Genomic DNA, 55584 nt, shown 5'->3' with positions numbered 1-55584 from the left:
AACGGGGCCGCTGATGCCGAACAGATCCGCGCGCTCGGTCTACTGGTTTAGAGCGCTCTCGTCAGCCGGGAACACGGCGGCGCTGTCGACGGTGACTGCTGTGTCCCCGTCATCAGCAGCTCCACGATGCTCCCCAGAAACGAGGTCGGTATCATCGGTCCCGGCTGGTAGCCCGACCGTCGACGGTTCACTACTGAAGTTGAGCACGACGACAGCCGCGTCCCCCGCAGTTGTCCGCGCGTACGCGACGACGCGGTCGGACGGGCCGTCACGGACCTCGTACGGGATTCGGAGGAGGTCCGCGTCGGCCGACAGCGCCGGCTGGTCGTGTCTGACCGCGGAGAGGTCACTGACGAACGACTGGAGCGCCTCGTCGGCGTGGTCCCACGCGAGGTCGTCGCGCCGGCCGCGCTGTCCGAACTCCTGGCCGGCGTACAGCAGCGGCGCGCCCGGGAGCGTGAACAGCGCACCCGCGGCGGCCTCGGCGGCGTCCCGCCCGTAGTCGACGACGTAGCGCGTCTCGTCGTGGTTCTCCGCGTACAGCATGAACGACGCGTGCTCGGGGAAGCCGATCTCCGCCCGCCCCTCGATAGCACCGAGGACGGCCTCGGCATCGCCGCCGTCGCCGACCTGCCGGAGCGCGGCGTAGGTCGTCGAATCGAAGTGCATGTCGAACAGTCCGGCCTGAAAGTCGGGGATGTACGGGATGGTCTCGTCCAGTAGCAGGAACTCGCTGTCGCGGTCCTTGCAGTAGTCGTGGATCTCGCGCCAGAAGCTGTTCGGGACGGCCCAGGCCATGTCACACCGGAACCCGTCGACCAGTTCGGCCCACTGGGCGACCGCGTCGAGCAGGTGCCGGCGGACCGGCAGGTGGTCGAAGTCGAAGTTCGCGATGTGCTCCCACTCGAAGTAGGTTTCCGGTTCTGTGTCGCTTCGCCACTCGTACCAGTCGCGGTACTCGCTGTCCGGGTCGTCGCGGGCGGACTCGAAGTACGGGTGGGTCCGCGCCGAGTGGTTGCACACCAGGTCGAACAACACCTTGAACCCGCGGTCGTGGGCCGCCTCGATGAACCGCTCGTAGTCCCCACGAGTGCCGAGGTCAGACGCGATATCGAAGAAGTCGGTGATGTTGTAGCCGTGGGGCGCGTGGTCGTTCTGTAACACCGGCGTGAGCCAGATGGCGTCGACGCCGAGCGAGTCGAGGTAGTCCAGCCGGTCGATGATCGCGTCGAAGGGCGATTCGTCGCTGTCGCCGGCGAACGTGCGAACGTAAATCTCGTAGATGACCGAGTTCTCGGCCCAGGCCGGCGCGTCGTAGGGTCGTCGGGCGGCGACCTCCGCACCGCTCGTCACCGTCTCGACGCCGCCCCCGTCGCGGGTGAACTCGACGGCGTCGGGCACGCTGTAGCCGTGGTCTCCGACTGCAACGGCGTGGATGCGAGCACGGTCCGGGAGCGCGTCCAGCGGAATCCGGAGAGTTGTCCCGTCCCGGGTCACCGCGTCGGCGTCGATATCATCACGGTCGTCCAGCAGGAACTCGACGGCGAGGTCGGCGGCCGTCTCGGTCCCCTCGGGATGGGGACTGCAATCGGCGCGAACGACGGCTTCGTCGCCCTCGATGTCCGGCCGCAGAGTCAGGCGTGGCTGGCCGCCGCCACTGCCGCCGTCGCCGCCGTCCCCTGCCTCGGTGTACTCGCCGCTCCCGCTGCGGCCGGAACCGCTTTGCCCGCCGGAGACGCCACCGCTGTGACCGCCAGAGCGGCCGGACGTGTGTGTCCCGCTCGATTCGAGGGTCCCCGGGAACGCGCGGACAGTGAGGTCGTGTTCGCCGTCCGGTGCGGTGAGTCGGACGACGTATCTGCCCGGCGCGTCGGGGACGAGGTGCTCAACCGGGTCGTCGCCGAGCGATACTGTTGATTCCGTCGGCGTCTGCGCTAGTCGCCATGTGTAGGTCGCCGACGGGTCCGGGTCACGGGGCGCGAGTTCGACCTCGTCACCCGTCGCCACGAACCGCGGCGGTCCAGGATGGTGCATAGGTTCACTGCGATTGACAGTGTCTTTGTACTTGGGGTAGCCGCGAGCGTGCCGCCGCCGGCAGCATCGCTTTCCGGCTACGGCGTGTACCTCCGCTGTGCCCGACTACCGACGCGACGCCGGGTTTGCGCTGCTCTGTGGACTGGCACTCGTCGCGTATCTCCGACAGACGGGCGCAGTTGAGACGTTCTGGTCCGAGTCCGCCATCGCCGTCGGCGTGGCCGTCGCACTGTGTGTCGAGGCGCTGTTCGTTCTCGACACGCCCGTCGCGGCGCTGTGGGAGCGCCGCGGCGTCCGGACGGCGTCGGCAGTCGTACTCCTGGGTGTTGCCGGCGGACTCGCCGTCTTTCTGGGCCCGGTCGTCGTCGCCGCGGCGTGCTGGGGACTCGTGACGTACTTCGGCATCCTCGCTGTGTGCCTGTGTTACCGGTGAGCGTTCACCCTCGCGGGGACGACACCGGTCGATGACCGTAGTAACCACCTACAACTATACGCTCCAAGCTAGTACTGTAATAGAATTATATAACTACTGCTTGCGCTACTCGGAGTTGTTTTTGAGATTTTGGACCTAAATAGAAGATACTATATTTGAAAAGAGTTGAAGTAGCCCGATTATGGAACTAAATGAGGATACCGAGGGCGGAGTATTTCTCTACAGTAGCCAGACTTGTCCACCACGGACAGCGGGTATTCGGCCGTCGAATAACAACTGTACTGGTATTAGATTCTTCCAGTACCGGCCAACCGTCGGCGACGGAACTCGGTGTATCTGTCGAGACAACAGACAGAGCGGTTATTCGTGAGCCAGATTCACTTCGATGACGTTAGCGGCCTGTTGCACCGTGTCGATGAGTTGTGCTTTGCGGCCCGGCGACTGCAACCGGTTGATGGGCGCGGTGATGCTGATGGCGGCCTCGCGCCGGTCGCCGGTGTCGATGGGGACCCCGACACAACCGGTTCCGTCGACCCGTTCCTCGGTGTCATCGGCGACCCCGCGCTCCCGGATCGTCTCCAGTTCCGCAAACAGCGTCTCGCGGTCTGTGATGGTGTTGTCCGTCTCGGCCGGCAGCCCGCGGGTCTCGATGATTTCCGCGACCCGGTCGTCGTCGAAACTCGACAGGAGCGCTTTGCCGATAGCGGTCTTGTGGAGGTGGATGCGCTTCCCGAGGCGCGTATCGAGCGCGACCGCCTGGTCGCCGCTGGTGGTGTGGATGTAGATGCCGTAGCCCTGCTCCTCAATCATCAGGTTCGCCAGTTCGCCGGTCTCGACGGCCATCCGTCTGACCTCGGGCTTTGCCACCTCGTAGATGCCGTCGTAGCGCTGTGCCATGCCGCCGAACTCCAGCCACCGGAGCCCGATGCGGTACTCGCCGTCCCGTTCCACGACCAGTCCCTCGTCTTCCAGCGTCACCAGGTGTTTGTATATCGTGCTCTTGGCCGGGTCCAGCGAGTCGGCGAGTTCGACCAGCGTGGCGCTCCCGCCGAGGTCTTTGATTCCCGAGAGGACCGACAGCGAGGTCTGCGTCGCCCGGACCGAGTCCGTTTTTGCCCGTGTCATTAGGCACCAGTTCTGGTGCCGCTCGAATAAAATTGCCGTATCGGTTGTGACAATCGCTCTACGGTAGCTTCCGAGGCTTGACGCACGGCGAAGTGGGCGTCACCAGTCTCTACGACCGTCACAGGCATTCGGAAATACGAAACGGAAAGGTGGGTTCAATAGCGCGAAGCCAGCGACCGAAGTCGCCGGGGGCTCCGTGATGTGGCGACTGAACGGTCGCGAGATATCGACAGAGCGGTGTGCACCGCCGACCGTTGTGTCGTCCGGGCGCACGAGTAGTGAAAGAAAAGATAGCATACATATTTCGTATTTCCGAATCCGCTGAAAGACGGTGGAACGACCGCTCTCGTCGATGTTTCGGTCGATAGTGGACGGTAGATTTAAGCGGTTCCGTCGGGTTCTTTGAGACGAGTTATGAGTGTGAAACGACACTACGACCGCGAGTTCGTCAGAACGTTCTTTACCTCTCCAACAGCAGTCGACGGGGAGGACGATTCAGCGAAGATGCTGCGAAGCGCGGGCCAGCTCCGCGGCCTGCAGGCCCCGGATGTCTGGGTCCCGGACAACGAGGACGCGACGGCACCGAACATGCGCGAGGAGGGCGTCGAGAACATCATCGAAGTGGTCTCAGAACAGGGTGCCGAGTTCCCCGGCGAGATCCACCCGCGCGTCGTCTGGCACCGCGAGTCCCCGACGACCCGCTATCAGGGCTTCCAGCAGATGCTCGAAATTACCGACCCCGAAAACGGTGCGGTCGAGCACATCGACGGCTTCGTCATCCCGGAGGTCGGCGACATCGACGACTGGAAGAAGGCCGACGAGTTCTTCACCATCATCGAGCACGAGCACGGACTGGAGGAGGGGAGCCTCTCCATGTCGGTCATCGTCGAGAGCGGCGAGGCCGAACTGGCGATGGGCGACCTGCGCGAGGAGATGGGCAAGCCCTCGAACAACCTCGAACGTATGTTCCTGCTCGTCGACGGCGAGGTCGACTACACGAAGGATATGCGCGCGATGACGCCTACCGGCGAACTCCCGCCGTGGCCGGAACTGCGCCACAACACCTCCCGCGGTGCCAGCGCCGCCGGCCTTATCGCCGTCGACGGCCCCTACGACGATATCCGCGACGTCGAGGGGTACCGCGAGCGGATGAAGGACAACCGCGCGAAGGGGATGACTGGCATCTGGTCGCTGACACCGGGGCAAGTCGTGGAGGCGAACACGGCCCCTCTCCCGCCAAAGACCGGGAGCTGGCTGCTCGACGTCGGCGGTCAGGAGGTCGAACTCGACGCACAGGACGGCAAGCAGGTGTACGACGGCGACGACCTCTCGCTGGAAACGGACGGCGAGGGCGGCTACGTCCTGCAGGCGGGCGGTGACCGGCTGGAACTGGACGAGGACGAACTCACCGAGGAACTGCTCGACCGCACCGCGTACATCCCCAGCATGACCGACATCGTCGACTCGATGGAGGAGTTCGAGGCCGCGAAGGAGGCCGGCAAGGGAGCCATCGCGATGACTCAGGCCGCGACGCTGGTCATCGACGGCGTCGAAGTCGAGGTCAGTAAAGACCGGATGTGGGACGAAGCGACCTACCAGGCCGCCCAGACACCCATCACGCTGTTCCAGGACGTGTACGAGCACCGCCCGGACCAGCACGAGGAACTGGCGGAGATGTACGGCACTGACATCGTCGAACGCGCCACGGCTGTCGGCAACTAACGGCCGTCCTCAGTATTTCGTCACTCGAAACGCCGCGGGCGTGGTTCAGTCTTCCAGCGGTTCGATGAGTTCGACGTGGTGGCCGTCGGGGTCCGCGACGAAGGCCGTGTACGCGCCGGCCTCCGGCTGTGGGCCGGGCTCTTTGACGACGCCGTGATGATCGATGCGGTCGACCGTCGCGTCGACATCGTCCACGCCGAGAGCGAGATGGTCCCAGCCGGACCCCATCTCGAAGCTCGTCTCCCCGTCCGTTTCTGCCAGTTGCAGTTCGACGCCGCTGTCGTCGGCCACGTAGTAGTTCGTCGTCTCGCCGTCGGGCGTGGTGAACTGCCAGGACTCCTCGAAGCCGAACTGCTCGTAGAACGCGATCGATGCTGTGGCGTCGGCCACGTTCAGGCACATATGAAGGATGCTTGCATTGCCCATACATCGCTTCCAGTGCCCTGCGTCAAATAGCTGGCGGGCTACGTAAAGCGAATTGTGACCGCATGCCACAGACTTTAATGATTATTACTCCTGAATGCTCGTATGGCGATCGAAAATGTCGAGGACACCTGGTCAGCACAGGAACTGGACCTCGACCGACCGGACGTGGATGCGTACCGGGACCTGGCGGAAGCGCTTCGCTCGCGGGTCTCGGGTGGGGTCGAGTTCGACGAATACGCCCGGATTCTGTACGCAACGGACGGGAGCATCTATCGCGCCGAACCAGCCGGGGTCGTGTACCCGACTGATACCGACGACGTGCGGGCGGCTGTCGAGGTTGCGACGAGCCACGGCGTTCCGATACTGCCCCGCGGGACCGGGTCGTCGCTCGCCGGGCAGACCGTCGGCCCGGGCTGTGTCGTGCTAGACCTGTCCCGGCACATGGACGGTATCCTCGATATTCGGCCGGGCGAGCAGACGGCGCACATCCAGCCCGGCGTGGTGCAGGACGACCTGGACGACACGCTGGCCGAGTACGGCCTGAAGTTCGCGCCGGATCCGGCATCGTCGAACCGCGCCACTGTCGGCGGCGGCATCGGGAACAACTCCACCGGCGCGCACTCGGTGAGATACGGCATCACCGACGCCTACACAGACGCGGTGAAAGCCGTCCTCTCTGACGGCTCACTCATCCACGCCCGCGAGGTCGTCATCGACTCGCCGGAGTGGGACGATATCGTGAGCAAGGACGACCGCGAGGCCGACATCTATCAGACGGTCCGCGAAGTCGTCGAGGAGAACGCCAACGAAATCGAGGACCGCTACCCTGACCTCAAGCGCCGGGTGTCTGGCTACAACCTCGACCGCGTTATCTACGAAAACGACGACGGCGAGCGCGTGCTGAACCTCGCGAAGCTGTTTGTCGGGAGCGAGGGGACCCTCGGGGTCATTGTCGAAGCCGAACTTTCGCTGGTGACCGTCCCCGAGGAGACCGCGCTGGCGCTGTACTGCTTTGACACGCTTCCCGATGCGATGCGGGCTGTCCCGGTCGCGCTTGACTACGATGTCAGCGCGGTCGAGTTGATGGACGACGAGATGTTCAGGCTCGCAGCTGGCTCCGACGGCTACGCCGAGTACGTCGACCCGATTCCGGACCGAGCGGCCGCGGCGTTGATGCTCGAATACGACTCGGAATTGCACGATGACTTCGAGGCGGCCATCGCGCGGACCAACGAACGGTTCCTCGATAACGGAGCGGCCTTTGACGTGGTGGAAGCCTACACCGACGCCGACCAGGCTGACCTCTGGAAGCTCCGCAAAGCCGCGATTCCGCTCCTGATGTCCATGGACGGCGACCCCAAGCCGTACCCGTTCATCGAGGACGCGACGGTCCCGCCCGCCGAACTGGCCGAGTACGTCGAGAAGTTCGAGGCTGTGCTAGCTGACCACGACACCTCGGCCGCGTACTTCGCCCACGCCGGCTCCGGAACACTCCACATCCGCCCGATTCTCAACCTGAAGGAGGAATCCGGTATCGAAGACATGCACTCCATCACCGACGACGTGACCGACCTCGTGCTCGAACACAATGGGTCGTTCTCCGGTGAGCACGGCGACGGGATGGCCCGAACGGAGTTCACGCCCAAGATGTACGGCGAGACGCTCTGGGATGCGTTCAAACAGGTCAAGACGGCCTTCGATCCGCAGTGGTGGATGCACCCGGGCAACGTCGTCTACCGTGAGGGGCCGGCGGATATCGGCCCTGATGCCGACCGAGGGGTCGGTGCGGACATGCGTGAGAACCTCCGGTACGGGCCCGACTACCAGTCTCTGGAGCCACAGACGACGCTGGACTTCGAGGACGAAGGCGGCTTCTCGGAGCTCGTCGAACTGTGTAACGGCTGTGGGACCTGCCGCCAGACCGACGGAGACGTGATGTGTCCGACATACCGCGCCTCGGAGGAGGAGGTCCAGACGACACGGGGCCGCGCGAACCTCCTCCGGTCGGCTATTAGTGGCGACCTAGATGAAGACGAGATTCACTCCGACCGCTTCCAGGAGGAAGTGCTCGACCTCTGTGTCGGCTGCAAGGGCTGCAAGAGCGACTGCCCGACCGGCGTCGATATGGCGAAACTCAAGACCGAGCTGAAACACCAGCACCACGAAGCGGAGGGGGCCAGCCTCCGGGAACGCCTGTTTGCTAACATCGACACTGCCTCGAAGCTCGGGTCGGCGCTGGCACCGATTTCGAACTGGGCGACAGACATTCCGGGCGCGCGGGCCGTTATGCAGAAACTGTTCGGCATCGCGCCGGAGCGCGAACTCCCCACCTTCAGCCGAGAGACACTCCAAGACTGGTTCGATGCACGCGGTGGCTCGACTGTCTCGCGGGCCGAAGCCGACCGCAAAGTCCTGCTGTTCCCCGATACGTACACGAACTACTCGTACCCGACGGCCGGCAAGGCCGCCGTCGAAACGCTGGAAGCCGCAGGCGTTCACGTCACCATTCCGGACAACACCGCGCCGTCCGGACGAGCGGCGTACTCCACCGGAATGCTGGACGTGGCCCGCGACCGAGCCGAGACGAACACGGACCGGCTGGCGGACCGCGTCACAGAGGGGTGGGACATCGTCTTCGTCGAGCCCTCCGATGCCGTGATGTTCCAGGACGAGTACCGCGACCTGCTCGACGGCCCCGAAGTCTCGCGGATGGCCGAGAGCGCCTACGGCGTGCTGGAGTATCTCGATACCTTCCGGCTCGACGACGCGCTGCCGGTCGAGGACCGGTCGCTCGGGGCCGCCGGGGCGGTCAGCTATCACGGCCACTGCAACCAGAAGGGGACCAACAAGGATCACCACGCCGTCGGCGTCATGCGTCGCGTCGGCTACGAGGTCGACCCGCTGGACTCGACGTGCTGTGGCATGGCCGGGAGCTTCGGCTACCACGACGAGCACTACGATCTCTCGAAGACTATCGGCCGGCTGCTGTTCGATAAGGTCGAGGAGAGCGACGGCGACCGCGTCGTCGCGCCCGGCGGGTCCTGTCGCTCCCAACTGGGCGACCGGGACGGCATCGACGAGATTCCACCGCATCCTATCGAGGTTGTCGCCGAGCGACTACCAGACACAGCGACGACCTCACGGTCGGCGTGATAGGAACATGGGCTGTTTGTCTGGACTCATACCCGAATGGGATGTTGTTTTCGGACATTTGGAGGTATATTTGGCAAAACACATAGATATAACCGTTCGACAACTACAATCGGGATATATCTCCAGATAGTACGATGATAGCGCTCGAATATCACAGTATATAGAGTTTTATCAGCAGCTCTGCCTGTATTCAGGTCCACCGCTTGTTCGGATCGAATCACATGCCCAAAGTAATACTGGTATAATATGTTGTAGTCGGAGAAACGGATGTACAGTTGTTAGAAATTGTTCCAGATGCATGACGGGGACCGTCGTCACCCGACTGTCAGTCCCGGGTAAACGACGCGGTGCCGTCGGTGAACGTGAGCGACTCGCGGCCGGTAACCTCGGCGGCGGTCGGCAGGTCCTCGACGAGCGGCTCGGAGACGTGCAGTTCGGACAGGTCCTGCGTGGTCTGTATCCAGACGATCCGGACGGTGTCGGGGTCGTAGCCACCGAGCGCGGACAGCGCCGTCCGGATGGCGAACTCATCGTCCGGCGCAACGAGGGGGAGCTTCGCCTTCGCCGTTGACCCGCTGGTGAGCGCGTTCGCGTACGTCTTCTGCAGGTCCAGCTGGTCAACCGCAGCCTGGCGGGTGATATCGGCCAAGCCGATGCCGTTGCCGTTGCCCTTCGTCGCCTCGGTGAGCCCGCGAGCGTACAGCAGTTTGATCGCCGGCTCGTCGGGGTCCGGCGCGTTGAGGACGCGGTAGCGGCCGATGACGTTCGTGTCCATCCCCGCGCCGGAGACGTCCTTGCCGAGTTCGTCGACGACGAGCAGGTCAATGTCGTCGACCGGAAGCGTCGCCATCTCGTCGTACGCCTGCTCCAGCAACGCTGGCTCGCGGTCGGTGAACGAGCCCGCGGGAATCGCTTCGACGTGGGCCGTCTCCTCGTGGAAGTTCTCGACCAGCGCCACGCCGCCGACAAGCGGCAGTGCCGACTCGACAACCGGGAGTGCGGTTTCCAGCGCCTCCACGTACCCCTCCTTGATGGCTGTCGAGTGGAACGCTTTCGCGCCGTGTTGCTTGCCCAGTCCGACGACAGTCATCTTCGTCAGGCCGCTCTCGATGCGGCCGCTGTAGTTGGTATGGGGCTTCACCCGGTTCACGACGACCACGGCATCCGCTTCCTGTGCCGCCGTCGAGACGTGGACCGGAAACTCGGTGTCACCGACAGTAACGGTGTCGACCTGTGCAGTGTCCATCCGGGCGTCGATGGGGGCATCAAGGCGCGACTCCGTGATACCCAGGCTCTCCAGCACTTCGCGCTGGCCCTCGGGCGTTGCCCCGCCGTGGCTCCCCATCGCCGGGACGACGACCGGCTCGAAGCCCCGATCACGGATATCCGCAACGACAGTCTCGACGATGTCGTCGATACGGTGGATGCCACGGCTGCCGACGGCAACGGCAACAGTCGCACCCGCTTCCAGCCCGTCAAAGTCGAGGCGGTCGAGTTCGGTCCGCGCCGCGGCCGACGGGTCGTCGACGGCGGCCGTCTCCGGCTCGTACCGGACGCGAGCGAAGCCCGGCAGCGGCTGTGGGTCGATAAGGTGGTCCACGTCGCCTCGGTCGGGGAAGTTCATATCGGAGGATCAGTGCCGAGCCATACAAAGACCGGGGTCGCCCAGCTCTATGGTGACCGGGGATACGGACATCGACCCGAACGATCAGGAATGCCTACGACGGCAACCCCCAGACCGGCGCAGTCAGTCCTGTAACAGCAGTCGGACGGCGTCGGAAAGCTGGCCGACGCGGGCGGCGTGTTCGAAGGACTCGTCGCGGATACCGTTCGTGACGAGCGCGAACCCGACGTTCAGTTCGGGGTCGGCCCAGCCGAACGAACTCCCGAGGCCGGCGTGGCCGAACATGCGCTCTTTGCTGGCGGCCCCGAACATATCGGCGGCCAGCCCGCCGGTCCAGACGCCAAGGCCGTAGCGGGCCGGGCGCGATAGCGTGCCGTCGGACTCGGTTTCGGCGTGAGTCGTGGTCGCCTCGTCGACAGTCGCTTCGGTCAGCAGTTGCGTCCCGTCCAGCGACCCGCCGTTGGCGAGACAGGCGTAGAACCGGGCCATGTCCCGGGCGGTACCGATGCCGTTGGCCGCGGGCATCACCGTCCGGCGCATCGCTTCCTGATTGTATGCCCCGGCGTACGCGGCAGGGTCTTCGAGCCCCTCGTCGATATCGTGACACCGTTCGAACGCCTCGTAGCCAGCCAGGGTCGCCACGTCGTCGGGCTCGTCGTCCCGCAGACCGATACCGGTCTGGTCCATTCCCAGCGGCCCGAACACGTTCTCCGCGACGTATGCTTCGACCGGCTGGCCGCTACAGCGGCGGATGAGTTCACCGACCAGCCAGCCGTAGTTGATAGCGTGATACGCCGGCGTCGTTCCGGGCTCGAACACGGGGTCGATGTCTTCCATCGCCGCGACGACGGCGTCCCAGTCGCCCCAGCTTTCGTACTGTTCGTCGAACGCACCGAAGGGGAGGCCGGCGGTGTGGCTGAGTACCTGCCGGACTGTAATCGATGCTTTCTGCGTGCCGTCGTCGGCAAACTCCGGCCAGTGCTCGACGACCCGGTCGTCGTAGTCGAGTTCGCCCTGCTCGACGAGCTGGTGCAGGCCGACGCCGGCGAACGGCTTCGTACAGGAGAACAGTACGTGACGCGTCTCGGGCGTCGTTTCGTCGCCGTCGGGGCCCGTAGAACCGCCGGCGAAGTCGACGACGAGGTCCCCGTCGACGTACACCGCCAGCTGTGCGCCGTGGTGCAGTCCGACCTCGAGTTGTCGGTCGAACTGAGCCCGGAGCTGTTCGATGGCGTCTGCGCTGAGTTGTGGCATACCTTGTCTTGGCTCCGGCGAGATAATAGAAGTTAGGTTCTGTTCGGTCGCGGAATCGAGCAGCGGACGGCTACTGATTGCGTTCGAGTTATCAGACCATCATGGTCGATTATGCGAAACGTTGATGTCACTAAGCGGTCACAACTCCGTATGCTCGAAAACAAGAACGGAACGTCCGAGGTATCAACGACCCGGACGTCGTTCGAGATTCTGGCGCTGATTCGGGACGCGGGAGGCGCGACAATTGCGGAGATTCGGGCGGAGACGGACCTGGCCAAGAGCACGGTGTATCGGCACCTCAAGACGCTGCACGACATGGACTATCTCGTCGAGGAGGACGGGGAGTACCGGCTCTCGCTGCGGTTTCTGCAGCTCAGCGAACCGCCGCGGATACGGCGGCCGGGCTATATCGTCGCCAAACAGAAAGTCATCGAACTGGCGATAGAGACCGACGAGCGGGCGCTGTTTCTGGTCGAGGAGGGGTTCGAGGGCGTGTACCTGCACCGGGCCGGCGGCCGGAATCCCCTGCAGAGCGACACGATGATCGGCAAACGCCGGCCGCTGCACGCGCTCGCCTCGGGAAAAGCCATCCTCGCGGAGTGGCCCGACGAACGCATCGAGGAGTTCGTCGAAACCACTGCCCTCGAAGAGTTGACGGCGAACACGATTACCGACCGGGACGCGCTGTTCGAGGAACTCGAACAGGTCCGCGAGCGGGGTTATGCGACCAACATGTCAGAACACATGGACGGCCTGCGGGCGGCTGGCGTGCCGGTGTACAACCACGAGGACGACCTCATCGGCGCGTTGAGCGTCTTCGGGCCGAATGGCCGGGTGAGCCAGGACGACATCGAATCGACGTACCCCGATCTGCTGGAACGGAAAGCCAGCGAGCTGAAGATCGACCTCACGTACGATTGAGAAGTACTGTTTCGTGTCAGCGGGGCTGTTCCGTATACCGGAAGAGATTCGACGGCCGCCCTACTCGAACGCCGGAATGCCGGTCAGATCGTGTCCGAGGATGAGCGAGTGGATGTCGTGCGTCCCCTCGTAGGTGTAGACGGTTTCGAGGTTCGTCAGGTGCCGCATCGGGGAGTAATCAGCCGTGATGCCGTTGCCGCCGAGCATCTCGCGGGCCACCCGTGACTGCTCGCGGGCCATCCGCGCGTTGTTGCGCTTGGCCATCGACACCTGTTCCGGGCGGAGGTCACCGCGTTCCTTCAGGTCGGCGAGCCGGTGGGCGAGCAACTGGCCCAGCGATATCTGGGTCGCCATCTCCGCGAGCTTCTCCTGCTGGAGCTGGTAGCCGGCGATGGGCTTCCCGAACTGCTCGCGGTCAGTGGCGTACTCGTGGGCGGTCTCGAAACAGTCCATCGCGGCCCCGACCGTCCCCCAGGCGATGCCGTAGCGGGCCTGCGTGAGACAGGACAGCGGCCCCTTCATGCCCTCGACGCCCGGCAAAACGTTCTCCTCGGGGACGCGGGCGTTCTGGAGGCTGATCTCGCCCGTAATTGACGCGCGCAGCGAGAGCTTCTCGTCGATCTTGTTCGTCGTCACGCCGTCGCGGTCAGTCTCGACGAGGAAGCCCCGCACGGGGTCGCCGTCGGCGGACGTGACTTTTGCCCAGACCACTGCGAGGTCGCTGATGGGCGCGTTCGTAATCCATGTCTTCGAGCCGTTCAGGACGTAGCCGTCGGCGTCGCGCTCGGCCGTCGTCTCCATCGCCGACGGGTTCGACCCGTGTTCGGGCTCGGTCAGACCGAAACAGCCCACCCGCTCGCCGCTGCCGAGCGCCGGCAACCACTCCTCCTTCTGGGCATCGCTGCCGTAGGCGTGAATCGGGTACATGACGAGCGCACCCTGAACGCTGGCCATCGAGCGCAGGCCGCTGTCGCCGGCCTCCAGTTCCTGTAACAAGAGGCCGTAGGCTGTCTCGCTGAGTCCAGGCAACCCGTACCCGTCGAGGTTCGGTGCGTAGAACCCGAGTTCACCCATCTCGGTGATGAGGTCCGTCGGGAACGTCCCGTCGATCCAGTGCTGGCCGACGTCCGGTTTGACTTCGTTCTCGACGAAGTCCCGGGCCGTGTCACGGACCATCCGCTCTTCCTCGCCGAGGTCGCCTTCGAGACCGAGGTAATCGATCATATAGGATCTGTGGCCGGGGTTCAATTAAGCGTTTGCCTGCTGCCAAAGTGCTAAAAGTCCGTAGCGCTGTCGACAGCATGGAATGTCACAACCAGATAGCCAGACGGCGTGGAGCCAACTGTACATCGACGGCGAGTGGCGCGACGCCGGAGCGTCTGATACGATTCCGGTGACTAACCCCGCGACGGGCGAGGAAATCGCGGCGGTGCCCGCCGGGACAGAGGGGGACGTCAACGACGCCTATCAGGCCGCCGAAGCGGCCCAGTCCGACTGGGCGGCGCTGTCGCGCGAGGAACGCAACGAGTACGTTCAGGCGATGATCGGGGTAATGCAGGAACGACTCGACGAGATCGTCGAACTGCTCGCGACGGAGTCGGGCAGTGTTCAGGCCAAAGCGACTGCCGAGGCCAACTTCGCCATGGCGGACTTCCAGAGCGCACTGGAAATGGTCCCGCCGGAGGAAGAGGTCCGCGATTCGATGTATCACGAAGATAAGGACCATCACATCGTCCGCGAGCCCGCTGGCGTCGTCGGGATTATTTCGCCGTGGAACTTCCCGCTACACCTCACGACGCGGGCGCTCGGTCCCGCGCTCGCACTGGGGAACACCGTCGTCATCAAGCCCGCGACGGACACGCCGATTACCGGCGGGCTCCTGCTGGCCGACATTGCCGAGGAAGCCGGTCTCCCGGACGGCGTCGTCAACGTCGTCACGGGCCACGGCTCCGACATCGGCGACCGGATGGCCGGCCATCCGACCGCCCGCGTGATGTCGTTCACCGGGTCGACGGCGGTCGGCAGGTCTGTGGCCAGTCAGGCCGGGGACGCGCTCGCCCTCCCGGCGCTTGAACTCGGTGGCAACGGACCGTTCGTCGTCACCGAGGACGCCGACATCGAGGCAGCCGCCAAGGCCGGCTCCGTCGGTGCCTTCGGCCATCAGGGACAGGTGTGTATCTCGATTAACCGCCACCTCGTCCACGAGGATGTCTACGATGAGTACGTCGAGAAGCTCGTCGAACACGCGGAGTCACTGACTATCGGGAACCCGCTGGACGAGGACGTGGAGTTCGGCCCGATCATCAACGAGAGTCAGGTCGACCAGCTTACCTCGTTCATCGAACAGACTGTCGATGCCGGCGCGACGCTGGAAACGGGCGGCGAGGTCGAGGACCTGTTCCTCGAACCGACCGTCCTCTCGGGGTGTACCAACGATATGTCCGCGGCCTGTAACGAGCACTTCGGCCCCGTCGCTCCGGTCATCCCGTTCGAGTCCGACGAGGAAGCTGTCGAACTCGCCAACGACACCGAGTACGGCCTCGCCGCGGGCGTCTACAGCGGTGATATCGAACACGGTCGTTCCATCGCCGACCAGATCGACGCCGGGATGGTCCACGTCAACGACCACCCGATTCAGGACGAACCCAACGCCCCGTTCGGCGGGATGAAAAACTCCGGCCTCGGCCGGTACAACGGCGAGTGGATCATGGACGAACTGACCGAGACCAAGTGGATCTCCGTCCAGCACGAGGAGCGCGACTACCAGCTGCTCTGAGCTGTCGGTAGCTCTGTCAGCGGCGTCGCAGAAATCAACGCTGGCCCCGAACCGGCTTAGAACTCGTCGATGACGGGGATACCGACCGTCTCGTACGCACCCATCGACGAGAGGGTGGCCGGCACGTCTTCGAGCACGAGCGTCTCCCCGACAATCTTCGACGGGTCGAGCGTCCCGGCGTCAATCAGTCTGAACAGCTCGTCGTAGCGAACCGGCGGCATCCCGTAGGAGCCGTGGAAGTCGATTTCCTGCAGGGTCATCGTATCCACTGGGAGAGAGATTTCGCCGGCCTCCTCGTCAGTCGTGAGGCCGACCTGAACGTGGGTGCCCTGCTTGTCCAGTGACTCGACAGCGTTGCGACACGTCTCGGCGATGCCCAGCGCGTCGATTGCCACGTCGGCCCCGCCGTCCGTGACTGCATGGACCTCGCCGGGGACGTTGTCCGCCTCGGCGGCGTTGATTGTCGCCGCCGCGCCGAGGTCCCGCGCTCGGTCGAGTTTGCCCTCCTGTACGTCGACCGCAATCGGTTCGGCCCCCAGCGCGTCGGCGATGTGGACCGCCGAAAGCCCGACGCCGCCACAGCCGTGAATCGCGACGGCGTCGCCCGGCCTGAGGTCCGCCCGGTCGGTCAGCGCGTGGTACGCCGTCATGAACCGGCAGCCGAGCCCGGCCATCTCGGTGAAGTCGACGGCATCCGGCAGCGTGACGCAGTTGAAATCGGCTTCGCGGACGGGGAACGCCTCGGCGAACGCCCCCGGTGCGGCGTCGAGGAATCCGAGCGGCATCGATGTCTCGCAGATATTAGCGTGCCCGCGCTGGCAGTACTGGCACGACCCGTCGCCGAGGTGGAACGGGACCGTAACGCGGTCCCCCTCGGAGAACTGTTCGACGTCTGCACCCACGTCGGCGACGACGCCGGCCGGCTCGTGGCCCAGAATCTGCCCGGGCCCGGTCTGGATGCCGAACCACTCCCAGTCCCCCTGCCAGGCGTGCCAGTCACTCCGGCAGACCCCGCAGGCTTCTGTCTCGATGACGACCTGATCCGGCTGGGGCTCCGGATAGGGCACGTCCTGAATCGTGAGCGGTTCGCCGTGCTCCTCAATGACAGCTGCTCGCATACCGCAAGGTGCGCAGGGCTAGCATAAATACTTATCCGCCATTGGACATGAGGTGGCTGATTCGGCAGCGATAGCTGCTCGCGACCGAGGCCGCCGCCGATACTATTTTGACAGCCGGAATGCCCCGCCGCGCTTCAGTCGGGTTACGTCGCCGGAGCGTTCTCGGCGACGGTTTCGATGACCGACTCGTCGACGTACTCGTCACGGAGCGTCTGCTTGGAGAACTTCCCGGTCGCGCCCTTGGGAATCCCGTCGACCAGACGGATGGCGTCGGGGACCCACCACGACGGGTACGACTCGGCAACGAGGTCTTTGATCTCCTGGCGCAGCGCGGCTTCGTCGGACACAGCGTCGCGTGTGACGACGAACGCGGCGGGGCGCTCGTCCCACCGCTCGTGGGGGACCGGGACAACTGCGGCTTCGACGACCTCGTCGTGGCCCATGACGGCGTTTTCGACCTCGACGCTTGCTATCCACTCGCCGCCGCTCTTGACGAGGTCGTCCATCCGGTCGACCACGTCGACGTACCCCTCCGGACTCACCCGGACGATGTCACCGGTCTTGAACCAGCCGTCGTCGGTGACAGCCTGTTCGGTCGCGTCGGGGGCGTTGTAGTACTCCTGTGTAACCCACGGGCCGCGCATCCAGAGTTCGCCCAGCGACTCGCCGTCCCAGGGCACTTCCTCGCCGTCGGTGTTGACGACTTTGAACTCCAGGCCGGCAATAGGAAGCCCCGCGGAGTGGCTCCGCAGGTCGAACAGCTCCTCCTCCGGAAGGTCCGCCAGCCCGGGCTTTGGCTCGTAGGCGTGGGTGACCGGCGACGTTTCGGTCATACCGTAGCCGGAGATGAGGTCCACGTCGAACTCCTGCTTGTAATCCTCCATCAGTGACCGCGGCGTCGCGGACCCGCCGCTGGTAAAGTACCGAACCGACGAGAAGTCCACGTCGCTCTCGCGGGCGTACTCCAGCAGGTCCATGAAGACGGTCGGGACCGCTGCCGAGACGGTCACGTCCTCTTCCTCGATGAGCCTCGCCAGGTCCTCGGCCGACGGGTTTGGTCCGGGGAGGACCGTCTTGGCTCCGGCGGCGATAGTCGTGAACGGGCGACACCAGCCGCTGACGTGGAACATCGGAACGTACGTCAGTTCCACGTCGTCGGTCTTGATGCCGACCTCGCTGGTCATCAGCGACATGACCTGTGTCCAGTACATCTTCTGGGTGTACTCGACGCCTTTGGGCTTGCCTGTTGTCCCGGACGTGTAGCACATCCCCGCGGGCTGGTCCTCGGGCAGTTGCGGGAAGGAGTAGTCCGGGTCGCCGTCGGCGATGAACGATTCGTAGTCGACGACTGGCCCCAGCGACGTCTCCGGTACCTGCTCTCCCATCACGATGTACTGCTCGACGGAGGCGAACGCCTCCTCGTCGTACGCCGCTTCGAGCTTCTCCAGCATGACGGGGTCGACGATGAGGATCTCGTCCTCGGCGTCGGCCACGATGTGCTGGATGTGCTCGTCGGGGAGGAGGAGGTTAATCATGTGTACCTGCGCACCCATGCAGGCGACGCCGTAGTAGGCCTCCTGATGCCAGTGGTTGTTCCAGGCGAAGGTCCCGACTCTGTCGCCGCGTTCGATGCCCGCCTGTTCGAGCGCTGAGGCCAGTTTCCGCACGCGCTCGGCGTACTCCGCTATTGTGTATCGGTGAATCCCCTGGTGTGTCCGCGAGACGATCTCGCTGTCGGGGAACACGTTTTCGCCACGCCACAGGAATGACCGGAGGTTGAGTGGTGCACCACCTGGCATACTCCGTGTCAACACACACCGATATGTTAAAACTAGCCCTGCTCGCTGTGGTAACCCTTGACGTGCCACCCACAGTTCGTGGCCAGCGCTGTCTGAAACTGTGAACCAGCGGTAAATTTATACCGGAACCATGTGAAGCGACCCCATGCAGCGACAACGGAGTGATATCCAGTGAGCGAGTCCGTACTGCTCTCCATCGACGACGGTATCGCCACGCTGACACTGAACGAGCCGGAGACGCGGAACGCGCTCACACAGCCCGTGTACGACGCGCTGGAGCGCCACCTCGACACTATCGAGACAGCGTCCGATGTTCGATGTGTCGTCATCGAGGGCACTGGCGAGTCGTTCTCGGCCGGCGGCGACATCAAGGGGATGAGCGAGCGGCTCACGAACGACGACCCGACCGACGACGCCGTCAGCGAACTGGCCCGCCGGACCCGTGACACCATCGCCAGAGTCGTCGCGCTGCCGGTCCCGACCGTCGCGAAGGTCGACGGGTCGGCCGTGGGGGCCGGCGCGAACCTCGCTATCGCCTGTGACATCCAACTGGCGAGCGAGTCGGCCAGCATCGGTTTCGTGTTCCGGCAGGTCGGCCTCAGCGTCGACGCCGGCACGTCGTACCTGCTCCCCCGCATTGTCGGGATCAACGTCGCAAAGGAACTCGTGTTCACCGGCGAGATACTGGATGCCGAGCGAGCCGCAGAATTGGGCCTGTTCAACCACGTCTACGACGCCGAGTCGTTCGAGTCCGAAGTCGCGGCGACTGTCAGCCGCATTGCCGATGGGCCGACCGTCGCCCTCCGGCACTCGAAGCGACTGCTTCAGGACGGGCTGGAGAAGTCCTTCGACCGCGCCCAGCGCGATGAGGCGACGGCTCAGGGCATCGTCTTCGAGACCGCCGACCACGAGGAGGGTGTCGAGGCGTTCCTGACCGACCGCCGGCCGGAGTTCGTCGGACGATGACACGACCCGCAGTTTTTCATGAGATGGACGCGAAACGACGACCATGACTGAACGCAGCACCGACTACTACCAGCGGCTGGTCGACGAAAGTGCGCTCGAAGAGTTCCTCGCGAGGGAGATAGGCCCGGCCGAGACGTTCGACGTTGCGCGCCACGAACAGGGCCACTCCAACGAGACGCTGTTTGTCACCTGGGGCGACCGGGAACTGGTCGTCAGGCGGCCCCCGCCGGGCCAGACCGCCGAAACGGCCCACGACGTGTTGCGGGAGTATCGCGTCATCGACGCGCTACAGGACACAGCCGTGCCGGTCCCGCCGACGGTGACGGCCTGTGACGACCAGACGGTCATCGGCAGCGATTTCTACGTCATGGCCCGCGTCGAGGGGACCGTCATCCGAGACGAAGAACCGGAGCGCTTCACGAACGACGATGCCCGAGAGGCCGTCGGCACCGAACTGGTGGACACCCTCGCGGCCATCCACGAAGTAGACCCCGAATCCGTCGGCCTGTCCGACCTCGGCCGTGCAAGAGGGTATGCGAAGCGCCAGGTCACGCGCTGGGGGAAACAACTGGCGTGGGCGTTCGAGCGGACGGCCGAATCCCGAACCATCCCTGAACTGGAGCGGGTTGGCTCGTGGTTACAGGACGAGTGCCCCGACGACCATCCGGAGACACTGGTTCACGGCGATTATAAACTCGACAACGTGATGTTCGGCCCCGGTGCTGACCCCGAACTCGCCGCTGTCTTCGACTGGGAGATGGCGACACTGGGCGACCCACGGGCCGACCTCGGCTGGCTGCTCTCGTACTGGCGCGACGCCAAGGACCCGAAGCCGGAGATTCCCGACCTCGCGATGGAGTTCATCGAAGCGCCGGGGTATCTGACCCGGCAAGACCTGGTCGACCGCTGGGAAGCCCAGACGGGCCTTACTTTCGAACACGAGCGGTTCTACCGCACGCTCGCCGTGTACAAGCTCGCCGCTCTCGGCGAGATGTTCTACCGCCGCTATCTGGAAGGCAACGCCGACGACCCGTTCTATCCCCTGATGGAGAACCGCGTCCCGGCGCTGGCCGACCGCGCGATTCGGATTATCGAGGGCGACGAACCGCTCTGAAAACGAAGATAGACGATTGAGATTATCTGCCGGGCGAGTGGACGGTTTTTCTGAAGTGGATTGAAACAGCCAGAAAGCCCCGACTGGCTGATGACACCGTGACCAACACCACCAGCCACGATTGCTGCTAGGGGGATGATTGATATGTGTTGCAGTAGACACTACGCGTATGCGAGCAGAGCAGACAGAGATAGCGACAGTTGCAGTGCTCGGTGCGGGAACAATGGGTCACGGTATCGCCGAGGTCACGGCTATCGCCGGCTACGACGTCGTGTTGCGTGACATCGATGCAGACATCGTCGAAGACGGCTACGACGAAATCGAGTGGTCGCTCGAAAAGCTCGCCGAGAAGGGGCGACTCGACGAGGACCCCGACGACGTGGCGGCGCGGGTCGCGACGACGACCGATCTGGAGGCGGCGGTCAGCGACGCGGACCTGGTCATTGAGGCCGGGCCGGAACAGCTCTCGGTGAAGCAGGACATCTTCGAGTCCGTCGACGCCGCCGCGCCGGAGGACGCCCTGCTGGCGACCAACAGCTCCTCGCTCTCGATTACGAAAATCGCCGCGGCGACGGAGCGGCCGGAATCGGTGCTGGGTCTGCACTTCTTCAATCCGCCGGTGAAGATGGACCTCGTCGAGGTCATCTACGGCGAGGCGACGACCGACGAGACGGCTGAGGCCGGCTACGAATTCGTCGAGTCCATCGGCAAGACGCCGATTTACGTCCGCAAGGACGTGCGCGGGTTCGTCGTCAACTCCGTCCTCGGGCCGTTCATGAGCGAGCCGGCCTGGATGGTGTCGGCGGGCGAGGCGAACATCCGCCAGGCCGACGCCGCGATGGTCCACGAGCGGGGCTACCCGATGGGACCGTTCGAACTCGGCGACCTGACCGGCATCGACATCGGCTACCACGTCCGGAAGGAGGCCGGCACGCCGATTCCGCCTCTCATGGAAGAGAAGGTCGAGAACGAGACCCTCGGCCGCAAGACCGGCGAAGGGTACTACGACTACGACGACGGCGACGGCCCGGACTACGTCCCGGAGGACGCCGAGGGCTTCGACCATCTCCGCGTCGAGTCGGTGATGGCCAACGAAGCGGCGAAGCTCGTCGGCAACGATGTCGCGACACCGGACGCCATCGACACGGGGATGCAACTCGGCGCGGGCTTCCCCGAGGGAACCTGCCGACGGGCCGACGACATCGGTCTCGGCACCGTCCTCGAAAAGCTCCGGACGCTCCACGACGAACACGGCGACGACCGCTACGAGCCGGCTGATTACCTCGTCGAACTCGTCGAGGCCGGCCACACCGGCAAGGAAGCAGGCCGGGGCTTCCACGAATACAGCACCGGCGACGGGCCGAGCGACTACCACACTATCAACTGGGCTCTCGCCGACAACGGCCTGCTGGAAGTGGAACTCGACCGGCCGTCGCGGATGAACGCCATCAGCGAGACGCTCGCCGACGAGGTCGTCGACCTGCTCACGTCGGTCGATGACGACGACGTCCGGGCCGTCGTGTTCGAGGGGGCCGGCGACCGCGCCTTCTCCGCCGGGGCCGACATCTCCGGCTTCGCGGACCGTGACCCCGCACAGACTTCGGAGCCGACAGAGGTGTTCACGACCGTCGCCGACTACCCCCGGCCGACGCTGGCGCGCATCGACGGCTACTGTCTCGGCGCGGGCCTGGAGCTTGCCCTCGCCTGTGACCTCCGGCTGGCGACGACCGACTCGGAGTTCGGCTTCCCCGAAATCACGCTCGGCCTGCTGCCCGGGGGCGGCGGGACCCAGCGCGCGATTCGGATGTTGACCGACGCCCGAGCGAAGGAACTGGTCTTCCGCGGCGAGCACGTCTCCGCCGAGCGGGCGGCCGACTGGGGGCTCATCAACCGGGCCGTCGACGCCGACGAGTTCGACAGCGTGGTTGGGGAGTTCGTCGAGGACCTCGTCTCCGGGCCGCCGATTGCCCTCCGCAAAGCCAAGCGCGTGATGAACGAGGGGGCCGACGAGAGTCTCGACGCCGGCCTCGAAATGGAGAGCCAGGCCTTTGCGCTCCTGTTGACCACTGACGACGCAGCGGAAGGGACGGCGGCCTTTGCAGCCGACCGCGAACCGGAGTTCGAGGGAGAGTAGCGGCCGTTGCCGCTGACGGCTCTGCCCTACTCGCGGTAGCGACGCACCGGCTCCAGTTCCTCGCTGTCCACGTCCTCGAACGCCTCGCGGGCGATGGTCCGAAGATGGACCTCGTCGGCCCCGTCGACGATGCGGAACGTCCTGACCAGTTCATAGAAATCCGCCAGCGGGAGGTCCCGGCCGATGCCGTTGCCGCCACAGAACTGGACGGCGGTGTCGATGGCGTCCTGCGTCGCCCGCGCGGCGAACACTTTGCTCATCGACACCTCGACGCGGGCTTCATTGCCGGCGGCGATGGCGTCCGCGGCGGCCCGGACCAGCGCCCGCGCGGCCTGAATCTGTGTCTCCTGTTCGGCGATTTCAAAGCGGACGTGCTGTTTGTCGGCCACGGAGTCGCCGAAGGCCTGGCGCTCGGTGGTGTAGGCCTTGGCGATGGACAGCGCCCGCTCGGCCATCCCCGAGAAGCGCATACAGTGGGTGAGTCGCGCCGGGCCGAGGCGTTGCTGGACGTGCTGGAAGCCGTTGCCTTCCTCGCCCAGCAGGTGCTCCTCGGGGACGCGAACGCCGTTGAACTCGATTTCGGCGTGGCCCTTCGGGTCGCCCTGGCTGCCCATGTGCGGGACGTTCCGAACGATGTCCACGCTGTCGGCGTCGGCCGGGACGATGAACACCGAACACCCTTCATACGGGTGCACGTCCTCGTCCGTCCGGGCAAAGACGAGCAGGATGTCGGCGTCGACGCCACCGGTCGTCCACCACTTGTGGCCGTCGATGACCCACTCGTCGCCATCCTTCTGCGCCGTGGTGCGTATCATCTTCGGGTCCGAGCCCGCGCCCTGCATCGGCTCCGTCATCGCGAAGCCGGACTGTATCTCGCCCTCGACGAGCGGGTCGAGGTACTCCGATTTCTGGAGGTCCGTCCCTTGCATCTCCAGCAGGTGCATGTTCCCCTCGTCGGGCGCGTCCACTCGCATCGCAATCGGGCCGAGGAGGCTTCGACCCGCTTCCTCGAACGTCGGCAACACGTCCCGGAAGTCATAGCCCATGCCGCCGTGTTCCTCGGCTATCTGGGGGGCGTACACGTCGTACTCTCGCGCGGCCGCGCGGAGGTCACGAACTGTTGCGTCGGAGATAGTCGTCCCGCCTGCGAGTTCGCGCTCCCGCGGAATGACGACCTCGTCCATCAACGCTCTGGCACGCTCGGCAAGCGTAGTCGCAGCCTCGGAATCGGTGAACGATATCATGGCACACTTTCGTTCTCGTACGTCGACAGCATAAGTGTTGGAGCACAGCGAACGCGTGGTCGGCCGTTTATTTTCCGGAATCGTGTTCCGGTACGTCATCACGGCGTCCCCACCACGACACCGAGCGTCGGCGGTAGTTTCATACCCGGGCCAGTCCAAGCCGCTGCCGTGAGCGAGAGTCCAGACGTCGAGGCCGTCTTCTGGGATATCGGGGGCGTCATCCTTCGGATGGAGTCCGTCCGGGCGGCCCACCGCGAGTTTGTCGAGCAGTTGTGTGCGGAGTATCCAGTGGCCGTGGATTCCGACACGGCCCTCGAACAGTGGCGGTCGGCCCTCGGAACGTACTTCGGCGAGCGCGACGGGACGGCGTTCCGGCCGGCCCGCGAGGGCTACCGGCTGGCAGTCGACGAGATTCTGACAGTCAGCCCCGAGGAAACCGAGTGGGAATCGCTGTTCCGGAGAATCCGCGACGAACGGGCCGAACCCAACCCCGATGCCGTCGCGGCCATCGGGACGCTGGCGGACGCGCCGCTCCATCAGGGCGTCGTCAGTGACGTGGACGACGACGAGGGCAAGCAATTGCTTCGGGCTTTCGGCGTCTGGGACGCGATGGATTCGTACACCGCCTCGGAGGCCGTCGGTCGGACCAAGCCCGACCCGGCGATGTTCGAAACGGCACTGACAAAGGCCGGGGTCGAACCGGCACAGGCCGTGATGATCGGTGACCGCTACGAGCACGACATGGACGGCGGGACGGAGGCCGGACTGTGGACGGCCGCCTACGGGGCTGAGGACGGACCCGCCGTGGATATCGCGCTCGACGACCTCCGGGAATTACCGGACTGGCTCGGAATCTCGGACGGGGAGTGACACCGCGGTCCCAGCCGTCGGTACTGGTCCCGGCGCTCAGATGTCGGGCGTCTCTTCGAGCCGCGGGACGCCGGCGGCGGTGATGGTCTGGCCGACGATGTACGACGACGCCGGGCTGGCGAGGAACCGCGCGATGTCGGCGATTTCCTCGGAGAGGCCGATGCGGCGCTCGACGGCCTCGCGGTCGATGTTGTCGGCGCTGACGCCCATCTGTGACTCGACGCCCGGCGTGGCGACGAAGCCCGGTGCGATGCAGTTGATCCGGATATCGCGGTCAGCCCACTCCGCCGACAGCGTCGACGTGAGGTTGCTGACGCCGGCCTTGGCGGCCCCGTAGTGGCTCATGTACGGCGCGCCCTGTTCGCCGGCGACGCTGGAGAGATTGATGACCGCCCCGCCGTCGCCGTCGGCCAGCGCGTCGCCGGCCGCCTGCGTGCAGTGGTAGGTCCCGTGGAGGTTGATGTCGACGATGGTCTTCCAGCCGTTCTCGCTGATGTCGTCGAACCCGGCCATGAAGCTCGCGCCGGCGTTGTTCACGAGCACGTCCAGCCCGCCGAACTCGTCGACGGTCGCCTCCACCAGCGCCTCGACGGCCTCGCGGTCTGTCACGTCGCATTCGATAGCGACCGCCTCGCCGGGCCGGTCGCTGTCGTTAATCTCGTCGGCGACGGGGCCGACGTTGTCCTGCTCGCGCGAGCAGACAACCACGTCGGCCCCGTCGGCAGCGAACTCCTCCGCGATTGCTCGGCCGATGCCGCTCGATGCGCCCGTGATAATCGCCCGCTGACCCTTCAGGCTAAACCGCTCCGTGTGTGGCTTTGACATCGCTTCTGACATCTCGGGCATCCCCAATAAAGCTACGTCCTGAGCCCCCTCTGCGGGATTCCGTTGAATATAGTTGAACAGCCAGAACAGGCTGAGGTGCTTCGTATCTTTGCGGTGGTGGTGAGAACGACCGGAGAACCCCGGTACCATTAACACCGGCGCGGGACACGGTGACGACGTGTATGTCCAGCAACAGTAGCAGACCGCAGTCCCGGAACCGGCAGATGCGGACGCGGCAGTGGCGACCAGACCAGAAACCGAAGCGTCGTTCCGCAGTCGCTTGCGAGGGACGGTACGATGGCCGGTGAGTTCGAAACCGTCGAGGTTGGCGAGGGATTCACCACGTCGGGGCGAACCATCACCGAGGCCGACGTGGTCAACTTCGCCGGTGTCAGCGGGGACTTCAATCACCTCCACACGAACGCAGAGCGGATGGCCGACTCGGGGTACGGTGAGCGTATCGCCCACGGCGCACTGGTGTTTTCAGTCGTCACCGGACTGCTGTGGCAGGCCCGCGACGAGGCCGAAAAGCGGCACATGGTCGCGTTCTACGGGCTCGACCGCCTCCGGTTCGTCAAGCCGGTGTTTCTGGGGGATACGGTTCACGTCGAGGCCGAGATCGTCGACAAGGAGCGGCGAGACCACCCGGTTGCGACGGGCGTCGTCCGGACCGAAGTCACCGCGCTGAATCAGGCCGACGAAGCCGTCTTCTCGGCCGAGTTCCTGACGCTCCGGCGGTAGACTGTGCGGTCTCCCAGCCTCGGTGCAGTCTTACAGCACGCGGTCGGCGATGATGTTCTTCTGAATCTCGCTGGTCCCCTCGTAGATTTTGGTGATTCGGGCGTCGCGGTAGTACCGCTCGACGTTGTGGTCGGTGACGTAGCCCGCACCGCCATGGACCTGAATCGCCTCGTCGGCCACGTCGACGGCGTGCTCGCTGGCGAAGAGCTTCGCCATGCTGGCCCACTTCGTCGCAACGTCGAGGTTGTCCTCGTCGATGGCGCTGGCAGCGCGGTAGGTGAGCGACCGCGCGGCCTCGACGTTGGTCGCCATCTCAGCGATCTTGTGTTCGATGGCCTGAAACTCGCTGATCGGCTGGCCGAACTGCTCGCGCTCGTTCGCGTACTGAACTGAGTCGTCGATGGCGGCCTGAGCGGTGCCGACAGCCTGTGCGGCGACATTCGCCCGCCCGCTCGCGAAGAAGTCCATCAGCTGGTAGAAGCCAGCGCCCTCCTCGCCGACGAGGTTCTCCTCGGGCACGCGAACGTCGTCGATGATGATTTCGGCCAGATCTGACGCGCGGATGCCGAGCTTGTTGTCGATTTTCTCTGCCTGCAGGCCGTCGGTATCCGTCGGCACGAGGAACGCGCTGATGCCCTCATGGCCGGCGTCGGGATCGGTCTTGGCCATCACGACCATCACGTCGGCGACGGTGCCGTTGGTAATCCACATCTTGTTGCCGTTGAGGACCCAGCCGTCAGCGTCGCGCTCGGCGTAGGTCTCGATGCCGGCCACGTTCGAGCCGTGGGCGGGTTCGCTGATAGCGCTGGCACACGCCGACTCGCCGCTGGTGATTTTCGGCAGCCACTCCTCTTTCATCCACTCGTCGCCGTACTTCTGAATCATGCTCGACCCGAAGCCACGGGAGCCGATGGCGCTCCCGATACCCGGGTCGGCCCGCCAGAGTTCCTCGGTGACGACGACGCCAGTGAGGCTGTCCATCCCCGCGCCGCCGTACTTCTCGGGGACTTCCGGCGCGATGAGGTCGTACTGTGCCGCCTGCTCCATCAGTTCCGCCGGGTAGCGCTTCTCCCTGTCGCATTCCTTTCCGAGCGGCTCGATCTCGTTTTCGCCGAATTCACGCACCGCTTCTCGGACTGCCGTCTGCTCGGCCGTCAAGCTAAACGCCATATTCGATGTGTGACGGCCACCCAGATATAGATTTGGTCGAATCCTCCCGCATCTTTAATGTGTATGGTTTGGAACGTGGTACCACCCACCGAGGGTAGACCATGGCAGACCCAACGAGCACACCCAGCGACAGCAGCACAGCATATACCAACAGCATCGGTCGGCGGTCATTCATCAGAGCGGCCGGGGCGAGCACGGCGCTTGGACTGGTCGCCGGCTGCAGCGGCGATGGCGGCGGTGGTGGAGAGAACCCCAATGGAGGTGGAGGCATCTCCGAGACGGTCACCATCGGCCACCTTGCACCGCTGAACAACCCGCTCGGCGTTGGCTCGAAGCGGTCGGCGGAGATGGCGGTCGCCGAAATCAACGACGACGGTGGTATCGCCGACCAGACCGTCGAACTCGTTACGAAGGACACGCGGGCGTCGCCGTCCGAGGCGCGCACCGTCGCAGGCGAGTTGGTCCGACAGGAGGAAGTCGACGCCATCGTCGGCACGTTCTCCAGCGAGGTGACCCAGTCTATCATGGACCTCGTGTCGGAGTTCAATACGCCGTTTCTGGTCACCGGCTCCGCCGCGCCGAGTACCGTCACGGAGTTCGTCGCGTCCGACTACGAGCGCTACAAGAACACGTTCCGGGTCGGGCCGGTGAACTCCCACTTCCAGGCGGAGGTCATCAGCCAGTACGCCGGCCACCTCTCGGACCGCCACGGATGGAACACGTTCGCTGTCGTCGCCGACGACGCCGAGTGGACGACGGTGTTCCGGAACCGGCTGGTCGACCTGCTGAAGGAGGCGGACTTGGACGTGCCGATGGTGAATGGGCTGGCAACTGATACCACCTCATTCGGGTCGGTGCTAGACGATGTGGACGCGGCGGGTGCGGACGCGATGTTCCGCTTCTTCGCGCACATCAACGGCGGGCCGATGGCGGCCCGCTGGGCACAGGGCGAGTACGAGTTCGGCATCGAGGGAGTGCACGTCGCGTCGATGCTGCCGGCGTACTACCAGCTCACCGAGGGCGCGGCGGCCTACGAGACGACGACCCAGTCCGGCGCGGCGGGTGTCACCGACATCACGTCGAAGACGGTCCCGTTCACGGAGGCGTACATGGAGGCGTACGGCGACGCCGATGACCCGCCGAGCAAGCCGATGTACATGGGCTTTGTCACCTACGACGCGATACACGTCTTCAAGAACGCTGCCGAGCGCGCCGGTACCGTCGACCAGGAGAACAACCTCGATACAATTGTCGACGCGCTGCTCCAGACTGACTTCACCGGTGTGGCCGGGCAAATCCAGTTCTACGGGGCCGACGAGACGTACGCTCACGACCTGCGAGAGGAGCGAGACGGTGACGGCGTCATCACGAACTACCCGCTTACCCAGTGGCGCGAAGACGGCTCGCTCGAATGTGTCTACCCGGAGGGCTTGCAGACAGCCGAACACGCCGCGCCACCGTGGATGGGGTGAACGATGCTGGGCGACATTGCCAGCGTCATCGTCGACGGCGCGCTCATCAGCGCCGTCTACGCCCTGATCGCTATCGGCTTCACCATGGTGTTTGGCGTCGGCGGCGTGTTGAACCTCGCCCACGGTGCGCTGATAATGGCCGGCGCGTACACCTACCTGAGTCTCGTCTCGGACAGCATCCTCGCGAGCGTGACGCTGCATCCGATAGTCGCGTTCCCGCTCACTATCGTCATCGTCGGCCTCATCTCCTACGGCCTCTACGTCGTGCTGGTCCGGACCATCGAGGAGAACGTCGTCATCACGTTCCTCGCGACCATCGTGGCCGCCATCGCCTTCACCGAACTCGTCACGCTCGTGTTCCACGCCCAGCCCTACCAGTACAGCGTGGTGCCGGGCGTGCTGCAGGTCCAGGCGCTCGGGACTCGCATCCTCTACGTCGAACTCGCGGCCTTTGTCGTCTCGTGGGTCGCGATGGGGCTGCTCTGGTACTACGTCACCAAGACCGACAGCGGGCGGTCGATACGCGCCACCTCGATGAGCGAGCGCGGAGCCATGCTCACCGGCGTCGACGTGTCGGGCGTGCGTGCCCGTACGTGGCTGGTCGCGGGCGGCCTGGCTGGCATCGCCGGCGTGTTCTTAGGTGGCATCGGGGCGGCCGAACCGACGATGTGGCTGGAACCGCTCGCGCTCGCCTTTATTATCGTCGTCGTGGGCGGCATCGGCTCGATCAAGGGGTCGGTCGCCGCGGCCTACATCGTCGGCTACCTGCAGACGGCGACCGGACAGTTCCTCGGACAGAGCGTCCGCGGCATCATGTCGCTGGTGGTCCTCGTGGTCGTCCTGCTGGTGCTGCCACAGGGCCTGTACGGCACGGAGTTCGTCCATGAGTGACCGAGAGCAGACCGGCCGAGGTATCGGCCGACTCGTTGGCCGCGTCGAATCGGTCCTGAGAGACAGCGTCCTCCCGCAGGGAGCCGGCGTCATCGGAGCGGTCGGCCAGCCAGCGGAGCGGCTGCTCTGGCCGGTCGCCGAGCGGTACAACCGGACACTCGGCAAACGCTTCGGCGAAATTACCGGCCTGCAGTTGTTGCTGTTGCTGGTAGCTTTTGGCGGTCTCGTCACCGCGCCGCTGTGGGGCCAGGACTACCTCAGACCGCTCACGCTTGGCGCGGTCTGGGCCGTCTTCGCGATGGGCTGGGACATCCAGAGCGGTTACACCGGCTACATCAGCTTCGGCCACTCGGCGCTGTCGGGGGCGGCCGGCTACACCACCGGCTTGCTGGTGCTCCATCTGAATCCGGAGCTATCGCTGTTTGTCACAGTCCCGCTGTCGATACTCGCGACGACGGTGCTGGGTCTGGCCATCGCCGTCCCCTCGCTCCGTCTCCGTGGTCCGTATTTCTCGCTCGTCACCTTCGTCACCGTCCTGCTGTTCTACCGGCTGACAAAGGCCCTGAGCCACTGGACGAACGGCCTGCGGGGCATCCGCGTCGACGTGTTCACCTACGACCTGACGCTGCAGTACTACATGGTCGTGGTGCCGATGCTCGCCGTTGCGGCCACACTGACCTACGTCGGGCGCTCCGATGTGGGGACCGTGCTGGTCGCCATCCGCGAGAACGAGGATGCCGTCTCCGCGGCCGGCTTGGACCCGACGAAGTTCAAGCTCTGGTCGTTCGTGCTGAGCGCCGTCCCGATGGGTATCGGCGGGGTCCTGCTCGCCCACGTCAACGCGGGCGTCGACCCACAGACGTTCGTCATCGTGGACAACAGCATCCAAATGATAGCGATGGCAGTCATCGGCGGCATGAGCTCGATTCTGGGACCGCTCGGCGGCGCGTTCCTGTTCGTCGGACTCCGGGACGTGTTCCTCGTCGGCCTTGGCGAGGAACTGCGCTGGCTCGCCCTCTGGCTGCTGGTCCTCCTCGTGCTGGTGTTCGCCCGCGACGGACTGTTCCGTCTCCTCTGGCGTGCACTCGGCGCGCTGGGAGGTGACCGACGGTGACGCTGCTGTCGGTCGACGGGCTGGCCAAGCAGTTCGGCGGCCTCGTCGCCGTCGACGACCTCTCCTTTGGCGTCGAGAGCGGCGAGATACTCGGCCTCATCGGCCCCAACGGCTCCGGCAAGACGACCGTGTTCAACTGCATCATGAGCATCTACGCGGTGACCAGCGGAACGGTGCGCTTCAGCGGCACAGATATTACGGACGACAAGACACACCAGATTGTCAACCGTGGACTGTCGCGCGTCTCTCAGGAGTCCAATCCAATCGGGTCGATGACCGTCCGAGAGAACATCGAGCTGTTCACCTTCCCCAACAGCGTCCGCTCGTTCGACGGCGGCGCGAGCGACGAGGCAATCGCAAGCTACGCCGCCCAGGTCGATATCGAGGACGCTCTCGACGACGACCCCGGCTCCCTGCCCCACGCCGACGTTCGCCGCCTCGAAATCGCGAAGGCACTGGCGACGGAGCCGGACCTCCTCTTGCTCGACGAGCCCTTCGCCGGCTTGAACCAGACGGAGGTCCGGCAGCTTTCAGAGCAGTTCGAGTCGTTCCGCGAGCAGGGCATCACCATGGTCGTCGTCGACCACAACATGCGCGGCCTGATGGACCTCGTCGACCGGGTCGTCGTGTTGCACAACGGCCAGAAGCTGGCAGCCGGTGACCCGGCCGACATCGTCGGTGACGAACGGGTTCAGGACGCCTACCTCGCCGGGGAGGTGAACGCGGTCCAATGAGCGACCCGCTGCTCGAAGTCGAAGACCTCGACGTGTACTACGGCAAGTCACAGGCGCTAGACGGCGTTTCGCTGACCGTCGAGCACGGGGAAATCGGCGGCATCGTCGGCCCCAACGGCGCGGGGAAGACGACCCTGTTGGACGCCGTCGCCGGCTTCCTCGACTACGACGGGACGATTCGGTTCAACGGGCGAGACGTGGCCGACCTCGACCCCCAGCAGTTGGTCAACGACGGCCTCGTCTACTGCACCGAGGACCGCGACCTGTTCCCGTTCTTCTCGGTGCACGAGAACCTGCTCATGGGTGCGCAGTTCCGCGAGGACCGCGATGCCGTCCGGGCTGACCTGGACATGGTGTACGACCTGTTCCCGCGGCTCGACGACCGCCGGGACCAGGAGACCCAGACCATGAGCGGCGGCGAACAGCAGATGCTGGCCGTCGGACGTGCGCTGATGGGCGACCCGGAGCTACTCGTCCTCGATGAACCGACGCTCGGACTGGCTCCTGTCATCATCGACGACATCAGCGAGGCCATCGAGACGCTGAACGGTCAGGGTCAGACGCTCCTGCTCGTCGAGCAAAACGCCACGTTCGCACTGCGCCACGCCCACCGGCTCTCACTGCTGGAATCCGGCCGGGTCGAGCTCAGTGGCTCCGCCGCGGAGTTCCAGAACAACGACTACATCACGGAGGCGTACGTCGGCATCCACTGAGCGAGCGCTGGCGAACCGAATCCTCGGACGTGTTAACACTACGTCCGTCGTCGACTGCCACTCGTGCAGTCGCACTTCGCTGTCGGCGGTTCGTATTCTCGAACAGATGCCGAATACAGTGAAAGCAACGGGTGGCCAGCCATCGGACTACACCGCCCCGCGAAATGGGCGCATATATAGCTGTACGCGCTTGCCGCGGTCTCTTATGATGACGGTTCATTGCCGGCAAACGCAGAGCGCACCGGGAGCAAACACAATCGATGTGTTGCTTGTTCCGTATACTGAAACTGACAGTGTTCCACGGCACTGTGGCTCGCCGATAGCCCGGTCCAGCGGGAGAAACAGGGACTTCTCAGTACAGTGGAATAATAACCGTACTTTTGTTATCTAGTAGGACAAGCGAGGGCAGACTGCCCGAGCGTGTGTCGCCCGTGGGAGCGGATACACCGGTCCGGCGGCAGGGTTACCAGTTGACGTGGACTAGTTGACTGCCACCGGGCCAGGCTTACGCTACGACGCAGGCGCTTTCGATATCGTTCGACCTATCCGAACGATCACAACAGGGCAGTGCGTCTTTGGTGGTGTGATATTACCGAGACCACGGTAACAGATTTGGTCAGAGGTATAGATCTAAATATTCGATATGTATTCAACTATTCCGATAACTGAGAGTTAGGTAGAGATATCGACTGCTGAATGAACGGTTTTGGTCATATATTAGGCCAAAAAAGTGCCCCCGAACGTGGTTATAGCTACACATATTGGAGAGACAATAACACCCATACAACTCGCTTTTGCAGTGAAACAGCCGGTAGATGCGTCTGTTGTAACAAATATGGAAACGTATTTCTACAAGTGTGCATATATTTGTCCCTATGGGAGACGAAGAAGACATCGAAGACGAGACCGTGTCAGTATCGATGGAGATATCGGGGAATTACGACGAAGTCATGTCGAAACTGGCAACAGAAGACGAGGGGTCGACGTCGCTCGTCTCGCTACTCGACGACCTCGAACAGTTGCTTGATACGGTGGTTCGGATGGACGGTGGGACACGCAGTGCAATTGCCCAGCAGCTGCCCGAGGATATGGCCGTCTCCTTCGACGCTCAGGCGGTCGTCGATACGCTTCAGGTGCTCGAACGCTACGACCTCGTTGTCCTCGAAGGCAACACCTGGAAGCCCGGTCCGAAACTCACCACCGAAGAGTGATTCACCACAGTCCGGCCGGTAGCGGGTGGCTAGTTCGCCGGAACCGGTCATGATGATCGGAGCCAACGGCTGCAACTCCTTCCAGAGCACCAGTTTCGGTGTGCAACGGCGATAGATTTCCAGTTGACGTGACCGAAGTGCAGTAGCGTCCCCCTGTCGCCCAGTCTGTCCACTGTCACCACGTAAAGAGCTGTATAACAAACATCGGATCGCACGGAAGACTGTATGCGAGCACAGTGCGTGCTCGTACTCTCCCGACGCCCACCGTCCCATGCTCCCCTGTACGGGACGGTTTCACGCCGGGTTTGCCCACCCGGCATTGGCCTTCGACGTCCGTTCGATCCGCATTTCTCGAACAGTTCTGTCACGCAGGCGATTACCAGCGGTGGTGGACGTCGTCGAAGACGTACGCCTCGTAGATGTCACGTACCGCGCCGTGGACCTGATTCGAGAGCGGGTCCATCTCGCTGACTGCTGCGTTCGCCCGGACGTGCTCCGGCGAGGTCGAGCCGGGGATGACGGTCGACACCGCGTCGTGGTCCAGAATCCAGCGCAACGCCATCTGGGCCATCGTCATCCGCTCGGGGACGTGCTCGCGGAGGTCGTCGACGGCGTCGAAGCCCGCGTCCACCGGGAGGCCGGCGAAGGTTTCGCCGCGGTCGAACGCCTCGCCCTCGATGTTGAAGTTCCGGTGGTCGTTCTCGGGGAACTCCATGTCCCGGGAGAGCTTGCCAGTCAGGAGTCCGGAGGCCAGCGGGACACGGACGATGACGCCGATGTCGCGGCGCTTGGCCTCCTCGAAGAACAGCTCCGCGGGTCGCTGGCGGAACATGTTGAAGATTATCTGGACAGTCTCGACGCCGGGATACTCGATAGCTTTCAGTGCTTCCTCGACGCGTTCGACGCTGACGCCGCAGTGCTCGACTTTCCCCTCGTCTTTCAGCCGCGCCAGGGCGTCGAACGTCTCGGGCCGGTAGTAGGCGTCTGTCGGCGGACAGTGCAGTTGCAGGAGTTCCAGCGTGTCGACCCCGAGGTACTCCCGCGAGCGGTCGACGTGCTCGGAGAGGTTGTCGTAGTTGTAGCGCTCGGCCGTATGGGGGTCGAGTCGGCGACCGGCCTTCGTCGCGACGGTCACCTCGTCGCGGACCTCGCGTTCGTCGAGCACGTCGGCGATGCGCTGTTCGCTGAAGCCGTCACCGTACACGTCGGCGGTGTCGATGAAACGGACGCCAGCATCGAGCGCGGTCCGGATCGTTTCTCGGCCTTCCTCCGCCGAGACGTCGCCCCAGTCACCACCGATATTCCAAGTCCCAAGTCCGACAGTTGTCACGTCGTACCCTGTCGTCCCTAACTGTCGTCGGTTCACGTATAGCCGTACCGTCGGCGGTCACTTGGTGGCTGTGGTACGCGGCACCAATCTAAAAAAGGGCAGTGTAGCCCGATAGCAGGCAGTCCGGTGGACGTGCCAACGTGGACGCCGGGGGCTACGTGAGCCACTTCGTCCGGCGGATGTCGTACGCACCGCAGTCCGGACACGAGTGGTACTGAACGTCGAACGACGCCTGGCACACCAGACAGGTGTACCGGCGTCTCGGTTCCTCCCCAGGGGACACGGCGTTATCGAACAATCCCATCGACGACCACACACTCCCTTCGCAGTACGAGAGTAAAAACAGGGCAGATCGTTCATGCACATCATATCGTCGCTGTCTTGCGGTTACGATTATGGGGAGGGTGGTGTCCGCTGGTGACTGGCAACACAAACGTGATCTTTGAGAGAGGTTTTTGGAACGGGAGGTTGTCGTCCCAGCGAAGTTGTGAAGCCGACCTTGCCCTGACCAGAGAGTCGTGACCGCGGATTTTAATGCCCAGTCACCGGGTAACACACGGTATGGATGAGGCACCAGCTGTCGGTGAGTTGACACCACCGGATCGAACACTGATGGGTCCCGGCCCGAGCGACGTCCACCCGCGCGTACTCAAGGCGATGAGCACGCCGCTGGTCGGCCACCTCGATCCCTCGTTCATCGAGATCATGGACGAGGTCCAGGACCTCCTCCGGTACACGTTCCGAACGGACAACAAGTGGACGATTCCGGTCTCCGGGACCGGCTCCGCGGCGATGGAGGCCGCCATCGGCAACGTCGTTGAACCGGGCGATACGATGCTCGTCCCGACGAACGGTTACTTCGGCGACCGGATGGCAAGCATGGCCGAGCGCGCGGGCGGCGACGTCGTCACCGTCGACGCCCCCTGGGGCCAGCCGCTCGACCCGGCGGCGGTCGAAGCGGCATTCGACGAACACAGTCCGGACGTGTTCGGGTTCGTCCACGCCGAGACCAGCACCGGCGTCCTCCAGCCGTCCGTGCCCGAACTCACTGATATCGCCCACGCGAACGACGCGCTGGTCATCGCCGACAGCGTGACCTCGCTGGGCGGCGTCGAACTCCGCGTCGACGAGTGGGGCATCGACGTGGCCTACTCCGGCCCGCAGAAGTGCCTCTCCTGTCCGCCGGGCGCGAGCCCGCTCACGCTCAACGACGACGCGATGGACAAGGTCCTCTCCCGCGAGTCAGAGGCCCGCTCTTGGTACCTGGACATCTCGCTGCTGGAAGGGTACTGGGGCGAGGAACGCGCCTACCATCACACGGCCCCGATTACGAACGTGTATGCGCTCCGTGAGGCGCTTCGCCTCGTCGCCGAGGAAGGCATCGAAGAACGCTGGGACCGCCACCTGCGCGTCGCTGGCGCGCTGAAAGCCGGCGTCGAGGGCATGGGACTTGAGATGAACGCCCCCGACGACTTCTGGCTCCCGAGCCTGAACACCGTCCGCGTGCCCGACGGCGTCGACGACGGCGCAGTCATCCAGCACCTGCTGGACGAGTACGACCTCGAAATCGCCAGCGGTCTGGGCGCACTGGCAGGCGACATCTGGCGGATCGGCTGCATGGGCCATTCGGCCCGACGGCAGAACGTCAGCTACCTGCTGACGGCACTGGGCAACGCGCTCGGAGAGCAGGGCGCGACCGTGGACGTGGACGCTGGGCTGGCGGCGATGAGCGAGCGGTTCTGACGCTGTACTGAGCCGTCCCCGACGATTTTATTTCACGGATCTGCTGGAACAGGGTTGTCTCACGTAGCGCCGTTGTCCGAAGTCATGCGACAGACCAAGTCCTGTTCACAGTCACTCGACACCGACTGAAAACCAAGTCCGCCCTCCCCGATTTGAACGGGGGACTTCGCACAGTCTTCAGTAAGGCTCTGCGGGCCGTTCACCGTCCGTCATGGCTTTGCGAACCAGAACAAACCATGACTCAAGGAACCAGTCACGTCCCCCAAGGACTCGAATCGCTTGAACCGGAAAAAGCCGTAGAACTGTATCTTGCACAACGAGAAGAGGATTCGTCAGAACGGACGGTACAAGCCCATTGGTATCGGTTGAAACACTTTGTCCGATGGTGTGAGCAAGAGAATGTCACGGACATGAACGAACTGTCGGGCCGGAAGCTCTACGAATTTCGCGTTTGGCGAAGAGACGACGGCGACTTGAACACTGTGTCGCTCCGTACCCAACTCTCTACGCTACGGGCCTTCATACGCTTCTGTGAATCCATTGACGGCGTAGAGAAGGAATTGCACGACAAGGTGGTTTTACCCACCCTTGACGACGGCGAAGACGCCAGAGACGATACTCTCGAAGGGGAGAGAGCCCAGAAGATTCTTTCCCACCTACGAAAGTTCGAATACGCTTCGAGAAAGCACGTTCTGGCCCTCTTGTTGTGGCGCACGTCCGCTCGTATGGGTTCGCTTGTCGCTTTGGACGTGCAGGATTTTGACGGCGAGAAAGAGCGGCTACACTTCCGTCACCGGCCCGATACCGGAACCGCTCTCAAGAACAAATCGGGTGGTGAGCGGATTGTCGCTCTGAAAGAAGAGACGTGCGACGTTCTCGAAGACTGGATTACTCACAGTCGGCCCGACGTGACGGACGAAAACGGACGGAAGCCTCTTCTGGCGACGGAGAAGGGCCGAATCTCTGAGAGTAATATGCGGGCATTGTCGTATCATATCACCCGGCCATGCTACTACGGCGACGGGTGCCAGTGTGAAGATAAGTATTCGTACAGCTACGCCAGTAAGTGCGAGCATTCCCGAAGCCCTCACTGTTGGCGAAGAGGGAGTCTTACCCACCTGCTACGGAACGACGTTCCGAAAGCGGTGGTATCCGACAGGGGCGACGTTTCACCCGACGTATTGGACGAACATTACAACCAGATGACTCAAGAAGAGAAGGCAGAGCAACGCCGCGATTACCTCGAAGGATTGTAGGCCCCTCTCCCTAACTCGGGAGAAGGGAATGACTCAGAGCCAAGAACCTGCTTTTCTCGGCTTTGTACCGCGTTTGTAGAGTGGGGAGACTGTCGGATAAATCCTTTTGCCTCATACAATGCGGGGGTAATCACACGCGGCTTGGCCCTGTTCTGAACCATCTAATCCGCCAGATTCGAGCATTATCAGGTTTCCATGGGGTCGTATAAGCATGGCGCATATTCGAAATCTCGCGCCCGATTCCCGATTTTGTATTCTCCGATTACCGGAGATATTTTCTGGTACACAAGTATTTAAGTCTGTTGGTCACCAATGTTGCAATACGAGCAATACAAATCGGTTGAAAAACAAACTAAGCACCTACGTCTCCTCGTTTTTCTTCTTGAGCAGGGAGGAATCGGGGAAGGCCGAGGCTGGACTCTTCCTAACTATTTGTTAGGTTTTAAAGTATTTAAAAGTTTCGGCTGGGCGGTAGGTGTCATGCTGGCGAAAGCGAGCATGGTGCAAGCTCAGAGCAACACTGTGCAAACAGCACACCCGTAGTGCGCACCAAGGCCCCACGAATGGGGACAGGCCCACCACTGGCGCAGACTGCCACAGTCACCCCGCCACGGGCTGTCAAAGCTAACATGGAACCCGAAGTTGGTGTCCCAACCTCGCCGGGACAAGCAGTGTGGTGAAAATCCCGAGTGGGAACCCACTGTCGAAGGTGAGGAACGAATGGGTGTGAGGGGTATGCATGGTAAAGCTCCCTCGCAGAAAACCGTGGTGTGGCTCCCTGAAGTGGCAACGCTCTCGACAAAGGCGGGGTTGACAAAAGAAGTTCATCAAGAGCCACAGAGGGGTTTTGATGGAAGTGCGAGAACCGAAGGTTTCCACTCTTGGAGAGTAACACACCTTGGTAGTGTTCTCCGATACGGCAAGGCCGCTTGGTGGATGTTGGTAGGTTATCACACTGCCTCGCCTTGTCCTTCCAGCAACCGGAGCGGTGACAGAAGACGGCCCGCGTGTGATTACAACAGCCATTTATCAGGGCCGGAGATGTCGGCCAAGGTGTCCTTAGCAAAGGTGGCTTGAGGTAGCTCTACGCCGAATGTGACTTCTTGTACACACCCGATTTCCTAACTTCAGCATCAATATCATACGTATCAAGTATCATTTTTATCATTTCATGGAACCAATTCGGTGACTTCGGTGAGGTGTATATTTTGTCAATCAATTTAGGGACTGAAACACCAATATACTCGCCAATGGGCGTCTCATGGTCATAATCTGCCACTGCGCCGTCCACTTTTTCTAACTCTTCTCGGTTGACGTAACAGGCCCTCAATTCTCTCTCATGAGCAAAATCTGGCCGTTTCAGGAATGCGAATTGAATCGGCATCACAAATCCAGATGCTTGATTCCAGTCAATATACTGAACTTCCCCTATTTTCATATCATATTCAGAGTTGAGTGCCTCTCGTAAGTTCCCAACTGTGGTCTGAATTGCCAAGCCTTCATGAGTGTGAGAATATATTTTCCACATAGCATCAGACTCATTTTCATTAATATGCCAAGAATTCGCGTAGATGTAATTACTGAAGCTCTCAATTCCAGATGGCATTAGGTCTTCAACCGCTCCTACCATTTGCTCTATCGTTTCAGAATCAAAATCAGGTTCTTCCCTCATTAAATCCACATATCTGCTAATATCGCCTGAGGGAATCGAAATCTCATATGGGTCGTCATATTCTGTTGTTCTGCTAAACCACAGTTTTTCTCGCTCAATTATTGACAAGAATTGGGGCATATTGAGGTACCGCCAGATTGTTCTACTATCTGGTGCAGGTGGAACCGGAATCTCCTCCGACATATGTGCCGCAACGTGAGCTTCCATCTTAAAGGGGCAATGAACCTGCTACTCAGCGCCGAAGTATCATAAATACAAAATCCCACAAGCCCTAACGCATATCTATCATATATTTGAAGTTCAGTTGTTCATCGTCATACCCAATCTGAAACGGCTAGATTTTAAAAGAAGAGGTATCAATGCGCACGTTCTGAGTTTCAACACCGCCTTAGCTAAGTCCCAACATTCATTATTCACCAACACGTTCGGCAATATGCAAAGGCATGACGGCGGCATCCCCGACTGGTGGCCAATTCAACTCAAATGCGGCTCCCAGAAATCGCACAAGGGCGGCTACTCCGTCAACAACGGTTCGTTTGGTAAGGAAGTCCGCCCTCCCCGATTTGAACGGGGGACAAGTCGATCTACAGTCGACTGCTCTACCAGTCTGAGCTAAGGGCGGTCGACACCCGAAAATACCCCGCCGTCCAGACTTAAGGATTGTTATTCGTAGAGGGTGCGCCGAACGGTCACACGACGCGGAGTGACACACCGGCTGGTGTCAGACACGTCTGACCCCGCTCCCGATCTTCCGATAGGCGGACCGAAACGGTCTACGAACGGTGTCCGACCGAACAGAGATGTATCGCGTCATGCCGGTAGCTGACGGGCGTCAGACAGCGCGGGAAGATTAAAATACCAGCCTGTATAATACCCTCATCGAGCCCGATGAGTAAGATAACGTTCCGTGCTGACGACGACCTCATCGACCAACTCGAGGCGTTCGACGCCTCGAAGAGCGAGGTCATGCGCGAAGCACTCCGGGAGTATCTCGGAGACGCGTCACCGTCAGCGTCGGAACCACCGTCGGCGGCGTCGGAGTCCGTGACCGACGCCGAGACGATCGACGAGCTCATCGAAGACCGCGTCGACAGTATCATCGCCGACCGGCTGCAAACGCGACAACCGCGCTCGCAACCGCAGGATGTCAACGTAAACATCTCGTTAGACGGCGTAAGCGCGGGGGCAGCGAGCGCCGAAACCGAGCAACAGCGCGCCGGCGGCCGAGGGGAAAGCACCGAGAGCGGACGGTCCCACGACGAAAGTCAAACGTCTGATACGAGCGGGCGTAAGACAGAAGCGGAAACACGGGACAGAGCCGAGACGGAAGAACGTAAGACGTGTGCGCAATGTGGTGAAAACTTGGGTTCTGACCACGTTTACTGCCCGAACTGCGGTGAGAAAGCGTCCCGCCGGGTGTTCTGTGACTGCGGCGATGAACTCCGGTCGGACTGGGGATTCTGCCCGGGTTGTGGGAGACGAACGCCTGCGGCGGATGTCCTCGACCAGACCTAAACCAGCGTTTGCACGCGATAGACGCGCTCAGACGCCGTAAACGGGAAAGTGTATGACACTGCCCGTAAGTTTTAATACATCAGGGTCAGTGGTTTATTCTGCGTAAGACGGTCGTCTTACACAGCGACGAACGCGAGGGGATGCCGCCCTCGTACTGCGGTTTCGCTGTGTAAACACTCGTGCGGGGCGTAAACAGGTCCCGTCCGGGCCGTCTTACCCAAGGGGAAACTACCAAACATGGAGCGTGTGACACTACGGATTCCGAAGCAGCAGATTGAAGAGGTCGAACAAATGGTCGAGACGGGCGAGTACCCCAATCGGAGCGAAGCGATTCGCTCGGCGGTTCGGGAGATGCTCGCCGAAGAAGGCTCCGAACAGGCCTCCGAAAAGAAGCGGTCCTGGGCCAAGGTGTAACGATGCAGGATATCGTCAACGAGGCCCTCGAACGCGACGAGCAAGAAAAGAAGAAGATGTCCGACGAGGACGTCGACGGGTTCGGAGACCCGCGCATCGTCATCGTCGGCTGTGGTGGCGCCGGCAACAACACGGTCAACCGCCTGTACAACATCGGCGTCGAGGGCGCTGACACCGTGGCCATCAACACGGACAAACAGCACCTCAAGATGATCGAAGCCGACACGAAGATTCTGGTCGGCAAGTCCCTCACCAACGGCCTCGGGGCCGGCGGTGACCCATCGATGGGCGAGCGCGCCACGGAGATGGCACAGGGCACTATCAAGGAAGTGCTGGGCGACGCTGACCTCGTGTTCGTCACCGCCGGCATGGGTGGCGGCACGGGGACTGGCGCGGCCCCGGTCGTCTCGAAGATTGCCAAGGAACAGGGCGCAATCGTCGTCGGCATGGTGTCGACGCCGTTCAACGTCGAGCGAGCGCGGACGGTCAAGGCCGAGGAAGGCCTGGAGAAGCTCCGCAACGAGGCGGACTCCATCATCGTGCTGGACAACAACCGCCTGCTCGATTACGTCCCGAACCTGCCAATCGGCAAGGCGTTCTCCGTGATGGACCAGATCATCGCCGAGACCGTCAAGGGCATCTCCGAGACCATCACCCAGCCGAGCCTCATCAACCTCGACTACGCCGACATGACATCCATCATGAATCAGGGCGGCGTCGCGGTGATGCTGGTCGGCGAGACCCAGGACAAGAACAAGACCGAGGAGGTCGTCAAGGACGCGATGAACCATCCGCTGCTTGACGTCGACTACCGCGGCGCAAGCGGCGGCCTGGTCCACATCACCGGCGGCCCGGACCTCACGCTGAAGGAGGCCGAGGGTATCGCCCAGAACATCACCGAGCGGCTCGAGGCCGATGCCAACGTCATCTGGGGCGCGCGGATTCAGGAAGAGTACAAGGGCAAGGTGCGAGTCATGGCCATCATGACCGGCGTCCAGTCCGCCCAGGTACTCGGCCCGACGACCCAGAAGCAGGCCAACAAGTCCCGCGAAGCAATTCAGGAAGTCGGTGACGACACGTCCTTCGACGCGTCCGACAACGTCGAAAGCTTCGACAGCCCCGCCCCGAACGGCGGGAGTCAGAACAGCGGCGGTCGCACCACCGGCTACAGCGAGACCGACGGCGGGCAGGACCAGCGCGAGAAGAACAACGGACTCGACGTCATCCGGACGAACAAGTAGCGACGTCTACGACTTTTCTTTCGGTTTCTCGGTCGTGAGCGACGCCTTTACTCAGCGGTGTCTGACAGACGGACTTCGGTCAGACCGCTTCCAGCGCGTCCAGCAGATTGCACTTCCGGCAGAGGTCCCGCGCCGTCGGTGCGCCGCAGTTGTCGCACTCGCCGTAGTCGGTGTCGCTGTTCTCGCCGCCGTAGGTGTCGGCGGCTAACGCGGCGAGTTTTTCGTAGCCGGCCATAATCGAGTGGCGGGTTCCGGGGTGGTTCTCTTCGAGGCCAAGCATGAGCTCCTGTATCTCGCCGCGGTAAGCCTCCTCGGCGTGGGGACATTCGGTGATGTGCGCCGGGAGATCTTCGAACCGGGCGTACAGCGCGACTTCCTTCTCCGGGATGTCACGGAGCGGCTTGGCCCGTGGGATGTGGTGGTCTTGCGCCTCACGCGTCTGCTCCGTCGGTGCGTCGGCGGACGAGTCGAACGGTCCCAGCGACGCTTCGAAATGCTTGGCGATCTGTGAGATATCGCCTTCGAGGAAGTTCATCAGTGCCGTCTCGGCCTCGTCGTCGAGGTTGTGGCCGGTCAGCAGTTTGTCCGCGTCGAGTTCGTCCGCGTACTTCGAGAGGAGGTCACGGCGGAACACACCACAGTAGGCGCAGGCGGCCATCCCCTCGGGGTCGTCCTCGACGACGTCGTCCATCTGGACGCCGAACTCCTCGGCATAGGAGACGGTGACGTGTTCGATGCCGAGGTCGTCGGTCAGTTCCTCGCAGGCCTCCAAACTCGCGTCGCGGTATCCCTCGATGCCCTCGTGAATAGAAAGGGCGACCAGTTCGATGCGGGGGTCCTCGGCGAACGTGTCGTGCAGAATCTGCGTGAGAACGACGCTGTCTTTGCCGCCCGAAAGGCCAATTACCCATGTCTCGGGGTCTTCGACTGTGGCGTCGTCGGACACGAGCCCGTCCTCGCGGATGCGACGGCGGACCCGTTTCGTGACCGCTCGGCAGAGATGAGACTCACAGAGGTGAAGCCCGGAATAGGCCGCATGTAACACCGCGTTCTCGCCGCATTTGTCGCACTCCATCGTGACGAGTAGTCGTGGCCGCAATGGTGAGAGGGTTTCGTCTCGGCCACGACAGGCCAGGTCGTACCGAATTGATCACAGCCACACTCACAGCGTGTCGGGGCCGTGCTGTAACGCGTCGAGGACCATCTCGACGGTGTCCTCGCGGCCGCTCGACGAGAACAGTTCGTGGCCGCCGTCGTACAGCCGGATGCGGTCGGCCGGCAGGCGCTCGCCGACGGCACGCGGGTCAACGACTGTGTCCGTGAGCGAGCAAAACGCCGCGGCGGCGTCCCGGGCCGGCGGAAGGGACCGCTGTGCCCGCAGCACCGTTCGAAGGAAAGCGGGCGAAACCGACGACGGGGCGTCCGCGAGTTGCCGGGCCGTCGCCAAGTCGCCGATAGCATCGGTGTCCAAGGTATCGATAGGGATGAACGGTTTCGTGATCGGCAGGGACGCGACAGCGTCGAGTACCGACCGCGGAGCCGGCAGGTCGGTGTCCCACCATGGGCTCAGGTACACCCGATTGCCGATGCCATCGGCGTCGATGTGGGCCGCTGTCAGCCCGCCCGCGCTGTGGCCCAGCAGGTCGAACCTGCCGAGGTCGGCGGTGTACTCCTGAACCGGACCGACCCACTCCCGCCGGTAGTCGGTGATATGTGTCGGTAGTTCGACGGCGTGGACGCGGTATGCCGCCGCAAGCTGGTCGACGAGCCACTGGACGTTCTGGTGTCGGCAGCGGTTCCCCCAGCCGAGGACGAGCAGGCAGTCCTGGGTAGCCCCCTCGTCGTACACGCGAATCTGCATACGCGACGTTCCCGCGGCGGAGACATAAGCCCGGGTGAACGCCTGACAGCCGCCCGTCGTGTTGCCGGCGTGGGTAGCCAGTTGGTGCGCTCAGGGCCGCCACGATAGCCACGCCCCGTGTGGCTCGTAGTCGACGAGACGTGTCGTTTCGATGCCGTCATCAGTCCAGCGCCTCCAGTCCAGCCTCACCGACTCGCCGCCCGACAGGTCCCGCTGACCGGTGAGCCAGTGCAGCTGGCGCTCGGCCATTTGCGCTTCGAGCAACGCCGTCAGCGCCTCGCTCAGTTCCGCCGGGACCTGATACAGCACGAGCGTGTTGACGACACAGACCGGGACGTCGGACGGAATCTCGTCGAGGACCGGCGGCAGGTCATCGAGCATGTCGCCCTCGATAAGCTCGGGTGGGTCGTCGCGTGCAACCGTCAGCGCACCGTCTAAGACGGCGCGCCGCGCCCCGTGTTCGGGCCAGACGAGCGCGCGGAGCCAGTCCCTGTCGGCCTCGTCGGTCACGTCGAGCGGATTGCGGTCGATGCCAACCCGGGAGTGTATTTCGGGGGGTGTGTCCGGAAGCGGCGGGTCGCCACGTCGGACGCTGCTCCCGATGGTGACCGGCGAGTCGCTGTTGCCGACCACACGACCGTCGTAATCGTAGCGGTAGCGGTCAAACAGCAGGTTCAGGCCGGCGCTTGGCCCGAGCTCCACCAGCGCAAGCGGCCCGTCAGCGGCGCGGGCCACCCGTGCAATAGCCGGATAGAGGACCGCGCTACGCCGCACTGCGTTCGTCTGCGTGCGCCGGGTCCGCAGGAGCGGTCGGATATCGTCGGCACGGTCGAGACAGAACTCGCGGAACGCTGGGAAGCACCCGTCATCGGGGTCGTGTGCCGTCTGGGTAATGCTCGGGTAGTACTCGGCCAGCCGATGGTTGGGATGCCGGTCGAGCAGGTACTGCACCGCAGCCAGCAGGAGATGCGGGGCCTGGCGACCTTCGGGAACGGTCGCTGCGATGTCGAGGATATCGCTGTCTTCAGCCGCCTCGCGGCAGAGATAGGCGTACAACGGGGAGGAGTCCGCGGCCCACGTCGCCAGATCCCGGAACTGCGTCTGGAGGGATGACATAACGGCGGAGACACCGCACTGGCAGATGAGTGTTCGGCTCCCGGTAGATACTATTTAGACCGTCACACATGTAGCTGGGCCAATGAGTCTGTGCCGGCAAAACGAACTCGGACGAGTCACAGTCCTCACCGCGACGAGTGGGTGCGGGATACTCTCACAGGTGGGGCGTCATGGGAACTGAATCCGCGGACGTGGCCGTCATCGGAGGCGGTGTCGCCGGTATGAGCACGGCCGCACGATTGCAGGCAGACGGCTACTCGACGGTCGTTCTCGAACAGCACCACAGCGTCGGTGGTTGTGCGGGCTACTACGAGCGGGCGGGGTTCCGGTTCGATGTCGGCGCGACGACACTCGTGGATTTCGTCACGGGGGGTGTCGGCGGCCAGCTGTTGTCGACTGTCGGCTTCGAATCCCCACCAATGGAGAGACAGGACGCCTACGACGTCTGGCTGCCGGACCGGACAGTGACGCTGTACCGCGACCAGACGGACTGGGACGCCGAGCGGCGCACGAAACTCGGCGACGACAGGCGACATCTCGCGTTCTACGACTTCATCGACGATCTCTCGGCGCGGCTCTGGCGACTCACCAGAACAGACGTCAAGATGCCGATACAGAGTGTCGGCGATCTCGTTCGGAACGCCAGTGCGGTCGGCCTTCGGGACCTGCCGCTGGCCAGATATCTCCACTGGACGATGGCCGACGCGATGCGCGCCCACGGCGTGTACGACGACCGACCGCTCCGAGCAGTCGTCTCGATGCTCGTCGAGGATACGGTCCATGCCACGCTCGACGACGCGCCGCTGTTAAACGCCGTCCTTGGAATGACGATCCGTCGGACAGGGCTGGGCCGGGCGACCGGCGGGATGTACGGCTTCTGGGAGTCCTTCGTCGACCAGTACACGGACATCGGCGGGCGAGTCGAGACCGGTCGAACCGTGACTGCGGTGACCGGCTCCAACAGCGGCTTTCGCGTGGACTCGGCGGCTGGTCCGGTCCACGCAGACCAGGTCGTCAGCACTGTCCCAGTTCCCGTTACCAGAAGCCTCGCACCGACGGTCGTCGGCGACAGACTCGACGACTACTGTTCGATGCTGCAAGCCCACGAGGGGAGCGCACTCGTGCTGTTTCTCGGTGTCCCGGCAGCCGAGGTCGACAGCCGCGAGCGGACGCACCACCAAATTCTGCAGGCCTACGACGAGCCGCTGGGCAACGGGAACAACATGTTCGTCTCCGTCTCCGCGCCGGGTGACGACGTGAGCGCACCGGCAGGGCACCGGGCAGTCATGCTATCCACCCACTGTGCAGTCGAGCCGTGGCAAGGCCTTGACGAGGCGGCCTACGGGGAACAGAAGGCGGCCGCTCGCGAGCAACTGTTGGCGGGCGGCCGGACCGTCTATCCCGACCTCGGGACCGACCCGGTCGTCTCCGAGGTGGCGACGCCGGTCACCTACGAGCAGTTCACGAAGCGACCCCGCGGGGCTGTCGGCGGGTACAAGCAGACGCGGGCAAACGCGAACCAGGGGGCTGTGCCACAGAACATCGGTATCGAGGGGTTCTACCTCGCGGGCGACACCACCTGGCCGGGGCTTGGCACCGTCGCCTGCGTCAAAGGGAGCAAAATCGCGGCCGATCACGTTCGTCGGTGAGCATCACAAGGTGGCATGGCGAGCCGCAACGCGACGGGCGCGGAGAGTCAGCGTTTAGGCCGCCCGACCGGTAGAGGGGACAATGAGTATGGACCGTCCGGAGGCAGTCGAGCGCGTCGAGGAGATCGTCACGACGGTCGAAGCGGAGACGATGCCGGTCCCGGTCCGGGAGGTGTGGGTGTACGGCGACGTGGCGCTCGGGCTGGACCCGGTCGAGCGACTGGACGTGTACGTCACCAAGGACATCCTGTTCAAGGACGCGCCGGAGCGCGCCGAGGAGTTCCAGCGCAGTCACGGCGTCGACGGCGTCGGCAAGACCGTCCGCGCCGCGTGGGCCGACGAGCATCCCGAGTACATCCGCGCGAACGCCAACGGCCACGCCGCGCCCGAAAAGTGCCTCGCCGCCCACCTCCTGAACGACGACGAGCCGGTCCATCTGGAAGTGTGTAACGCCTCCTTCGAGGACAACGTCACCCAGCGGCTCAAGGGGGCGAAGATGCGAAACGACTACGAGCAGATTCTGGACCCGCGCGGGGCCTGCCTGTGGCTCGACGGCGAACGGTCGCCGGAGGCGTTCCAGAAGCTCCGTGACAACGAGTTCGTCTTCCCGACGCTGACCCAGTCGCTGTCGATGCTCGGGATGGACGAGACGGAGGCCGGCGACGCCGCCGACGCGGTCAAAGAGTACCGGGCACAGCAGGAGGGAGCGACGGTTCGGGGCGACGTGGTGTAGGCGGTCGCCGCCGGCTTTGGTAGGCCGATTACTGCAGCCAGGGCGCGGCGACCGTCGAGAATCGATGTCCGCAGGCGGGACATTCGACGAGCCCCGAGCCGCGCTCGCCGTCGTCGACGGCAGCGAACCGGCGGCTCCAGGTAACGTGTCGGCACTCCGGACAGCGGCGGACGAGCGGTGGTATCATGTGGAGACGCGAATCGGTACGTGTCGTCCGTAGCTGCTCGCCCCGCAAGGGTCTATCGGCGGGTGCCATCGCCCCGCGCGGAACCGCTGGGCGCGAACACAGCCCATGACAACTACAACGCGGTTTTGAGCGAACAGAAGGAATACACCCACACCACGGGAAGGGAATCGTATGCAACGGACGCGACGAGCGACCCTGGGACTGGTCGGTGGCATGGCGATGGGTGCCCTGAGCGGCTGTCTCGCGCCGGGCGGGAACGGCAGTGGGGACGGCGGCACGGAAACACGCACGCATCCGTCGCCGGGAACTGCTCCCGACACCGAGACCGACGACGGAGCCACCGACACCGAGACGGAGGACGAAGCCACCGATACCGAAACCGACGACGAAACGCCGACGGACACGCCGAACAGGCTGCCCGGCGACCTGGACCGGGTCGATACGCCGCCGTACGAAATCGAGGACATCGAATGCAACATCGACGACTCCGGCGAGGGCGACCGCGACCCGCTGTATCTCTGTGCAAACATGCCGGCCGAGCCGTCGCTGTCGTTCGAGCAGGCGTCGACGCGAGGGACGCTGTTTGCCGACGAAGGGCTGGAGTTCGTCGAAGACAACACCGACGACCAGCTCTACGCGACGCTGCTGACGGATGCGGACGACATCGAACGGTTCGAAAACGACAGGGGTGACGCCTACAGTCTCGCCGCCGACACCGACTTCGAGAGCCACGCCGTGCTCGTCGTCCAGACCGGCTGGGGGTCAGGGTCGATTCTCCCCCACCTGAAACGCATCGAGGAGACGGCGGACGGCATCCACGCGTTCGGCTGTTACACACAGCCCTGTGTCTACACCAGCGATTTCACCGCCCGGTCGACGGTCGTCAGGTTCGAGCGCCCGGACGCACTCGACAGCGGCGTCGTCAGCCTGACCGTCGACCCGTCGACACGGTACAACGTGGCGACGGGCGAGGACGTAGTGACAGTCGACCGGTCGGAGTGACCCCCTGATTCTTTGCGACCTGCCGGTGAAGCGACAGCTATGGCAGCCCTCCCGATTCGAACCCTCCACGTCCTCGCGATGGCGGTCCTCGTCGGCGGCACGACCCTCCTCTGGTACAGCTATCGGAGCGGCGCTATCGCTTCGCTCGCGCCCGCGCGACAGTTCGAGTGGCTGTTCTGGGCCGGCGTCGGCGTGCTCGTGTTCACCGGCGTCGGCAACCTCGGCACGCTCGGGCCGCCAGGACCCGGAACCGATTGGGGACGAACCCTGCTGGTGAAACTCACCGTCGTCGTCGGCCTCGTCGTCGGGTCGGTCGTCCGGACGCTCCTCCTCGTTCAAGCCAGCGACCGCGAGGCAACATCCGGTGACCTGTCCCCAGCCCTTCGGCGAACGCTTTCGCGGGCCTACGGCGCGACAGCGGCCCTCCTCCTGAGCATCGTCGTCCTCGCGGAGGTCCTCGCGCATGGCTGAGGACCAGCGTGAGCGGAGAGGTGAAAGCGAGATAGCGACCGGGGCCGAGACCGAGCCAGCACACACCGCGGAACGGGCCGACGCGCGACGGGTATCGCTCGTGACGTGGACGCTCGCAACGTTCGACACCGCCCTGTTCGTCCTGCTCGGCGTCCTCGCCGCCCACGCGAGCGGCGGCCTCGCCGACCTGCTTGCCGGGCTGAACACCCTCGTCGGCGTGGCCGTCTTCTGCTACCTCTGGGCGCTGTTCGTCCTGGCGGTCCGATGGGTTCACGGCCGGGTGGCGCTTGACTCGGCAGGAGTCAGCACGCTCGTCCTCCACGGAGTTGCGGCCGGCTGTGCCACCGGCGTCGCGTTCCTGCTGGGTCTGTTCGCGGTGGCACTCGTGCCGACGCTACAGAGCGGCGGGGTCCGACTGCAGGCGGTGCTGCTTGTCTTGCTCATCGGGGCCGGTGTCGCCGCTGTCGTCGGCGGCGTCGTCGGACTGGTCGCCAGCCTGCTGGACGGCGCAGTCTACAGACTGGCGGGCTATTTCCTCCCTGAAGCCGAGAACGAGCAGGTCACTGAACCTCGCCGACGGTAACGAAGAACGGGACCGTCTCGCGGCGTTCGTAGGCCTCCGCTTGCATCTGCTCGATTACGTCCCGGCCCATCGACCGCCAGCGCTCGCGGAGCGCGTCGTACTCGGCGGGCGTCGCATCGCCGTTGAGAATCGTCTCGCGGTTGTGTGCCAGTCCGGTTCCAGTGGCTTTCCGCTGGGCCGCCTGCATCGCCGCGTCGTCGTAGGGCGGCTCGATGCGCTGCTCCTGGTCGTACTGCGTCGTCGAGACGACGGACAACCCCGCGTCGCGGAACACGTCGGCGGCGTCGCTCCCGAGAGTGACGTCCGTCCGCACGCCATCGAGGAACAGCCGGCGAGCGCGGCGGGCCAGTGTCGGCTCCGCGTCGACGGTCGACTCGACGGTGACGGCGGCGTTGTTCGGCTCGATGGCGGCCACCCGGTCGGTGGCGACGCGGGCGAACTCCCGAACCGCGACCTCGGGGTCAGGGAGGTTGATGAGCAGCGCCTGACACACCACCAGGTCGAAGCTGTCGCCGGCAAAGGGGAGCCGCGTCGCGTCGCCGCAGACGGTCGGGTCGCCGGCGGCGGCCAGCAGATCCGTATCAGCGTCGAGGCCGACGACCGTTCCGTCGGTCTCCTCGCGGAGGACACGGGTCAGTTCACCGGTCCCACAGCCCACGTCGAGGACGCGCTCGCACTCGCCTAACTGCAGGTCCGAGAGCGCCTCGCGGGAGTCGGCCCACATCCCCCTGCGGGTGGTTTCGAGGTAGTCGGCGGAGAACCTGCGCACAGTTCCTCAGAGTCGAGTCGCCCCCAAAAGTACCGCGGTCGAACGCGCTCGAACTTCCCCACAGAGTCGAGAAGCTCGGATACGCCGCGCTCGATAGCGACGTCTATTCGCCGCGGAGTTCCTTGACGCGCTCGATGTTCCAGGCGAAACTCTTGCCGTTCTCGGTCGGCGTCTCGAGCACCAGCGGCACGTCGCGGATGGCGTCGTGATTGACGAACGCGCGCATCCCGTCCTCGCCGATGTGGCCCTCGCCGATGTGGGCGTGTTCGTCCTTGTTCGTCCCGCACTCGTGTTTGGAGTCGTTGAGGTGAACGCAGGCGAGGTCATCGAAGCCGACAGCCTCGTCGAACTCCGCGAGCGTCTCGTCGACGGCCTCAGGCGTCGAGAGGTCGTAGCCCGCGGCGAACATGTGGGCCGTGTCGAGACAGAACTCGATGTCCTGGTCGGTTCGCTCCCGGACCGTCGCGAGATGCTCGAACTGGCCGCCGAGCTTCGTCCCGCTGCCGGCGTCGGACTCGACTAGCACGGTGACGCCCTCGGGGATGTCGAGGTCGTCCAGCACGCTCGCGGCGTTGTCCAGGCCGCCGTCGACGCCCGCGCCGGTGTGAGCGCCGAGGTGGACGTTGACGTACTCGATGCCCAGCTTCGCGGCGGCGTCGACCTCCTTTTGCATCGAATCGAGGGACTTCTCGCGGAGGTCGTCTTTGGGCGTACAGAGGTTGACCAGATACGACGAGTGGATGACCCACGGGCCGACGCCGTGTTCGGCCGCGAGGTCGCGGAACTGCTCGGCCTCGTCGTCGTCGATGTTCGGGTCCTGCCAGACCTGTGGCGAATGGGAGAAGATCTGCCCGCAGTTACCGCTGTATTCGACCTGTTCCTCGACGGCGTTGTAGACGCCGCCGGCGATAGAGGTGTGCGCCCCGACTCGTACCATGCACACCGGTCGGTGATGCCCGACAAAAGAGGTTCCGGAGTGCCACGGTCGGTTATAGCTCGTGTCCGGATTTCGCCGGGGCGGGACGACAGACCGGGGAACAGGGATACCCGACCGCCTCAGACCCACTCGCGAACGGGCGGGATCATGCGGAGGCTCGATAGCGCGAGGTATGCACCGAACAGGACGAGAACCACGCCGATAGCCGCTGGAAGCGGCGTTGCTGACATTAGTAACGCTGCGCCCCAGGAGGCCAGTACGATGCCGATACCGACCAACATGAGCGTGCCGAGCGCGCCAAGCACTGCGTCCTCGGTAGCCACCCGAACAACCGCGTACAGTTCTTCCTCGGAAAGCGTTGCGGCGCTGCCGTCGGCTGCCTGAGGGTCGGCGGAGGTGTCGGCAGCGTCGTCATCAGCGGGGGACGAGACCATGCCACTGCTTGGCCGGGTTGCCACAAAACGGTGACGTAGCTCTGTTGTCAGGAACGTTGGACAGTCCGCCCTCGTAGCCCGTCATTGCAGGTGTGAGGGTCACGATAAATCGACCACCGCGCCGACATCGGTGACCTCGCTGTCGAGCATATTCTTATCAATAGCCAACTATCTAGTTTTGAGCGTCTTCAGTCGACTGATAATCGACTTATACTGGTCTCGATAAGTTAGTAATAGCCAAATGACCGAATCACAGGCCGCAGTAGATGAAACACGCGAGTTCGAGTTCGTCTTGCAGTTCGACGCGGGAGCCGATAGCCTGATGGACGTGTTCCGGCAGTACGAAAGCCTCTCTGTGTGGTCCTCGGCCATCTTCGTCGGTGACGACCATATGTGGCGGCTGGACCACGCGAAGGGGTCGCCCGAGGCCCTGAGTGCGTTCGACGAGGTCTTCCTGGACGAAGACCGCTGTAACGAGTGTTTCGACGTCGTGAGTTGTGAGACGACGCGGACGTACCACATGCTGGACCGCGGGGAGACGTCGCGGACAGTGTACACGTTGCGTCGCGAAATCAGCGGCTGTCAGTCGCTACCGAGTTTCCTTCACCGGCACGTCAGTGACGGGGCTATCTTCGAATCCCGGCGGACTGGCGACGAGTACCGCTGGCGCGTCCTCTATCCGGGGTCGAACCCCATCGGCGAGGTGTACGACAGAATCGAATCGAGCCTCCGCGATGGCGTCACACTCTCGGTGTCTCACATCACCAGTGCTGGAAACTGGAAGGCCACCGAACGGGTCGCGACGAACTTCTCGCCCCAACAGTGGCGGGTGCTGAAGGCCGCCGTGACCCACGGCTACTACGAGCGGCCGCGGGAAGTCTCGGTCAAGGACCTCGCATCGATACTGGACGAGCCCCGGTCGACCGTGCAGTACCAGCTCCGGACTGCCGAGGACCGCCTTATCTCGCAGTTTGTCGAAGAAACACTCTGAAGGGCGATCTTTCAGGGTAGGACGCGGCTCGTGGTGGCCCGGCACGGCCGTCATCGCCGGACCGCACCGCCAGCGTCAGGGCGACCGGCGAATCCACTCGTCTGTGTCGAATTTATCCCTCGCGTGCTCGCGTGCGCGTAAGAGTTCGTCATCCGTCCACGAGCCCTCGGTCGCGTCGACCCACTCGGCCAGCGTCGAGCGGAGCGTCTCGACGGCTTCGGCGCGGTCGATATCGGCGTATTCGTCTATCGCCCCGACACGTTCGGTGAACCGCTCCGAGTCGGGGTCGGCGGTGAAACAGCCGCAGTGGCGGTCGGGGCGCAGCGAGACGGACAGGGAGCCGTGCTGGATGACGGCGTCTTTCTGGCGGTACTGCGCGTTCCCGCTGAGTTTGCGGCCATCGGGGCCGACGATATCGTGGGCCGGATGGAGTTGTCGCAGGTAACAGGCCGGCTGGTGGACCGCCGACCGCTCGTCGTCAGCAAACGACGCGTCGACGCCCATGCGCTCGAACGCGTCCAAAACGGGCTCACAGAACTGTTCGTAGCACGCCATCAAGTCGCCCGGCACGGCGTCGGCCGGCGCGATGATGCCGTACGAGATGTCCGCCACGCTGTCGTGATAAATTGCGCCGCCACCGGTGGGCCGTCGCGTTACACCAACGTCCTCGCGCTCGCAGAACTCCCAGTCGATGGTGTCGGGGTCCTGCCCGTAGCCCAGCGACAGCGTATCGGGCCAGGTGTACACTCGCACCGTTGCCGGACCGCCCGCGGCGACGGTTTCGGCAGCGGCCGCTTCCAGCGCCATCGTCATCGGTCCGGGTCGTGTTTCCTCGCCGATGACGCGCCACTCCAGGTCGGCCAGTGACATACCCGGGCTTCGTGACGCGATGCGATATGAATTGCGGGCTAGCAGCGGGTGGAATGACTGACGGGGTCGTTGTTTATGCAAAGAGCCAGAAAGCCCCGGCCGGCTGAACTCGGGGGACTCGCTGCGCTCCTTGTCACTCCCTCCGGTCGTTCCTGTGGTGCTTACATCGCCCGCCTTCGTCCAGCCGCCCACCGGGAGACCTGCGGTCTCCCGAGCAGTCGGCGCACAGCGCCGACAACGCCCCTTTCAGTCCCGCCCAGCATTCTTTGTCCAACCGGCTACGGGTGGGACTGAAAGGGGCCGCTCGCTCGACGTTCGAGGCGATGCAAGCACTGACGAGCGACGTTGAGGAGCGAGGAAGCGCGCAGAGAGTCGCAGGAGTCGAGCGAGCGGGGGCTTTCTGGCTGTACAAACACCTGTTACCAGTCACGAGAGCGACAGAAGTGGGTCCTAGCCCTGGACGTTCCCGCAGTCGGTACAGGTCAGTTCGAACCGACCGTCGGCGAGGGCGACACTCTGGGTGGTTTCCGTGTCGCACTCTGGACAGTGCGCTCTCGATTCGATGGCGTCCCAGTCGTGGGTCGCGCCGGGCGCGCCAAAGGCCCAGCCGATGACGCGCTCGTCGCCGGAGTTGTACCCTTCCTGAAACTCGCCGGGCTCGAAGCGAATCAATTCGCCGCCCGAAACATCGACTTCCTCGCGGTCGAGGCCGACCTCGAAGGTGGTCTGTCCCTGTTCGATGTAGAACACCTCTTCTTGGTCGTGGTGGCGGTGGAGGCTCCCCGAGAAGGAGTCGCCAGGTTCGAGTTCGAAGTAGTTTGCCGCGAAATGCTCGGTCCCGAGTTTCCGGGAAACGGGCTTGCGGATGTCGTGTACCTGCATCGGATTCCGTTCGACCGGTACGTCGTCGATAGTTACTGTGTTCATGGTCGGTGTTGTCCTGAGTCGGGCTACCGCTGGCCCCTGTGATGCGTTCGCAATCCAGCATTAGAAGGCACTGTTCCGGAGTTTATAGTTTTTCGGGACAGCATACGGTAGGCAACCGCTCCGACAGTTCCCGGGCAGAGCGGACTACGCCGTCGATGCGGGACGCTGTTCGAGTATGTCAGCCATCACGCGGGCCTCAGCTTTCCGGAGGTGTTCAGCGGCAGTTCCGGGTGCACAGCCGAGTTCATCGGCGACATCGTCGACGCCGCCTTCGCGAGTGTCGCCGTAGTACCCACAGT

General features: G+C 63.7%; 52 protein-coding genes and 1 tRNA gene (1 of these 53 cut by a window edge). 29 read left to right on the top strand and 24 right to left on the bottom strand.

Going from position 1 to position 55584, the window contains the following annotated elements:
- Positions 1-39 precede the first annotated feature (39 nt).
- Positions 40-2034 (bottom strand): alpha-amylase MalA, encoded by a 1995-nt coding sequence (gene malA / locus Har1131_RS05450; RefSeq protein WP_050036996.1) that lies wholly within the window; start codon positions 2032-2034, stop codon positions 40-42.
- Between the two features lie 97 nt (positions 2035-2131).
- Here malA and Har1131_RS05445 point away from each other — a divergent pair, with 97 nt between their 5' ends.
- Positions 2132-2467, top strand: coding sequence for a hypothetical protein (locus Har1131_RS05445; protein ID WP_050036997.1), 336 nt, complete (start codon positions 2132-2134; stop codon positions 2465-2467).
- Positions 2468-2827: 360 nt separating this feature from the next.
- On the opposite strand, the gene Har1131_RS05440 is transcribed toward Har1131_RS05445, so the two are convergent.
- On the bottom strand, positions 2828-3592 hold the full coding sequence (locus tag Har1131_RS05440) for an IclR family transcriptional regulator (protein WP_050007058.1): 765 nt from the start codon (positions 3590-3592) through the stop codon (positions 2828-2830).
- A gap of 414 nt (positions 3593-4006) precedes the next feature.
- Between Har1131_RS05440 and aceB the strand changes: the two genes are divergently transcribed.
- Complete coding sequence (gene aceB, locus Har1131_RS05435; protein WP_014041163.1) at positions 4007-5314, top strand: malate synthase AceB; 1308 nt, start codon at positions 4007-4009, stop codon at positions 5312-5314.
- A gap of 45 nt (positions 5315-5359) precedes the next feature.
- On the opposite strand, the gene Har1131_RS05430 is transcribed toward aceB, so the two are convergent.
- On the bottom strand, positions 5360-5740 hold the full coding sequence (locus Har1131_RS05430; protein WP_011223955.1) for a VOC family protein: 381 nt from the start codon (positions 5738-5740) through the stop codon (positions 5360-5362).
- A gap of 102 nt (positions 5741-5842) precedes the next feature.
- Here Har1131_RS05430 and Har1131_RS05425 point away from each other — a divergent pair, with 102 nt between their 5' ends.
- Positions 5843-8893 carry an FAD-binding and (Fe-S)-binding domain-containing protein gene (locus tag Har1131_RS05425; protein ID WP_151145402.1) on the top strand — a complete coding sequence of 1017 codons (3051 nt, stop codon included), beginning with the start codon at positions 5843-5845 and terminating at the stop codon, positions 8891-8893.
- A 325-nt stretch (positions 8894-9218) separates the two neighbouring features.
- On the opposite strand, the gene Har1131_RS05420 is transcribed toward Har1131_RS05425, so the two are convergent.
- Both Har1131_RS05420 and Har1131_RS05415 read right to left on the bottom strand, forming a co-directional pair.
- Entirely contained in the window at positions 9219-10517 is a 1299-nt protein-coding gene (locus Har1131_RS05420; protein WP_151145399.1) for a DUF362 domain-containing protein, read from the bottom strand.
- 123 nt (positions 10518-10640) lie between these two features.
- Positions 10641-11771: a serine hydrolase gene (locus Har1131_RS05415; protein WP_151145395.1), complete on the bottom strand. Its 1131-nt coding sequence runs from the start codon at positions 11769-11771 to the stop codon at positions 10641-10643.
- A gap of 150 nt (positions 11772-11921) precedes the next feature.
- Here Har1131_RS05415 and Har1131_RS05410 point away from each other — a divergent pair, with 150 nt between their 5' ends.
- Complete coding sequence (locus Har1131_RS05410) at positions 11922-12692, top strand: IclR family transcriptional regulator (RefSeq protein WP_014041168.1); 771 nt, start codon at positions 11922-11924, stop codon at positions 12690-12692.
- Between the two features lie 60 nt (positions 12693-12752).
- On the opposite strand, the gene Har1131_RS05405 is transcribed toward Har1131_RS05410, so the two are convergent.
- A complete protein-coding gene (locus Har1131_RS05405) occupies positions 12753-13916 on the bottom strand; it encodes an acyl-CoA dehydrogenase family protein (protein ID WP_064288806.1) in 1164 nt (387 codons plus the stop codon).
- Positions 13917-13998: 82 nt separating this feature from the next.
- Here Har1131_RS05405 and Har1131_RS05400 point away from each other — a divergent pair, with 82 nt between their 5' ends.
- Positions 13999-15468 (top strand): aldehyde dehydrogenase family protein, encoded by a 1470-nt coding sequence (locus tag Har1131_RS05400; RefSeq protein WP_050037004.1) that lies wholly within the window; start codon positions 13999-14001, stop codon positions 15466-15468.
- 56 nt (positions 15469-15524) lie between these two features.
- Here the strand turns inward: Har1131_RS05400 and Har1131_RS05395 are convergent, their stop codons facing one another.
- Together Har1131_RS05395 and Har1131_RS05390 are read right to left on the bottom strand one after the other, a co-directional pair.
- The gene (locus Har1131_RS05395; RefSeq protein ID WP_050037005.1) at positions 15525-16586 is read right to left on the bottom strand and encodes a zinc-dependent alcohol dehydrogenase family protein; all 1062 of its coding nucleotides are present in this window, start codon (positions 16584-16586) and stop codon (positions 15525-15527) included.
- A 143-nt stretch (positions 16587-16729) separates the two neighbouring features.
- A complete protein-coding gene (locus Har1131_RS05390) occupies positions 16730-18385 on the bottom strand; it encodes a long-chain-fatty-acid--CoA ligase (protein ID WP_050037006.1) in 1656 nt (551 codons plus the stop codon).
- Positions 18386-18556: 171 nt separating this feature from the next.
- Between Har1131_RS05390 and Har1131_RS05385 the strand changes: the two genes are divergently transcribed.
- The 3 genes from Har1131_RS05385 to Har1131_RS05375 all read left to right on the top strand — a co-directional run bounded on the left by Har1131_RS05385 (position 18557) and on the right by Har1131_RS05375 (position 22599).
- Positions 18557-19351 carry an enoyl-CoA hydratase/isomerase family protein gene (locus Har1131_RS05385; RefSeq protein WP_151145392.1) on the top strand — a complete coding sequence of 265 codons (795 nt, stop codon included), beginning with the start codon at positions 18557-18559 and terminating at the stop codon, positions 19349-19351.
- Positions 19352-19394: 43 nt separating this feature from the next.
- Positions 19395-20465 carry a phosphotransferase family protein gene (locus tag Har1131_RS05380; protein ID WP_050037008.1) on the top strand — a complete coding sequence of 357 codons (1071 nt, stop codon included), beginning with the start codon at positions 19395-19397 and terminating at the stop codon, positions 20463-20465.
- Between the two features lie 169 nt (positions 20466-20634).
- Complete coding sequence (locus Har1131_RS05375) at positions 20635-22599, top strand: 3-hydroxyacyl-CoA dehydrogenase/enoyl-CoA hydratase family protein (RefSeq protein ID WP_151145389.1); 1965 nt, start codon at positions 20635-20637, stop codon at positions 22597-22599.
- A 26-nt stretch (positions 22600-22625) separates the two neighbouring features.
- Here Har1131_RS05375 and Har1131_RS05370 read toward each other — a convergent pair whose 3' ends face one another.
- The gene (locus Har1131_RS05370) at positions 22626-23843 is read right to left on the bottom strand and encodes an acyl-CoA dehydrogenase family protein (RefSeq protein ID WP_151145386.1); all 1218 of its coding nucleotides are present in this window, start codon (positions 23841-23843) and stop codon (positions 22626-22628) included.
- A 168-nt stretch (positions 23844-24011) separates the two neighbouring features.
- Here Har1131_RS05370 and Har1131_RS05365 point away from each other — a divergent pair, with 168 nt between their 5' ends.
- On the top strand, positions 24012-24713 hold the full coding sequence (locus Har1131_RS05365) for an HAD family hydrolase (protein WP_151145382.1): 702 nt from the start codon (positions 24012-24014) through the stop codon (positions 24711-24713).
- Positions 24714-24749: 36 nt separating this feature from the next.
- Here Har1131_RS05365 and Har1131_RS05360 read toward each other — a convergent pair whose 3' ends face one another.
- Positions 24750-25559, bottom strand: coding sequence for an SDR family NAD(P)-dependent oxidoreductase (locus tag Har1131_RS05360; RefSeq protein WP_044952010.1), 810 nt, complete (start codon positions 25557-25559; stop codon positions 24750-24752).
- A 276-nt stretch (positions 25560-25835) separates the two neighbouring features.
- Between Har1131_RS05360 and Har1131_RS05355 the strand changes: the two genes are divergently transcribed.
- Complete coding sequence (locus tag Har1131_RS05355) at positions 25836-26279, top strand: MaoC/PaaZ C-terminal domain-containing protein (RefSeq protein ID WP_014041178.1); 444 nt, start codon at positions 25836-25838, stop codon at positions 26277-26279.
- Between the two features lie 30 nt (positions 26280-26309).
- Here Har1131_RS05355 and Har1131_RS05350 read toward each other — a convergent pair whose 3' ends face one another.
- Positions 26310-27449, bottom strand: coding sequence for an acyl-CoA dehydrogenase family protein (locus tag Har1131_RS05350; RefSeq protein ID WP_050037012.1), 1140 nt, complete (start codon positions 27447-27449; stop codon positions 26310-26312).
- A 101-nt stretch (positions 27450-27550) separates the two neighbouring features.
- On the opposite strand from Har1131_RS05350, the gene Har1131_RS05345 reads away from it, so the two are divergent.
- From Har1131_RS05345 to Har1131_RS05320, 6 genes are all read left to right on the top strand, one after another.
- Positions 27551-28921 carry an ABC transporter substrate-binding protein gene (locus Har1131_RS05345; protein WP_050037013.1) on the top strand — a complete coding sequence of 457 codons (1371 nt, stop codon included), beginning with the start codon at positions 27551-27553 and terminating at the stop codon, positions 28919-28921.
- A 3-nt stretch (positions 28922-28924) separates the two neighbouring features.
- Positions 28925-29812 carry a branched-chain amino acid ABC transporter permease gene (locus Har1131_RS05340; protein WP_146416952.1) on the top strand — a complete coding sequence of 296 codons (888 nt, stop codon included), beginning with the start codon at positions 28925-28927 and terminating at the stop codon, positions 29810-29812.
- On the top strand, positions 29805-30926 hold the full coding sequence (locus Har1131_RS05335; RefSeq protein ID WP_151103738.1) for a branched-chain amino acid ABC transporter permease: 1122 nt from the start codon (positions 29805-29807) through the stop codon (positions 30924-30926). Before Har1131_RS05340 ends, Har1131_RS05335 begins: the two co-directional genes overlap by 8 nt.
- Positions 30923-31660 carry an ABC transporter ATP-binding protein gene (locus Har1131_RS05330; RefSeq protein WP_050037015.1) on the top strand — a complete coding sequence of 246 codons (738 nt, stop codon included), beginning with the start codon at positions 30923-30925 and terminating at the stop codon, positions 31658-31660. The genes Har1131_RS05335 and Har1131_RS05330 overlap by 4 nt, the downstream gene beginning before the upstream one ends.
- On the top strand, positions 31657-32373 hold the full coding sequence (locus tag Har1131_RS05325; RefSeq protein WP_050037016.1) for an ABC transporter ATP-binding protein: 717 nt from the start codon (positions 31657-31659) through the stop codon (positions 32371-32373). The genes Har1131_RS05330 and Har1131_RS05325 overlap by 4 nt, the downstream gene beginning before the upstream one ends.
- A gap of 875 nt (positions 32374-33248) precedes the next feature.
- Positions 33249-33584, top strand: a complete 336-nt coding sequence (locus Har1131_RS05320) for a hypothetical protein (RefSeq protein WP_014041184.1) — start codon at positions 33249-33251, stop codon at positions 33582-33584.
- 376 nt (positions 33585-33960) lie between these two features.
- Here Har1131_RS05320 and Har1131_RS05315 read toward each other — a convergent pair whose 3' ends face one another.
- Positions 33961-34950, bottom strand: coding sequence for an aldo/keto reductase (locus Har1131_RS05315; RefSeq protein WP_151145379.1), 990 nt, complete (start codon positions 34948-34950; stop codon positions 33961-33963).
- A gap of 118 nt (positions 34951-35068) precedes the next feature.
- On the bottom strand, positions 35069-35218 hold the full coding sequence (locus Har1131_RS05310; RefSeq protein ID WP_023843402.1) for a hypothetical protein: 150 nt from the start codon (positions 35216-35218) through the stop codon (positions 35069-35071).
- A 257-nt stretch (positions 35219-35475) separates the two neighbouring features.
- Here Har1131_RS05310 and Har1131_RS05305 point away from each other — a divergent pair, with 257 nt between their 5' ends.
- From Har1131_RS05305 to Har1131_RS05295, 3 genes are all read left to right on the top strand, one after another.
- Positions 35476-36657: an alanine--glyoxylate aminotransferase family protein gene (locus tag Har1131_RS05305; protein WP_050037018.1), complete on the top strand. Its 1182-nt coding sequence runs from the start codon at positions 35476-35478 to the stop codon at positions 36655-36657.
- A 236-nt stretch (positions 36658-36893) separates the two neighbouring features.
- The gene (locus Har1131_RS05300; RefSeq protein ID WP_151145376.1) at positions 36894-37913 is read left to right on the top strand and encodes a site-specific integrase; all 1020 of its coding nucleotides are present in this window, start codon (positions 36894-36896) and stop codon (positions 37911-37913) included.
- A gap of 312 nt (positions 37914-38225) precedes the next feature.
- Complete coding sequence (locus tag Har1131_RS05295) at positions 38226-38456, top strand: hypothetical protein (protein WP_151145373.1); 231 nt, start codon at positions 38226-38228, stop codon at positions 38454-38456.
- 541 nt (positions 38457-38997) lie between these two features.
- Here the strand turns inward: Har1131_RS05295 and Har1131_RS05290 are convergent.
- A complete protein-coding gene (locus tag Har1131_RS05290; protein ID WP_151145370.1) occupies positions 38998-39768 on the bottom strand; it encodes a hypothetical protein in 771 nt (256 codons plus the stop codon).
- A 365-nt stretch (positions 39769-40133) separates the two neighbouring features.
- A tRNA-Tyr gene (locus tag Har1131_RS05285) sits at positions 40134-40207 on the bottom strand.
- A 266-nt stretch (positions 40208-40473) separates the two neighbouring features.
- On the opposite strand from Har1131_RS05285, the gene Har1131_RS05280 reads away from it, so the two are divergent.
- From Har1131_RS05280 to ftsZ, 3 genes are all read left to right on the top strand, one after another.
- Positions 40474-41100 carry a zinc ribbon domain-containing protein gene (locus tag Har1131_RS05280; protein WP_050037019.1) on the top strand — a complete coding sequence of 209 codons (627 nt, stop codon included), beginning with the start codon at positions 40474-40476 and terminating at the stop codon, positions 41098-41100.
- A gap of 237 nt (positions 41101-41337) precedes the next feature.
- Positions 41338-41514, top strand: a complete 177-nt coding sequence (locus tag Har1131_RS05275; RefSeq protein WP_004515010.1) for a ribbon-helix-helix domain-containing protein — start codon at positions 41338-41340, stop codon at positions 41512-41514.
- A 2-nt stretch (positions 41515-41516) separates the two neighbouring features.
- Positions 41517-42755 (top strand): cell division protein FtsZ, encoded by a 1239-nt coding sequence (gene ftsZ / locus Har1131_RS05270; protein ID WP_151103750.1) that lies wholly within the window; start codon positions 41517-41519, stop codon positions 42753-42755.
- Positions 42756-42834: 79 nt separating this feature from the next.
- On the opposite strand, the gene Har1131_RS05265 is transcribed toward ftsZ, so the two are convergent.
- From Har1131_RS05265 to Har1131_RS05255, 3 genes are all read right to left on the bottom strand, one after another.
- Positions 42835-43830 carry a TIGR00269 family protein gene (locus tag Har1131_RS05265; protein ID WP_050037020.1) on the bottom strand — a complete coding sequence of 332 codons (996 nt, stop codon included), beginning with the start codon at positions 43828-43830 and terminating at the stop codon, positions 42835-42837.
- An 87-nt stretch (positions 43831-43917) separates the two neighbouring features.
- Positions 43918-44616, bottom strand: coding sequence for an alpha/beta hydrolase (locus Har1131_RS05260; RefSeq protein WP_151145366.1), 699 nt, complete (start codon positions 44614-44616; stop codon positions 43918-43920).
- A gap of 90 nt (positions 44617-44706) precedes the next feature.
- Complete coding sequence (locus tag Har1131_RS05255; protein WP_151145363.1) at positions 44707-45732, bottom strand: DUF2332 domain-containing protein; 1026 nt, start codon at positions 45730-45732, stop codon at positions 44707-44709.
- 170 nt (positions 45733-45902) lie between these two features.
- Here Har1131_RS05255 and Har1131_RS05250 point away from each other — a divergent pair, with 170 nt between their 5' ends.
- The 6 genes from Har1131_RS05250 to Har1131_RS05230 all read left to right on the top strand — a co-directional run bounded on the left by Har1131_RS05250 (position 45903) and on the right by Har1131_RS05230 (position 50357).
- Complete coding sequence (locus Har1131_RS05250; RefSeq protein WP_151145360.1) at positions 45903-47381, top strand: NAD(P)/FAD-dependent oxidoreductase; 1479 nt, start codon at positions 45903-45905, stop codon at positions 47379-47381.
- A gap of 82 nt (positions 47382-47463) precedes the next feature.
- The gene (locus Har1131_RS05245; protein ID WP_175055143.1) at positions 47464-48114 is read left to right on the top strand and encodes a hypothetical protein; all 651 of its coding nucleotides are present in this window, start codon (positions 47464-47466) and stop codon (positions 48112-48114) included.
- 64 nt (positions 48115-48178) lie between these two features.
- A complete protein-coding gene (locus Har1131_RS21640; protein ID WP_154020789.1) occupies positions 48179-48334 on the top strand; it encodes a hypothetical protein in 156 nt (51 codons plus the stop codon).
- A 138-nt stretch (positions 48335-48472) separates the two neighbouring features.
- Positions 48473-49303 (top strand): hypothetical protein, encoded by an 831-nt coding sequence (locus Har1131_RS05240; RefSeq protein WP_050037024.1) that lies wholly within the window; start codon positions 48473-48475, stop codon positions 49301-49303.
- A gap of 39 nt (positions 49304-49342) precedes the next feature.
- Positions 49343-49774, top strand: coding sequence for a CopD family protein (locus Har1131_RS05235; protein ID WP_151145357.1), 432 nt, complete (start codon positions 49343-49345; stop codon positions 49772-49774).
- A complete protein-coding gene (locus Har1131_RS05230) occupies positions 49767-50357 on the top strand; it encodes a hypothetical protein (protein ID WP_151145354.1) in 591 nt (196 codons plus the stop codon). The genes Har1131_RS05235 and Har1131_RS05230 overlap by 8 nt, the downstream gene beginning before the upstream one ends.
- Here the strand turns inward: Har1131_RS05230 and Har1131_RS05225 are convergent.
- The 3 genes from Har1131_RS05225 to Har1131_RS05215 all read right to left on the bottom strand — a co-directional run bounded on the left by Har1131_RS05225 (position 50335) and on the right by Har1131_RS05215 (position 52497).
- On the bottom strand, positions 50335-51081 hold the full coding sequence (locus Har1131_RS05225) for a methyltransferase domain-containing protein (protein WP_014041202.1): 747 nt from the start codon (positions 51079-51081) through the stop codon (positions 50335-50337). The genes Har1131_RS05230 and Har1131_RS05225 overlap by 23 nt on opposite strands.
- A 148-nt stretch (positions 51082-51229) precedes the next feature.
- Positions 51230-52063, bottom strand: coding sequence for a deoxyribonuclease IV (locus tag Har1131_RS05220; RefSeq protein ID WP_151145351.1), 834 nt, complete (start codon positions 52061-52063; stop codon positions 51230-51232).
- A 119-nt stretch (positions 52064-52182) separates the two neighbouring features.
- A complete protein-coding gene (locus tag Har1131_RS05215; protein ID WP_008308090.1) occupies positions 52183-52497 on the bottom strand; it encodes a hypothetical protein in 315 nt (104 codons plus the stop codon).
- 241 nt (positions 52498-52738) lie between these two features.
- Between Har1131_RS05215 and Har1131_RS05210 the strand changes: the two genes are divergently transcribed.
- A complete protein-coding gene (locus Har1131_RS05210) occupies positions 52739-53488 on the top strand; it encodes a helix-turn-helix domain-containing protein (protein ID WP_151145348.1) in 750 nt (249 codons plus the stop codon).
- Between the two features lie 75 nt (positions 53489-53563).
- Here Har1131_RS05210 and Har1131_RS05205 read toward each other — a convergent pair whose 3' ends face one another.
- The 3 genes from Har1131_RS05205 to Har1131_RS05195 form a co-directional block, all read right to left on the bottom strand.
- Complete coding sequence (locus Har1131_RS05205) at positions 53564-54358, bottom strand: biotin/lipoate A/B protein ligase family protein (RefSeq protein WP_151103760.1); 795 nt, start codon at positions 54356-54358, stop codon at positions 53564-53566.
- Between the two features lie 450 nt (positions 54359-54808).
- Positions 54809-55285 (bottom strand): cupin domain-containing protein, encoded by a 477-nt coding sequence (locus Har1131_RS05200; protein WP_050007074.1) that lies wholly within the window; start codon positions 55283-55285, stop codon positions 54809-54811.
- A gap of 144 nt (positions 55286-55429) precedes the next feature.
- Positions 55430-55584, bottom strand: partial view of a helix-turn-helix domain-containing protein gene (locus tag Har1131_RS05195; protein WP_050037028.1) — the final stretch only. It continues 523 nt past the right edge of the window; only the last 155 of its 678 coding nucleotides appear in the window; its start codon lies beyond the right edge, outside the window; it ends in the stop codon at positions 55430-55432.

Source organism: Haloarcula sp. CBA1131, assembly GCF_008728975.1.
GTDB classification, from domain to species: domain Archaea; phylum Halobacteriota; class Halobacteria; order Halobacteriales; family Haloarculaceae; genus Haloarcula; species Haloarcula hispanica.
Note: the sequence above shows the minus strand (reverse complement) of the source record. Positions and strands in the feature narration are given on the sequence as shown.

What these genes read in the sequence shown, in the direction of transcription:
- Har1131_RS05390 (WP_050037006.1), bottom strand. Translation starts at nt 18,385, where the DNA reads ATGCCAGGTGGTGCACCACTCAACCTCCGGTCATTCCTGTGGCGTGGC.
- Har1131_RS05210 (WP_151145348.1), top strand. Translation starts at nt 52,739, where the DNA reads ATGACCGAATCACAGGCCGCAGTAGATGAAACACGCGAGTTCGAGTTC.
- Har1131_RS05305 (WP_050037018.1), top strand. Translation starts at nt 35,476, where the DNA reads ATGGATGAGGCACCAGCTGTCGGTGAGTTGACACCACCGGATCGAACA.
- Har1131_RS05220 (WP_151145351.1), bottom strand. Translation starts at nt 52,063, where the DNA reads ATGGTACGAGTCGGGGCGCACACCTCTATCGCCGGCGGCGTCTACAAC.
- Har1131_RS05205 (WP_151103760.1), bottom strand. Translation starts at nt 54,358, where the DNA reads ATGTCACTGGCCGACCTGGAGTGGCGCGTCATCGGCGAGGAAACACGA.
- Har1131_RS05370 (WP_151145386.1), bottom strand. Translation starts at nt 23,843, where the DNA reads ATGATATCGTTCACCGATTCCGAGGCTGCGACTACGCTTGCCGAGCGT.
- Har1131_RS05235 (WP_151145357.1), top strand. Translation starts at nt 49,343, where the DNA reads ATGGCAGCCCTCCCGATTCGAACCCTCCACGTCCTCGCGATGGCGGTC.
- Har1131_RS05290 (WP_151145370.1), bottom strand. Translation starts at nt 39,768, where the DNA reads ATGTCGGAGGAGATTCCGGTTCCACCTGCACCAGATAGTAGAACAATC.
- Har1131_RS05255 (WP_151145363.1), bottom strand. Translation starts at nt 45,732, where the DNA reads ATGTCATCCCTCCAGACGCAGTTCCGGGATCTGGCGACGTGGGCCGCG.
- Har1131_RS05340 (WP_146416952.1), top strand. Translation starts at nt 28,925, where the DNA reads ATGCTGGGCGACATTGCCAGCGTCATCGTCGACGGCGCGCTCATCAGC.
- Har1131_RS05225 (WP_014041202.1), bottom strand. Translation starts at nt 51,081, where the DNA reads ATGTGGGCCGACTCCCGCGAGGCGCTCTCGGACCTGCAGTTAGGCGAG.
- Har1131_RS05405 (WP_064288806.1), bottom strand. Translation starts at nt 13,916, where the DNA reads ATGATCGATTACCTCGGTCTCGAAGGCGACCTCGGCGAGGAAGAGCGG.
- Har1131_RS05215 (WP_008308090.1), bottom strand. Translation starts at nt 52,497, where the DNA reads ATGGTCTCGTCCCCCGCTGATGACGACGCTGCCGACACCTCCGCCGAC.
- Har1131_RS05260 (WP_151145366.1), bottom strand. Translation starts at nt 44,616, where the DNA reads ATGCAGATTCGCGTGTACGACGAGGGGGCTACCCAGGACTGCCTGCTC.
- Har1131_RS05230 (WP_151145354.1), top strand. Translation starts at nt 49,767, where the DNA reads ATGGCTGAGGACCAGCGTGAGCGGAGAGGTGAAAGCGAGATAGCGACC.
- Har1131_RS05345 (WP_050037013.1), top strand. Translation starts at nt 27,551, where the DNA reads ATGGCAGACCCAACGAGCACACCCAGCGACAGCAGCACAGCATATACC.
- Har1131_RS05415 (WP_151145395.1), bottom strand. Translation starts at nt 11,771, where the DNA reads ATGCCACAACTCAGCGCAGACGCCATCGAACAGCTCCGGGCTCAGTTC.
- Har1131_RS05265 (WP_050037020.1), bottom strand. Translation starts at nt 43,830, where the DNA reads ATGGAGTGCGACAAATGCGGCGAGAACGCGGTGTTACATGCGGCCTAT.
- Har1131_RS05200 (WP_050007074.1), bottom strand. Translation starts at nt 55,285, where the DNA reads ATGAACACAGTAACTATCGACGACGTACCGGTCGAACGGAATCCGATG.
- Har1131_RS05425 (WP_151145402.1), top strand. Translation starts at nt 5,843, where the DNA reads ATGGCGATCGAAAATGTCGAGGACACCTGGTCAGCACAGGAACTGGAC.
- Har1131_RS05380 (WP_050037008.1), top strand. Translation starts at nt 19,395, where the DNA reads ATGACTGAACGCAGCACCGACTACTACCAGCGGCTGGTCGACGAAAGT.
- Har1131_RS05355 (WP_014041178.1), top strand. Translation starts at nt 25,836, where the DNA reads ATGGCCGGTGAGTTCGAAACCGTCGAGGTTGGCGAGGGATTCACCACG.
- Har1131_RS05395 (WP_050037005.1), bottom strand. Translation starts at nt 16,586, where the DNA reads ATGCGAGCAGCTGTCATTGAGGAGCACGGCGAACCGCTCACGATTCAG.
- Har1131_RS21640 (WP_154020789.1), top strand. Translation starts at nt 48,179, where the DNA reads ATGTCCGCAGGCGGGACATTCGACGAGCCCCGAGCCGCGCTCGCCGTC.
- Har1131_RS05400 (WP_050037004.1), top strand. Translation starts at nt 13,999, where the DNA reads ATGTCACAACCAGATAGCCAGACGGCGTGGAGCCAACTGTACATCGAC.
- aceB (WP_014041163.1), top strand. Translation starts at nt 4,007, where the DNA reads ATGAGTGTGAAACGACACTACGACCGCGAGTTCGTCAGAACGTTCTTT.
- Har1131_RS05410 (WP_014041168.1), top strand. Translation starts at nt 11,922, where the DNA reads ATGCTCGAAAACAAGAACGGAACGTCCGAGGTATCAACGACCCGGACG.
- Har1131_RS05375 (WP_151145389.1), top strand. Translation starts at nt 20,635, where the DNA reads ATGCGAGCAGAGCAGACAGAGATAGCGACAGTTGCAGTGCTCGGTGCG.
- Har1131_RS05310 (WP_023843402.1), bottom strand. Translation starts at nt 35,218, where the DNA reads ATGGGATTGTTCGATAACGCCGTGTCCCCTGGGGAGGAACCGAGACGC.
- Har1131_RS05320 (WP_014041184.1), top strand. Translation starts at nt 33,249, where the DNA reads ATGGGAGACGAAGAAGACATCGAAGACGAGACCGTGTCAGTATCGATG.
- Har1131_RS05350 (WP_050037012.1), bottom strand. Translation starts at nt 27,449, where the DNA reads ATGGCGTTTAGCTTGACGGCCGAGCAGACGGCAGTCCGAGAAGCGGTG.
- Har1131_RS05430 (WP_011223955.1), bottom strand. Translation starts at nt 5,740, where the DNA reads ATGGGCAATGCAAGCATCCTTCATATGTGCCTGAACGTGGCCGACGCC.
- Har1131_RS05360 (WP_044952010.1), bottom strand. Translation starts at nt 25,559, where the DNA reads ATGCCCGAGATGTCAGAAGCGATGTCAAAGCCACACACGGAGCGGTTT.
- Har1131_RS05300 (WP_151145376.1), top strand. Translation starts at nt 36,894, where the DNA reads ATGACTCAAGGAACCAGTCACGTCCCCCAAGGACTCGAATCGCTTGAA.
- Har1131_RS05335 (WP_151103738.1), top strand. Translation starts at nt 29,805, where the DNA reads ATGAGTGACCGAGAGCAGACCGGCCGAGGTATCGGCCGACTCGTTGGC.
- Har1131_RS05325 (WP_050037016.1), top strand. Translation starts at nt 31,657, where the DNA reads ATGAGCGACCCGCTGCTCGAAGTCGAAGACCTCGACGTGTACTACGGC.
- malA (WP_050036996.1), bottom strand. Translation starts at nt 2,034, where the DNA reads ATGCACCATCCTGGACCGCCGCGGTTCGTGGCGACGGGTGACGAGGTC.
- Har1131_RS05275 (WP_004515010.1), top strand. Translation starts at nt 41,338, where the DNA reads ATGGAGCGTGTGACACTACGGATTCCGAAGCAGCAGATTGAAGAGGTC.
- Har1131_RS05295 (WP_151145373.1), top strand. Translation starts at nt 38,226, where the DNA reads ATGTTGCAATACGAGCAATACAAATCGGTTGAAAAACAAACTAAGCAC.
- Har1131_RS05280 (WP_050037019.1), top strand. Translation starts at nt 40,474, where the DNA reads ATGAGTAAGATAACGTTCCGTGCTGACGACGACCTCATCGACCAACTC.
- Har1131_RS05420 (WP_151145399.1), bottom strand. Translation starts at nt 10,517, where the DNA reads ATGAACTTCCCCGACCGAGGCGACGTGGACCACCTTATCGACCCACAG.
- ftsZ (WP_151103750.1), top strand. Translation starts at nt 41,517, where the DNA reads ATGCAGGATATCGTCAACGAGGCCCTCGAACGCGACGAGCAAGAAAAG.
- Har1131_RS05240 (WP_050037024.1), top strand. Translation starts at nt 48,473, where the DNA reads ATGCAACGGACGCGACGAGCGACCCTGGGACTGGTCGGTGGCATGGCG.
- Har1131_RS05245 (WP_175055143.1), top strand. Translation starts at nt 47,464, where the DNA reads ATGAGTATGGACCGTCCGGAGGCAGTCGAGCGCGTCGAGGAGATCGTC.
- Har1131_RS05250 (WP_151145360.1), top strand. Translation starts at nt 45,903, where the DNA reads ATGGGAACTGAATCCGCGGACGTGGCCGTCATCGGAGGCGGTGTCGCC.
- Har1131_RS05440 (WP_050007058.1), bottom strand. Translation starts at nt 3,592, where the DNA reads ATGACACGGGCAAAAACGGACTCGGTCCGGGCGACGCAGACCTCGCTG.